Source organism: Pseudomonas sp. Lz4W (assembly GCF_000346225.2).
Lineage (GTDB): Bacteria > Pseudomonadota > Gammaproteobacteria > Pseudomonadales > Pseudomonadaceae > Aquipseudomonas > Aquipseudomonas paraversuta.
On record NZ_CP017432.1, the window covers coordinates 340118 to 397788 of the forward strand.

At 59.9% G+C, this 57671-nt stretch carries 51 protein-coding genes (2 of these 51 running past the window's edge); 21 read left to right on the plus strand and 30 right to left on the minus strand.

The genetic code is table 11. The features are described 5' to 3' along the window. The 3 genes from B195_RS01625 to B195_RS01635 form a co-directional block, all read right to left on the minus strand. Positions 1-903, minus strand: partial view of a pyrroloquinoline quinone-dependent dehydrogenase gene (locus tag B195_RS01625; protein WP_004419623.1) — the 5' portion only. Its footprint begins 1089 nt before the window's first position; the window shows 903 of its 1992 coding nt (coding positions 1-903); the start codon lies at positions 901-903; the stop codon falls past the left edge of the window. 1 nt (position 904) lies between these two features. Next, on the minus strand, positions 905-1276 hold the full coding sequence (locus B195_RS01630; protein ID WP_004419622.1) for a hypothetical protein: 372 nt from the start codon (positions 1274-1276) through the stop codon (positions 905-907). A 142-nt stretch (positions 1277-1418) separates the two neighbouring features. Then, on the minus strand, positions 1419-2684 hold the full coding sequence (locus tag B195_RS01635) for a sodium:proton antiporter (protein ID WP_004419620.1): 1266 nt from the start codon (positions 2682-2684) through the stop codon (positions 1419-1421). Between the two features lie 151 nt (positions 2685-2835). Here B195_RS01635 and B195_RS01640 point away from each other — a divergent pair, with 151 nt between their 5' ends. Further along, positions 2836-3669, plus strand: a complete 834-nt coding sequence (locus tag B195_RS01640) for a DMT family transporter (RefSeq protein WP_004419618.1) — start codon at positions 2836-2838, stop codon at positions 3667-3669. Positions 3670-3682: 13 nt separating this feature from the next. Then, positions 3683-4069, plus strand: a complete 387-nt coding sequence (locus B195_RS01645) for an MAPEG family protein (RefSeq protein ID WP_004419617.1) — start codon at positions 3683-3685, stop codon at positions 4067-4069. 86 nt (positions 4070-4155) lie between these two features. Here the strand turns inward: B195_RS01645 and B195_RS01650 are convergent, their stop codons facing one another. Then, complete coding sequence (locus tag B195_RS01650) at positions 4156-5310, minus strand: murein transglycosylase A (protein ID WP_004419616.1); 1155 nt, start codon at positions 5308-5310, stop codon at positions 4156-4158. A 121-nt stretch (positions 5311-5431) separates the two neighbouring features. On the opposite strand from B195_RS01650, the gene B195_RS01655 reads away from it, so the two are divergent. Further along, on the plus strand, positions 5432-5881 hold the full coding sequence (locus B195_RS01655; RefSeq protein ID WP_004419615.1) for a cytochrome c: 450 nt from the start codon (positions 5432-5434) through the stop codon (positions 5879-5881). Between the two features lie 106 nt (positions 5882-5987). On the opposite strand, the gene B195_RS01660 is transcribed toward B195_RS01655, so the two are convergent. From B195_RS01660 to B195_RS01675, 4 genes are all read right to left on the minus strand, one after another. Next, on the minus strand, positions 5988-6383 hold the full coding sequence (locus B195_RS01660) for a DUF1090 domain-containing protein (protein WP_004419614.1): 396 nt from the start codon (positions 6381-6383) through the stop codon (positions 5988-5990). Between the two features lie 67 nt (positions 6384-6450). After that, positions 6451-8115 (minus strand): NAD-dependent DNA ligase LigB, encoded by a 1665-nt coding sequence (gene ligB, locus B195_RS01665; RefSeq protein WP_004419613.1) that lies wholly within the window; start codon positions 8113-8115, stop codon positions 6451-6453. Positions 8116-8278: 163 nt separating this feature from the next. Then, positions 8279-9469 (minus strand): methionine adenosyltransferase, encoded by a 1191-nt coding sequence (gene metK / locus B195_RS01670; protein WP_004419612.1) that lies wholly within the window; start codon positions 9467-9469, stop codon positions 8279-8281. A gap of 19 nt (positions 9470-9488) precedes the next feature. Next, positions 9489-10484, minus strand: a complete 996-nt coding sequence (locus tag B195_RS01675; RefSeq protein WP_004419611.1) for a metalloregulator ArsR/SmtB family transcription factor — start codon at positions 10482-10484, stop codon at positions 9489-9491. Positions 10485-10756: 272 nt separating this feature from the next. Between B195_RS01675 and tkt the strand changes: the two genes are divergently transcribed. The 5 genes from tkt (at position 10757) to fba (ending at position 16681) form a co-directional block, all read left to right on the plus strand. Then, complete coding sequence (gene tkt / locus B195_RS01680; protein WP_004419610.1) at positions 10757-12754, plus strand: transketolase; 1998 nt, start codon at positions 10757-10759, stop codon at positions 12752-12754. 106 nt (positions 12755-12860) lie between these two features. Further along, on the plus strand, positions 12861-13916 hold the full coding sequence (gene epd, locus B195_RS01685; protein WP_004419609.1) for an erythrose-4-phosphate dehydrogenase: 1056 nt from the start codon (positions 12861-12863) through the stop codon (positions 13914-13916). A gap of 26 nt (positions 13917-13942) precedes the next feature. Continuing rightward, positions 13943-15106, plus strand: coding sequence for a phosphoglycerate kinase (locus B195_RS01690; protein WP_004419608.1), 1164 nt, complete (start codon positions 13943-13945; stop codon positions 15104-15106). Between the two features lie 32 nt (positions 15107-15138). Further along, positions 15139-15357 carry a hypothetical protein gene (locus B195_RS01695; RefSeq protein WP_004419607.1) on the plus strand — a complete coding sequence of 73 codons (219 nt, stop codon included), beginning with the start codon at positions 15139-15141 and terminating at the stop codon, positions 15355-15357. A gap of 259 nt (positions 15358-15616) precedes the next feature. Continuing rightward, positions 15617-16681, plus strand: coding sequence for a class II fructose-bisphosphate aldolase (gene fba, locus B195_RS01700; RefSeq protein WP_004419605.1), 1065 nt, complete (start codon positions 15617-15619; stop codon positions 16679-16681). A gap of 57 nt (positions 16682-16738) precedes the next feature. Here the strand turns inward: fba and B195_RS01705 are convergent, their stop codons facing one another. Further along, a complete protein-coding gene (locus tag B195_RS01705) occupies positions 16739-17113 on the minus strand; it encodes a hypothetical protein (RefSeq protein WP_004419603.1) in 375 nt (124 codons plus the stop codon). Positions 17114-17510: 397 nt separating this feature from the next. On the opposite strand from B195_RS01705, the gene B195_RS01710 reads away from it, so the two are divergent. Together B195_RS01710 and B195_RS01715 are read left to right on the plus strand one after the other, a co-directional pair. Next, positions 17511-18011 (plus strand): M48 family metallopeptidase, encoded by a 501-nt coding sequence (locus B195_RS01710; protein ID WP_004419601.1) that lies wholly within the window; start codon positions 17511-17513, stop codon positions 18009-18011. 55 nt (positions 18012-18066) lie between these two features. After that, positions 18067-18363 (plus strand): helix-turn-helix domain-containing protein, encoded by a 297-nt coding sequence (locus B195_RS01715; RefSeq protein ID WP_004419599.1) that lies wholly within the window; start codon positions 18067-18069, stop codon positions 18361-18363. Here the strand turns inward: B195_RS01715 and B195_RS01720 are convergent. The 10 genes from B195_RS01720 to betI all read right to left on the minus strand — a co-directional run bounded on the left by B195_RS01720 (position 18354) and on the right by betI (position 32633). Continuing rightward, a complete protein-coding gene (locus tag B195_RS01720; RefSeq protein WP_004419598.1) occupies positions 18354-18821 on the minus strand; it encodes a GNAT family N-acetyltransferase in 468 nt (155 codons plus the stop codon). The two genes, B195_RS01715 and B195_RS01720, sit on opposite strands and share 10 nt — an antisense overlap. Before the next feature lie 65 nt (positions 18822-18886). Then, the gene (gene yccS, locus B195_RS01725; RefSeq protein WP_004419597.1) at positions 18887-21061 is read right to left on the minus strand and encodes a YccS family putative transporter; all 2175 of its coding nucleotides are present in this window, start codon (positions 21059-21061) and stop codon (positions 18887-18889) included. Positions 21062-21206: 145 nt separating this feature from the next. Continuing rightward, positions 21207-22385 carry an NAD(P)/FAD-dependent oxidoreductase gene (locus B195_RS01730; RefSeq protein ID WP_004419595.1) on the minus strand — a complete coding sequence of 393 codons (1179 nt, stop codon included), beginning with the start codon at positions 22383-22385 and terminating at the stop codon, positions 21207-21209. Positions 22386-22516: 131 nt separating this feature from the next. Then, entirely contained in the window at positions 22517-23854 is a 1338-nt protein-coding gene (gene dbpA / locus B195_RS01735; protein WP_232286864.1) for an ATP-dependent RNA helicase DbpA, read from the minus strand. Between the two features lie 192 nt (positions 23855-24046). Continuing rightward, positions 24047-25477: a multidrug transporter subunit MdtD gene (mdtD, locus tag B195_RS01740; RefSeq protein WP_004419591.1), complete on the minus strand. Its 1431-nt coding sequence runs from the start codon at positions 25475-25477 to the stop codon at positions 24047-24049. 141 nt (positions 25478-25618) lie between these two features. After that, the gene (locus B195_RS01745) at positions 25619-26956 is read right to left on the minus strand and encodes a TldD/PmbA family protein (protein WP_037001653.1); all 1338 of its coding nucleotides are present in this window, start codon (positions 26954-26956) and stop codon (positions 25619-25621) included. Beyond that, positions 26956-28398, minus strand: a complete 1443-nt coding sequence (locus B195_RS01750) for a TldD/PmbA family protein (RefSeq protein ID WP_004419588.1) — start codon at positions 28396-28398, stop codon at positions 26956-26958. Before B195_RS01750 ends, B195_RS01745 begins: the two co-directional genes overlap by 1 nt. Before the next feature lie 237 nt (positions 28399-28635). After that, positions 28636-30339: a choline dehydrogenase gene (gene betA, locus B195_RS01755; RefSeq protein WP_004419586.1), complete on the minus strand. Its 1704-nt coding sequence runs from the start codon at positions 30337-30339 to the stop codon at positions 28636-28638. Between the two features lie 118 nt (positions 30340-30457). Beyond that, positions 30458-31930, minus strand: a complete 1473-nt coding sequence (betB, locus tag B195_RS01760; protein ID WP_004419584.1) for a betaine-aldehyde dehydrogenase — start codon at positions 31928-31930, stop codon at positions 30458-30460. Between the two features lie 109 nt (positions 31931-32039). Next, positions 32040-32633, minus strand: coding sequence for a transcriptional regulator BetI (gene betI, locus B195_RS01765; RefSeq protein WP_004419582.1), 594 nt, complete (start codon positions 32631-32633; stop codon positions 32040-32042). 453 nt (positions 32634-33086) lie between these two features. Here betI and B195_RS01770 point away from each other — a divergent pair, with 453 nt between their 5' ends. Further along, positions 33087-35027: a BCCT family transporter gene (locus B195_RS01770; protein WP_232286863.1), complete on the plus strand. Its 1941-nt coding sequence runs from the start codon at positions 33087-33089 to the stop codon at positions 35025-35027. A gap of 92 nt (positions 35028-35119) precedes the next feature. Here the strand turns inward: B195_RS01770 and choV are convergent, their stop codons facing one another. From choV to B195_RS01785, 3 genes are all read right to left on the minus strand, one after another. Continuing rightward, the gene (gene choV / locus B195_RS01775; RefSeq protein WP_004419578.1) at positions 35120-36298 is read right to left on the minus strand and encodes a choline ABC transporter ATP-binding protein; all 1179 of its coding nucleotides are present in this window, start codon (positions 36296-36298) and stop codon (positions 35120-35122) included. Further along, on the minus strand, positions 36295-37140 hold the full coding sequence (gene choW / locus B195_RS01780) for a choline ABC transporter permease subunit (RefSeq protein ID WP_004419575.1): 846 nt from the start codon (positions 37138-37140) through the stop codon (positions 36295-36297). The genes choV and choW overlap by 4 nt, the downstream gene beginning before the upstream one ends. Before the next feature lie 68 nt (positions 37141-37208). Next, the gene (locus B195_RS01785; RefSeq protein WP_004419573.1) at positions 37209-38156 is read right to left on the minus strand and encodes a choline ABC transporter substrate-binding protein; all 948 of its coding nucleotides are present in this window, start codon (positions 38154-38156) and stop codon (positions 37209-37211) included. Positions 38157-38515: 359 nt separating this feature from the next. Between B195_RS01785 and B195_RS01790 the strand changes: the two genes are divergently transcribed. Continuing rightward, entirely contained in the window at positions 38516-39892 is a 1377-nt protein-coding gene (locus B195_RS01790) for an L-serine ammonia-lyase (protein ID WP_004419571.1), read from the plus strand. A 436-nt stretch (positions 39893-40328) separates the two neighbouring features. Then, positions 40329-41432: a GlxA family transcriptional regulator gene (locus B195_RS01795; RefSeq protein ID WP_004419569.1), complete on the plus strand. Its 1104-nt coding sequence runs from the start codon at positions 40329-40331 to the stop codon at positions 41430-41432. 104 nt (positions 41433-41536) lie between these two features. Here the strand turns inward: B195_RS01795 and B195_RS01800 are convergent, their stop codons facing one another. The 5 genes from B195_RS01800 to choX all read right to left on the minus strand — a co-directional run bounded on the left by B195_RS01800 (position 41537) and on the right by choX (position 45509). Further along, on the minus strand, positions 41537-41794 hold the full coding sequence (locus B195_RS01800; protein WP_004419567.1) for a hypothetical protein: 258 nt from the start codon (positions 41792-41794) through the stop codon (positions 41537-41539). Positions 41795-42029: 235 nt separating this feature from the next. After that, complete coding sequence (locus tag B195_RS01805) at positions 42030-42512, minus strand: thioesterase family protein (RefSeq protein ID WP_004419565.1); 483 nt, start codon at positions 42510-42512, stop codon at positions 42030-42032. Positions 42513-42524: 12 nt separating this feature from the next. Further along, a complete protein-coding gene (locus tag B195_RS01810) occupies positions 42525-43490 on the minus strand; it encodes an L-carnitine dehydrogenase (RefSeq protein WP_004419563.1) in 966 nt (321 codons plus the stop codon). Positions 43491-43621: 131 nt separating this feature from the next. After that, positions 43622-44509, minus strand: a complete 888-nt coding sequence (locus tag B195_RS01815; protein ID WP_004419561.1) for a 3-keto-5-aminohexanoate cleavage protein — start codon at positions 44507-44509, stop codon at positions 43622-43624. Positions 44510-44582: 73 nt separating this feature from the next. Further along, positions 44583-45509: a choline ABC transporter substrate-binding protein gene (choX, locus tag B195_RS01820; RefSeq protein ID WP_004419560.1), complete on the minus strand. Its 927-nt coding sequence runs from the start codon at positions 45507-45509 to the stop codon at positions 44583-44585. A 165-nt stretch (positions 45510-45674) separates the two neighbouring features. On the opposite strand from choX, the gene B195_RS01825 reads away from it, so the two are divergent. Beyond that, positions 45675-46610, plus strand: a complete 936-nt coding sequence (locus B195_RS01825; RefSeq protein WP_004419558.1) for a GlxA family transcriptional regulator — start codon at positions 45675-45677, stop codon at positions 46608-46610. Here B195_RS01825 and B195_RS01830 read toward each other — a convergent pair. After that, positions 46607-47023, minus strand: a complete 417-nt coding sequence (locus B195_RS01830; protein ID WP_004419555.1) for a DUF3010 family protein — start codon at positions 47021-47023, stop codon at positions 46607-46609. The genes B195_RS01825 and B195_RS01830 overlap by 4 nt on opposite strands. Before the next feature lie 48 nt (positions 47024-47071). Beyond that, positions 47072-47473, minus strand: coding sequence for a lysozyme inhibitor LprI family protein (locus tag B195_RS01835; protein ID WP_004419553.1), 402 nt, complete (start codon positions 47471-47473; stop codon positions 47072-47074). A gap of 219 nt (positions 47474-47692) precedes the next feature. Here B195_RS01835 and B195_RS01845 point away from each other — a divergent pair, with 219 nt between their 5' ends. The 6 genes from B195_RS01845 (at position 47693) to B195_RS01870 (ending at position 55557) form a co-directional block, all read left to right on the plus strand. Then, positions 47693-48670, plus strand: a complete 978-nt coding sequence (locus B195_RS01845) for a dipeptidase (protein ID WP_004419552.1) — start codon at positions 47693-47695, stop codon at positions 48668-48670. Between the two features lie 129 nt (positions 48671-48799). Then, positions 48800-49330 (plus strand): 4-vinyl reductase, encoded by a 531-nt coding sequence (locus B195_RS01850; protein WP_004419551.1) that lies wholly within the window; start codon positions 48800-48802, stop codon positions 49328-49330. Between the two features lie 15 nt (positions 49331-49345). Further along, positions 49346-51406 carry a dimethylglycine demethylation protein DgcA gene (gene dgcA, locus B195_RS01855; protein WP_004419549.1) on the plus strand — a complete coding sequence of 687 codons (2061 nt, stop codon included), beginning with the start codon at positions 49346-49348 and terminating at the stop codon, positions 51404-51406. Positions 51407-51531: 125 nt separating this feature from the next. Continuing rightward, positions 51532-53475: a dimethylglycine demethylation protein DgcB gene (dgcB, locus tag B195_RS01860; protein WP_004419546.1), complete on the plus strand. Its 1944-nt coding sequence runs from the start codon at positions 51532-51534 to the stop codon at positions 53473-53475. Further along, positions 53472-54683, plus strand: a complete 1212-nt coding sequence (locus tag B195_RS01865) for an electron transfer flavoprotein subunit alpha/FixB family protein (RefSeq protein ID WP_004419543.1) — start codon at positions 53472-53474, stop codon at positions 54681-54683. Before dgcB ends, B195_RS01865 begins: the two co-directional genes overlap by 4 nt. Positions 54684-54786: 103 nt before the next feature. Next, positions 54787-55557 carry an electron transfer flavoprotein subunit beta gene (locus B195_RS01870; RefSeq protein ID WP_004419540.1) on the plus strand — a complete coding sequence of 257 codons (771 nt, stop codon included), beginning with the start codon at positions 54787-54789 and terminating at the stop codon, positions 55555-55557. Positions 55558-56053: 496 nt separating this feature from the next. Here B195_RS01870 and gbcA read toward each other — a convergent pair whose 3' ends face one another. Further along, positions 56054-57346, minus strand: coding sequence for a glycine-betaine demethylase subunit GbcA (gbcA, locus tag B195_RS01875; RefSeq protein WP_004419538.1), 1293 nt, complete (start codon positions 57344-57346; stop codon positions 56054-56056). 281 nt (positions 57347-57627) lie between these two features. Between gbcA and gbcB the strand changes: the two genes are divergently transcribed. Next, positions 57628-57671, plus strand: partial view of a glycine-betaine demethylase subunit GbcB gene (gbcB, locus tag B195_RS01880; protein WP_004419536.1) — the beginning only. Its footprint extends 1057 nt past the window's final position; the window shows 44 of its 1101 coding nt (coding positions 1-44); it begins with the start codon at positions 57628-57630; its stop codon lies off the right edge, out of view.

Consider the following 57671-nt stretch of genomic DNA (forward strand, 5'->3'; position numbering starts at 1 on the left):
AGGCGAGGAGACCGGGATGTACAGCAGGCCGAGTGCCGCGTCATAGGACATGGCGGTCCAGATATTGGCGGTGCCGGTATTGCCGGCCTCATCATCGGGAATCGGTTTGAATTCCCACTCCAGCTCGCCGGTACGGGCGTTGAGAGCAAACAGCGAGCCTGGTGATTCGACTTCGTACTCCCAGTCCTTGCCGGCCCAGCCGACGATCAGCTTGTCACCGATAACGGTCGGCGGCTGCAGGACCGACAGCGGCCATTTGGCGTTGAGCTTGTTCCACTGGTTGATATCAACCACGCCGTTTTTGCCAAAGTTTTCGCATGGCTTGCCGGTGTCGGCATCCACTGCAAACAACTGGGCTGTCATATTCCCCAGGTACACGACTTTCTGACAGGCAACCCCGGGTTGCGGGTTTTTTTCCTGCCAGTAGGCTACGCCACGGGATTTCAAGGCCGGCTGGGTGAGGGCCTCCAGCGGGGACTTGGTGTCATAACTCCACTTTTCTTTACCCGTCTCAGGCTCAAGGGCAATGATCCGGTAAAAAGGCGTGCCGACGTACAGCGTGTCATTGGCAAAGATCGGGGTGGCGGACCATACAGTGGCAGGGGTTTTACCGGTCCCGTCCGACATGTCGCCGGTGAAATACTGCCAGACCTTGGTCAGTTTTCCGACGTTGTCCTTGTTGATCTGGTTCAGCGGCGAATATTTTTGCGAGCTTAACTGGCCATGGAACGAGTCCCACTCCTTGCCATTGGGCACGGGTATTCTGGCGTCTTCGGCGGAGATACTGGATGGCGCCAGCAGGGGCGTGGGCACTATGTAAGCGGTGTCAGCGTGTGCGGTTGAAATACCCGCGAGCATGCAGATGACCGGTGCCGTGAAAAGACGTTTTTTTACTTTATCCATGTCACGCGCTCCTTGTTGGCTTGCCGCAAAAAGTTTCGATGACCACCCCTGCGGCGCACACCACCAGCACCAGAGCTGTCCACCAGCCATGCAAGAGGACCGCGCCAAACAGCGTCCCGATGACCGCGAGCCAGCTAAGAACAACGAAGAAACTTCTTAGTCCCCCGAATTCATGCTTGATCAGCAACAGGCCAAGAATGAACAGAACGAATTCGCCCAGCATCGTTACCATCGCGCCGCCGGAGTCAGTCACGCCCGACAGTGGCGTAAAAAATCGCCATGCCGTAATGGCCAGGGCGATCAGTGCGGTGATAACTATGATGTAGGCGCCTGTATGGCGCCTGGGCGGTGCATAGCCAGCAGAAGTACTCATCCCTTTCTCCTTTACGTTTTATGCTCTCAGGCATTAGGAAAAAGAGTGTAGCCAAGCTGGCAGGAAACGCCGGGACGAGGTGCCCCGGCAGTTTCGCAGTCGCTACCGGGGGGGCGGTGGCAGCGAGATTGCGGGCTTCAGATCAATGCGCGGGATCCGTCTCGACCGGAGCCGGTGCATCTTTGGTCACATGCTTGACCAGTTTGCCGATGGTCAAACCCTGGAACAGGATCGACGACAGCACCACGATGTAGGTAATACTCAGGATCAGGTCGCGTTCCGGCCCCAGTGGCAAGGCCAGAGCCAGGGCTACCGAAACCCCGCCGCGCAAACCACCCCAGGTCAGGATGCGGATGGTGCCGCGGGGCACCGTACGCCAGCGGCGCAGCAGCACAATGGCCGGGGCCACGGTCAACAGGCGCGAGAGCAGGATGGCCAGGGCCAGCACGCTCGCTGCCAGCAAGTGCAACCATGAGAACGGCAGCAACAGCAGTTCCATGCCGATCAGGGCAAACAGCAGCGCGTTGAGCATGTCATCGAGCAACTCCCAAAAACCGTCCATGTAGCGCCGGGTCATCTCGTTCATGGCCTTGTTGCGGCCCAGATTACCGATGATCAGACCGGCGACCACCATCGCAATGGGTGCCGAGACATGCAGCTCGCTGGCCATGGCGGAGCCGCCGATCACCAGCGCCAGGGTCAGCATCACTTCGATCTGGTATTGCTCGATGCTTTTGATCATTCGATAGACCAGATAGCCGATCAAACCGCCAAACACCACGCCGCCAATGGCTTCATGGGCAAACAGCATCGCGGTGGCGCCCAGGCTCGGGGTTTCGCCCAGTTGCACAATGCCCAGCAATACGGTGAACACCACAACGGCGGTGCCGTCATTGAACAGCGATTCACCGACAATCGTGGTTTTCAGCGGTTTGGATGCGTTGGCGGTACGCAGCACGCCAAGCACGGCGATCGGATCAGTGGGCGAAATCAGGGCGCCGAACAGCAGACAATACAGGAAGCTGATATGCCATCCAAACAGGCCAAAGATCCAGTACGCCAGGCTGCCGATCACGGTGGTGGCAATCAGCACACCGACGGTGGCCAGCAGGCCGATGGGCCAGCGGTAGCTGCGTACGTCGTTGAAGTTTACGTGCAAGGCGCCGGCAAACAGCAGGAAGGAAAGCATCCAGTTCATCAGCAGATCGCCGAAATCGATCTGGCCGATCAACTCCTGCACGCGATCTTCGAGACCGGGATAGCCAATAAAGCTCAAGCCTTGCAACAGCAGGGAAAACATGAGGGCGGTGACCATCACACCAATGGTTGGCGGCAGGCCGATGAAACGGAAGTTCACGTATGTCAGCAGTGAGGTCAGGCAGATAAACGCAGCAACAAGTTCAAGCATCCGGGATCCTGTAGTGGCGGGAGTCAGTGGAGACCCTGATCGGGTCAGGTCTTGTTTGATGAAAAAGCAGACGGCAGCGACACATATTCGCGGCACAGTCATGAATACCGTATAAAAAAGATGCCGATCCATAAAAATAAAGGAGGTAACGGTGCTGGCAACCACGTTGGTGCTGATCGCGGCTGTGTTACATGCGATCTGGAATACCCTGATTAAGTTCAGTGGCGAGCGTTTGCTGGTGATCGCGTGCATGGACACGGTTGCGCTGCTTCTGGTTGTTGCGCTGGTGGGGTTTGTGGCATTTCCGCCCATGGACATCTGGCCGTGGATTTTGGCATCTGCCGTATTCGAACTGCTTTACCGGGTGCTGTTGATTCGCGCCTATCGGGTGGGTGATCTGGGATTAGTCTATCCGCTGATGCGCGGGCTTTCGCCACTGGTGGTGCTGGCGTTGACCCTGACGTTTGCCGGCGAAGCCCTTACCGGTCAGCAAATCATCGGTATCCTGCTGATCCCGTGCGGCATGGCCTGCCTGCTGTGGCAGGGCGGTGGCGGTGATCGGTTGCCTTGGTCGCTGCTGCCAGTGGTTGCACTGATTGGCCTGTGCATCGGCTGCTATACCTTCCTGGATGGTCAGGCCCTGCGGCGCTGGTCGCACCCGCTGGATTATCTGGTTTGGGTAACCCTGATCAGCGCCTGGCCGTTCCCGTTGCTGGCGCTGACCCGCAGGCGTACCGCGTTTACCCTGTTCTGGCGTACGCAATGGCGTTTGGGGGTGGCAGTAGGGATTTGTGTGCTGGCCAGCTATGGCCTGGTGTTGTGGGCCATGCAGCTGGGCTCGATTGCCGAGGCCGCGGCATTGCGTGAAGTCAGTGTGATTCTGGTGGTGCTGTTCGGTATGCGTTACCTCAAAGAACCTTTTGGTGGGCCGAGGCTCTTAGCCTGTGGGCTGGTGCTGATCGGCATGCTCGTGATGAAACTCTAAAAAGGAAATTCCAATGACGGTTGCCTTCTGGTGTGTACTGATTGCCCTTTGCCTGCCCTATGTCTGTACCGCCTTTGCCAAGTTCAGCGACGGCAAGTTCGGGCCGCGGCAGAACCATGATCCACGGACGTTTCTCGACGGTCTGCAAGGATTTGCCAAGCGCGCCCATAGCGCCCAGCTCAACAGCTTTGAAGTGACCCCGGCGTTTGCCGCCGCGGTGATCATTGCCGATATCGTGGGCAATGCGCAGCCCGTGACCATCGACGTGCTGGCGGTGCTGTTTGTTACCAGCCGCCTGCTGTACATCATCTGTTATCTGGCCGACTGGGCCATGATGCGTTCGGTGGTCTGGTTTATCGGCATGGGGCTGGTGGTCAGCTTCTTTTTTGTGTCGATGTGAGTTCAGGCTGAAAATGCAGGAGCGAGCTGTTCGCGATCACGGGATCATATTGAAGCGCCCGCGAGCAAGCTCGCTCCTGCACCAGGTTACTGTGGCAACGCCGCGCCTTTAGGCCACAGCAGCCAGATATTGCCCTTTTGCTTCATGTCGCCGGCTATTTGCCCGGCCAGGGGGCCGGTGCCGACGAAGAAGTCCGCGCGAACCTCACCGGCAATTGCACCGCCGGTGTCCTGGGCCGCAACCGGCCGGACTATGGGTTGGCCGTCGGCCTGGGTGGTCGACAACCACAGCAGGCTGCCCAGCGGAATGACCTTGCGATCCACCGCCACGCTATAGCCGGCCGTGAGCGGCACGTTCAGTGAGCCACGCGGGCCTTCGTTGCTGTCGGGGTTCTGGGTGAAAAATACATAACTCGGATTGCTGGCCAGCATCTCGTGAACGCGCTCCGGGTGCGCCATTGCCCAGGCGTGAATGGTACCCATGGTCACGTCTTCTTTTTTCAGCTCGCCTTGCTCTACCAGCCAGCGGCCAATGGGTTTGTACGGATGACCGTTCTGGTCGGCATAGCCGATGCGCAGCTGGCGACCATCGTCGAGCTGCACTCGGCCCGAGCCCTGGATCTGCAGGAACTGCAGGTCCATCGGATCAGTGAGCCACGCCAGCACCGGTGCGTTCAGACCTTTGCTGTTGATGGTTTCGGCGGTGTCGTAAGGCTTGAGTACGCGGCCTTCAAGGCGACCGCGCAGGCGCTTGCCCTTCAGTTCGGGGTAGATACTGTCCAGATTCACCACAATCAGGTCGGACGGAATGCCATAGATCGGCACATTCGCGGCCTGGGTGGGTTTCAGGCTTCCGGGGTAAACCGGTTCGTAATACCCGGTGATCAGCCCGTCACTGCTGCCTTCGGCCGAGCGCAGGCTGTACACATCGAGATGGGTCTGCAGAAAGCTGCTGATTTGCTCTACGCTCGGGCTGGCAGTCAGCTTGGCGGCATCGCTGCACACGCTTCCCCAGTTAGGGTCGGCCTTGAGTCGGGTACAGGCACTGCGCCATGAGGCAAACCCGCTTTGCAGGTCGCTGCCTGTCACTTGCGGCAGGGCACTCCATTCAGCTTTGCTGTAAGTGGTGTGGGGCTCCGGTTTGGTGCTGCCCTTGTCAGCATCCTTGTCGGTGCCATTGCATCCGGCCAGTAACATGACAACGGGCAGTGCCCAGGCCAGAGGCTTGAAAAATTTACTCATCAGCAGGTTCCTTCGAGATTTGCCGAGTGACCTTCAAGGCAAACCCTATATTCAATAGGGCTATTGGTCTTTGTGTGTGACGCGAGGATACTGGCGGCCGATTCCCGTGACGTGAGCCACCATGATTGTTAAACGACTGACTGTTGTATTACTGGCCTGCCTGACGTTATCGGCGTGTGGCGGGGTTGATCCCGATTCGCCGCTGGGCCAGCGTAAAGCGATTTTCAAGCAAATGCTCAAGACCAGTGAAGACCTGGGCGGCATGTTGCGTGGCAGGATCGCCTTTGACGGACCACGCTTTGCCGAGGGTGCAGTCAAGCTCGATGCCCTGGCTTACGAGCCGTGGAAGCATTTTCCTCAGGTGAAGGAATCCGATCAAACCAGCGCCACCGACGATGTCTGGCAAAAACAGGCACGTTTTCAGGAGTTGGCTCGCCAGTTGGAAGCTGCCACAGGCGAGCTGGTTGTCGCTAGCCGGATACAACCCTATAAAGCCAGCAACCTGACCCCTGCAATGCAAAAGGTCGAAGACACCTGCAGTGCGTGTCACAAGGAATTTCGTAATCACTGAGTGAACCGCAACTGCAATCCGTCCTGCAGGAACGAGCTGTTCGCGATCACGCAGTCACGTGATCATGTTGAAGAGCTCGCGAGCAAGCTCGCTCCTGCAGAGGGGCTTATTTATCCAGCTGATCCAGCGCCTCTTGCAGCTCTTTGCGCGACTCGGCCAGTTTGGTTTTGCGCTTGTCGATTTTTTCCGGATCGCCTTTCTTCATGGCTTTGTCCAGGTCGGCCTGGCGCTGGCTGACTTCGTGCTTGGCTTCCAGCACCTTGTTCTCGCGTTCTTTCTTCAGGCCCGCGTCGGTGCAATGTTCAGTGACTTCGCTCAGGGCTTTTTCCAGGCCGGCAATCTGGCCGGAATTGTTGTGGGCGCGAGCTTGTTCAAGCTGCAGGCTGATGGCCTGTTTCTTGGCTGCGCAGCCCGTCAGTTCCGGCGCAGGCTCTGCGGCCATCAGCGGAGCAGCCAGCAGGCTGCAGACAGTTAACAGGGCGAGCGGGGAAAGAAGTTTCATAAAGAGCTCCATGACAAAAGATGACAATAAACACAATTTTCAAAAGTAATGCTGCGGCCTGGGGTTTCTAGTCGAAACCGGCAATACCGGCAGCGCGTAATTCTTCACTCAAAGCCTGCACGTTCGGATCGCGAAAAAAAGAACTCAACTGCACCGCGCGACTGGCTCCAATGCCTGGTTGTGCCTGCCAGGCCAAGGTGTCACGTGCCGCCAGCGCTTGCCACGACTGGCCCAACGGCGCGTCTGCAGTCGGCGGCAGGCCAATGGCCCGCAGCCAGCGTTCGAACGGTTGTAACCGGGCTGCATGCAAACTGCCGAGCAAGCGGGCGGTGCTACGCTCGCCCAAGCCATCAATGTTAGCAAGCTGCGCGGCATCCAGGGTCAACCAATCGGTCAGGTTGTTGATTCGCCCTGCCTGAAGCAATGCATTCCAGGTTCCGGGGCCGACATGTTGCATGGCCAGACCTTTTTTACCGCTCAGCCAGCTCAAACGGGCCAAAAACTGGCCCTCGCAGCCTGGTGACAGCTGCCAGCAACTGAGGCCGTGGAAATTATCGGGATCGGGTGCCTGCACTTCAACCCTTTTACTGGTACGAAATACGACACTGTCCAGTCGCGGGATGGTCATGCCTGCCAGGCTGATGGCCACGTGATCCCCGGGGCGGATGTCCAGGGCCTGCCAGCGCTTGAAGGAACCGGCACTGATGCGTTTGATGGTGCGGTCGTCGAGGCGCACCGGGATCAATTCCAGCATCGGGGTTATGCGTCCGGTGCGGCCAATTTTGAAGGTCACCTTGCGAACTTCGCCCAGGGCTTGAGCGTGCGGGTATTTCCAGGCGGCAGCCCAGTTCGGCGGTTTTGCCTGCCAGCGTTCAGCCGCAGGGCGCCGGCTCTGGCGCAGCACCAGACCGTCGCTGGCGAACGGTAGCGGGTTGTTGTACCAGTGTTCGCGCCACTGCCGGGCCTGTTCGAAACTCTCTATCGGCTGGCTCAAGGCCTGGCTGTCGGCAAAACCCAGGGTGCTCAGTCGGGCGAGCCGCCCGTCCTGGGTGTCGGGGCCTTCAGGCCAGTCCCAGACAAACAGGCCGATGCCTTGCCCTTGCCCGGCACTCAATTGATGACGCGCCATAAGGCCGGCGACCGTGCTGCGGGCATTCACGCCGCCGGATCTGGCCTGGATATGTCCGGGCAGCCGCCAGTACAGTTCGCCTTGCAGCACGATATCCACAGGTTGCAGCAATTGCTGGGGGATGGCGCTGATGGCCCGTGCCGCCCGGTTCCAGTTTTGCCCGGTTTGCCCGTCTCCCCGGCTGATCACCTGGTGCAGTTGCCCTTGTCGATACACCAGGGTGACGGCTACGCCATCGACCTTGGGCTGAACCCAGAGCTCCTGGCGCCCCTGGATCCACTGTTTGACGGCCTTCTCATCGGGCAGTTTCAGCAGGCCGGTATGGGTCACGGGGTGAGGCACACTGCCGCCCGCGGTTTTTAGCGGGTTATCCACAACAGCAAATTTGAAACAGTGCTGCCAGCCTTCAAAGCGCGTGCGGGACTGGTCGTAAACCGCGTCGCTGACCTGTGAGATACCCAGGCGGTGATAGCTGTCGTCCCAGGTTTCCAGCTGTTGCTGCAGAGCCTGGTATCGAGCCCGGTCGGGGCAGGTGTCAGCCAGTGCGTTGAGTGCCAGTAGCGCGAGCCAGAACCCGCAGATAAATCGAAGTGAGGCGAGCATCATGAGCGTCCTTGCCCGGGGTGAATGCTTAAGCCTAGTGAAGGTATTTTGCGTCTCGCACCAGGAGCTTTGCCGGGTATTTCAAACGAACCGGCTCCCGCGTGCAGATAACAAAAAGCCCCGGGCAGTCACCTGTCCGGGGCTTTTGGTACAGCAGGTTCAGTTAGAAACCGGCAGCAGTGCGCAGCTCTTCAGCACGGTCGGTACGTTCCCACGTGAACGTGGTGAAGGTATCGTCACCGACAGTCTTGACCTGCGGTGTACGGCCGAAGTGGCCGTACGCAGCAGTTTCCTGGTACATCGGGTGCAGCAGGTCAAGCATGGTGGTGATGGCGTATGGACGCAGGTCGAACACTTCACGTACCAGCTTGATGATTTTGTCGTCGGAGATTTTGCCGGTGCCAAAGGTGTTCAACGAAATCGAAGTCGGTTGAGCGACGCCGATAGCGTAGGAAACCTGAATTTCGCAACGCTCGGCCAGGCCGGCTGCCACGATGTTCTTGGCCACGTAACGACCGGCATAGGCCGCCGAACGGTCAACCTTGGATGGATCCTTGCCCGAGAACGCGCCGCCGCCGTGACGGGCCATGCCGCCATAGGTGTCAACGATGATCTTGCGTCCGGTCAGGCCGCAGTCGCCCACCGGGCCACCGATGATGAACTGGCCGGTCGGGTTGATGTGGAACTGGGTGTCCTTGTGCAGCAGCTCGGCTGGCAGCACATGCTTGACGATCAGCTCCATCACGCCTTCGCGCAGATCTTTGTAGGAGACATCCGGGTTGTGCTGGGTCGACAGTACGATGGCGTCGATCGCCACAACTTTGCCGCCCTCGTAGCGGCAAGTGACCTGGGACTTGGCGTCCGGACGCAGCCACGGCAGCAGGCCGGATTTGCGGGCTTCAGCCTGACGCTGAACCAGCTGGTGGGAGAAAGTGATCGGCGCCGGCATCAGCACGTCAGTTTCGTTGCTGGCGTAGCCGAACATCAGGCCCTGGTCGCCGGCACCCTGATCTTCAGGCTTGGCACGGTCAACACCCTGGTTGATGTCGGGCGACTGCTTGCCGATGATGTTCATCACGCCGCAGGTCGCGCCGTCGAAGCCAACGTCGGAGCTGTTGTAGCCGATGTCGGTGATCACATCACGGACGAGCTGCTCCAGGTCAACCCAGGCCGAGGTGGTGACCTCGCCCGCGATGATTGCTACGCCGGTTTTCACCAGAGTTTCGCACGCCACACGGGCGAACTTGTCTTCAGCAATGATGGCGTCCAGCACCGCATCAGAAATCTGGTCGGCGATTTTGTCCGGATGCCCTTCAGACACGGACTCGGAGGTGAAAAGGGAGTATTCGCTCATCTCGACGGTTTCCTAATATTTACCGATGGTGAGTGTCGCCAGCCGGCCGCTGAAAGTGGCGGACCTGAATCTGGAAACCATTACGTAAGCCTACATAGAGGCTTTCCCCGGGAACGAGTCCCGCAGCGGTGGCCCAATGGGCCAGATCATCTTGTTCAAAACCCAGCCACAGATCACCGCAGGCTTCGCGGGCCCATGCCTGATTATGGCTGCACAACTCTGTTACCAGCAGGCTACCGCCAGGGCGCAACAAGTTGGCCAGTTGCCTGAATGCTTCGGCCGGTGCGGCGAAATGGTGCAAGACCATGTTCACAACGACACAATCGGCTTGGATCTGTGCATCCTGCAAAGCGTCAGCGAGGATCAGGCTGACGTTCTCCAGTGACTCGCGTTCACACAACTGGCGGGCCAGTTCAAGCATCGCCGGGCTGTTGTCCAGTGCCGTGACCTGGTGAAAGCGACGGGCCAGGTCAGGCAAGAAACTGCCATCTCCGGGGCCCACTTCCAGGGCCGTGGCCGCTGGGTTGAAGCTTAGTTTGTCGAGCAAGGCCAGGACGCTATCCCGGTACTGCGGCAAACCTGCGATCAAATCCTGTTGAGCGCGAAACTTTTCGGCGACCCGCGAGAAAAAGTCCTGACTGGCCGCAGCACGTTGCCCATGGACGGCACTGATACGTGCCTGTACATCGGTGGGCAGGGTCAGGTTGTCGACTTCTTCCAGCAGTGCTGCGTGCAACTTCCCGCCCGGCAGTTCGGTGTGGGGCAGGGCACGGCGATAAAAAATGGCATTGCCTTCGCGTCGGGTTGCCACCAGTTGCGCCTGTGACAGCACCTTGAGGTGGTGGCTCATGCCTGACTGGCCGGTGGCGAAAATATGGGTCAACTCCAGCACGCCAAACGAATCATTGGCCAGCGCGCGCAACACATTCAGTCGCAGCGGATCGCCTCCGGCCTTGCACAGGGCCAAGAGCTCATCGCAATCGTCGTGGCGGATTGAAGGCGCGTGTAGGTTCATGGGGCCGCAGTCTAGTTACCCCGTTCGCGGCCCGCAAGTTCAATATCAAAACTTTTCGATATTGGGTGATGGATGGCGCGTTTGTCGGATGGGTTGTGTCTATTAACGAAACGAAATGTCCGATCCTTAACAGCTTGAACGGTTAAGCACAGGAAAAACGCCCCAAGTGACTATCTGTCATTGCCCCGAAGGCAGTGCCTGAGGGAAAATGCTCGCCTTTTTTGCGTTCCGTTTTATTTAAGTTCGTTTTTACCAAACCTAGGAGAACAGCGATGCCCAGCCGTCGTGAGCGTGCCAACGCCATTCGTGCACTCAGCATGGATGCCGTGCAAAAAGCCAACAGCGGCCATCCCGGTGCCCCTATGGGTATGGCGGATATCGCCGAAGTACTGTGGCGCGATTATCTGAAGCACAACCCGAGCAACCCTTCATTCGCTGACCGTGACCGCTTCGTGCTGTCCAACGGCCACGGTTCGATGCTGATTTACTCGTTGCTGCACCTGACCGGCTATGACCTGTCGATCGAAGACCTGAAAAACTTCCGTCAACTGCACAGCCGTACCCCGGGCCACCCGGAGCTGGGCTACACGCCGGGCGTTGAAACCACCACCGGTCCTCTGGGCCAGGGTTTCGCCAATGCCGTGGGTTTTGCTCTGGCAGAAAAAGTCATGGGCGCGCAGTTCAACCGTCCTGGCCATAACATTGTTGACCACCACACCTACGTATTCATGGGTGATGGCTGCATGATGGAAGGCATTTCCCACGAAGTTGGCTCGTTGGCCGGCACCCTGGGCCTGAGCAAACTGATCGCGTTCTACGATGACAACGGCATCTCCATCGATGGCGAAGTTGAAGGCTGGTTCACCGACGACACGCCAAAGCGTTTCGAAGCCTACAACTGGCAAGTGATCCGCAACGTTGACGGTCACGACCCGGAAGAAATCAAAACCGCGATCGAGACTGCACGCAAAAGCGACAAGCCAACGCTGATCTGCTGCAAAACCACCATCGGTTTCGGCTCGCCGAACAAACAGGGTAAAGAAGACTGCCACGGCGCTCCATTGGGCCTGGAAGAAATCGCTCTGACCCGCAAGGCGCTGAACTGGAACCACGGTCCTTTTGAAGTCCCGGCCGATATCTACGCCGAATGGGATGCCAAGAAAGCCGGTGCTGTTGCCGAGTCCGAGTGGGACAAGCGCTTCGCCGCCTACGCCGCCGAGTTCCCGGAGCTGGCTGCAGAACTGTCCCGTCGCCTGAGCGGCAAGCTGCCAGCTGACTTCGATGCCAAGGCTACTGCCTACATCAATGAAGTGGCTGCCAAAGGCGAAACCATCGCCAGCCGTAAAGCCAGCCAGAACGCCCTGAACGCCTTTGGCCCGCTGTTGCCTGAACTGCTGGGCGGCTCTGCTGACCTGGCCGGTTCCAACCTGACCCTGTGGAAAGGCTGCAAAGGTGTTTCGGCTGAAGACGCCAGCGGCAACTACATGTACTACGGCGTACGTGAGTTCGGCATGAGCGCCATCATGAACGGCATCGCCCTGCACGGCGGCCTGGTGCCTTACGGCGCTACCTTCCTGATGTTCATGGAATACGCCCGTAACGCCATCCGCATGTCGGCCCTGATGAAGCAGCGTGTGATCTATGTATTCACCCACGACTCCATCGGTCTGGGCGAAGACGGCCCGACGCACCAGCCGGTGGAGCAACTCACCAGCCTGCGTACCACGCCGAACCTGGACACCTGGCGTCCGGCCGACGCGGTGGAATCTGCCGCGGCCTGGAAATTCGCCCTGGAGCGCAACGACGGTCCGTCCGCGTTGATCTTCTCGCGTCAGAACCTTAACCATCAAACCCGTGATCCTGCACAAATCGCAGACATCAATCGTGGCGGTTACGTGCTCAAGGACTGTGCAGGCGAGCCTGAACTGATCCTGATCTCGGCCGGTTCCGAAGTGGGCCTGGCGGTTCAGGCTTACGAGAAGCTGACCGAACAGGGCCGCAAGGTGCGCGTGGTTTCGATGCCATGCACCAGCGTTTACGAAGCTCAAGACGCAGGCTACAAGCAGTCGGTTCTGCCGCTGCAGGTCAGCGCGCGGATTGCGATCGAAGCTTCCCATGCAGACTACTGGTACAAGTACGTGGGCCTGGAAGGCCGCGTTATCGGCATGACCACCTACGGCGAGTCGGCGCCTGCGCCTGCCTTGTTCGAAGAGTTCGGTTTCACCCTGGAAAACATCCTGGGTCAGGCTGAAGAGCTGCTGGAAGACTAAAAGCGCCAGATCGCGAGCAAGCTCGCGCCTGCAGGATGGTTATTCATTCTGCAGGCGCGGCCTTGCTCGCGATGGCATTAGCGTCACCCGACAATTCGAGAACCCCATGCCTCAACCGCGTCCTTACAAAGTTGCACTCAACGGCTACGGCCGGATTGGTCGTTGCGTCTTGCGTGCGTTGTTTGAGCGAGGGGCCGCTGCCGGGTTTGAAATTGTTGCACTCAATGACTTGGCCGATATGGCCAGCCTCGAATATTTGACGCGCTTCGACTCCACCCATGGCCGGTTCCCCGGCGAGATACGGATCGAAGGCGACTGCCTGCATATCAATGGCGACTGCGTGAAAGTGTTCCGCAGTGCCACCCCGGAAGGGATCGACTGGGCCGCGCTGGGCGTTGACCTGGTGCTGGAATGCTCCGGCGTCTACAACACCCGCGCCGACGCCCAGCGCTTTCTTGATGCCGGGGCTCCCCGCGTATTGTTTTCGCAACCGATGGCCAGCGACTCCGATGTCGACGCCACCATCGTGTACGGCGTCAACCAGCACACGCTGACCGGCGAAGAGCGTCTGGTGTCCAATGCCTCCTGCACCACCAACTGCGGCGTGCCGCTGTTGCGCTTGCTGGATCAGGCGTTTGGTCTGGAGTACGTGTCGATCACCACCATTCACTCGGCGATGAACGATCAGCCGGTGATTGATGCCTACCACCACGAAGACTTGCGTCGTACCCGTTCGGCGTTTCAGTCAGTGATTCCGGTCTCCACCGGCCTGGCCAAAGGCATCGAACGTTTATTGCCGGAACTTGCCGGCCGAATCCAGGCCAAAGCAGTTCGGGTGCCGACGTTAAACGTGTCGTGCCTGGACATTACCCTGGTCACGGCGCGCGACACCGACGCCGTGGAAGTCAACCGCGTGCTGCGCGAGGCTGCCACCAGCGGCCCGCTCAAAGGCTTGTTGGCCTATACCGAATTGCCCCACGCCAGTTGTGATTTCAACCATGATCCGCATTCGGCGATTGTTGATGCCAGTCAGACCCGGGTTTCCGGCCCACGGCTGGTGAACCTGCTGGCCTGGTTTGACAACGAATGGGGTTTTGCCAATCGAATGATCGATGTGGCAGAGCACTATTTGCACGTTACCCACCCCAACCCCGCTCTCTAACATTAGAAACTCAGGAACTGCGACCCATGACCGTGTTGAAGATGACCGACCTCGATCTGCAAGGTAAGCGCGTACTGATCCGCGAAGACCTCAACGTCCCGGTAAAGGACGGTGTAGTCACCAGCGATGCGCGCATCCTTGCTTCGCTGCCGACCATCAAGCTGGCGTTGGAAAAAGGCGCGGCTGTCATGGTCTGCTCGCACCTGGGACGTCCGACTGAAGGCGAGTTCTCGGCTGAAAACAGCCTCAAGCCTGTCGCCGAGTACCTGAGCAAAGCCCTTGGCCGCGACGTGCCGCTGGTCAGCGACTACCTCGATGGCGTCGACGTTGAGCCCGGCAACATCGTGCTGTTCGAAAACGTGCGCTTCAACAAGGGCGAAAAGAAAAACGCCGACGAGCTGGCCAAGCAATACGCCGCCCTGTGCGACGTATTTGTAATGGATGCGTTCGGTACTGCGCACCGTGCCGAAGGTTCGACCCACGGCGTAGCCAAGTTCGCCAAGGTTGCAGCGGCAGGCCCGTTGCTGGCGGCCGAGCTGGAAGCACTGGGCAAGGCCCTGGGCGCCCCGGCCAAGCCAATGGCGGCGATCGTTGCTGGCTCCAAGGTGTCGACCAAACTTGAAGTGCTCAACAGCCTGAGCCAGATCTGCGACCTGTTGATCGTGGGTGGCGGTATCGCCAACACCTTCCTTGCCGCGGCGGGTCACCCGGTGGGCAAATCGCTGTACGAGCCGGATCTGCTGGACACTGCCCGCGCCATCGCGGCCAAGGTCAACGTGCCTTTGCCGACTGATGTGGTGGTTGCCAAGGAATTCGCTGAGTCGGCTGTAGCGACGGTCAAACTGATCGCTGACGTGGCAGCAGACGACATGATCCTGGATATCGGTCCGCAAACGGCCGCGCACTTCGCAGAACTGCTGAAGTCGTCCAAAACCATTCTGTGGAACGGCCCGGTGGGCGTCTTTGAATTCGACCAGTTCGGCGAAGGCACCAAAACGCTGGCCAAAGCGATTGCCGAAAGTTCGGCATTTTCCATCGCTGGCGGCGGCGACACCCTGGCGGCCATCGACAAGTACGGTATTGCCGATCAGATTTCTTACATCTCCACCGGCGGCGGTGCATTTCTCGAGTTCGTTGAGGGCAAGGTATTGCCTGCCGTTGAAATCCTGGAAAGCCGCGCCAAAGCCTGAACATGACTCAGGCCCTGAAAGGAAGCATCGACATGGTCAAGTTGTTACCGCTGTTAATGATTGCGGGCTTTTTGGCCGGTTGTGCCGGTTCGAGCAAGCCGACGCCCGAGGCTGCAACCCCTGAAGAGAGTGGTTGCTACCAGGCAGAATGGCAGGCGCAGAGTGTGCCGCTGGTGAATAAACGCTCAGGGCCGGAGGCGCTGGAGAAATACGAGTCGCCCCAACCTTCAAAAGAGCACGGGTGCCCGTAAAGCGGGTGAGAGATATTGTGGCAGCTGGCCTGCCAGCGATGGCATCGAGGCGGTTTGCCTGGCAGACCGTATTACCTGCATCGCTGGCAAGCCAGCTCCCACATTAAATAGCGAGTAGCTATAGCTGAAGCTGTAACGTTTCAGCTCGACAGAATTCGCATTTCAGGGGCGCGCCCCCGATCTGCAATAACTTGAATAGCAGCCGCCGCTACGGCAGGCTTGCACGATTAACGACCCTCGTCCGGGAGAGACACACACAATGGCACTTATCAGCATGCGCCAGATGTTGGACCACGCCGCCGAATTCGGCTACGGCGTTCCAGCCTTCAACGTCAACAACCTTGAGCAGATGCGCGCCATTATGGAAGCCGCTGACAAGACTGACTCCCCGGTGATCGTTCAGGCTTCGGCCGGTGCGCGTAAATACGCAGGTGCACCGTTCCTGCGTCACCTGATCCTGGCGGCAATCGAAGAATTCCCGCATATCCCGGTGTGCATGCACCAGGACCACGGCACCAGCCCTGACGTCTGCCAGCGCTCGATCCAGCTGGGCTTCAGCTCGGTGATGATGGACGGCTCGCTCGGCGAAGACGGCAAAACGCCGACCGACTACGACTACAACGTGCGTGTCACTCAGCAGACTGTTGCCCTGGCCCACGCCTGCGGCGTATCGGTTGAAGGCGAGCTGGGCTGCCTGGGTTCCCTGGAAACCGGCATGGCTGGCGAAGAAGACGGCATCGGCGCAGAAGGCGTTCTGGATCACAGCCAGATGCTGACCGACCCGGAAGAAGCGGCTGACTTCGTCAAGCGCACCCAAGTGGACGCCCTGGCTATCGCCATCGGTACTTCCCACGGCGCTTACAAGTTCACCAAGCCACCTACCGGTGACGTGCTGGCCATCGACCGGATCAAAGAGATCCACAAACGTATCCCCAACACTCACCTGGTGATGCACGGTTCGTCGTCTGTGCCACAAGAGTGGCTGGCGATCATCAATGAATTCGGCGGCGACATCAAAGAAACCTACGGTGTGCCGGTAGAAGAAATCGTTGAAGGCATCAAGCACGGCGTGCGCAAGGTCAACATCGACACCGACCTGCGTCTGGCATCCACTGGCGCCATGCGTCGCCTGATGGCCACCAACCCGAGCGAGTTCGACCCGCGCAAGTTCTTCGGCGCAACCGTGACCGCCATGCGTGACGTGTGTATCGCACGTTACGAAGCCTTCGGTACTGCCGGTAATGCCTCGAAGATCAAGCCGATCTCCCTCGAAGCCATGTACCAGCGCTACCTCAAAGGTGAGCTGAACGCCAAGGTCAACTAAGACCCTGGCGTTTAAAAAAGCCCGCTGCGATTCGCAATGCGGGCTTTTTTGTGGGCGTCATCCGGGACGCTGTAATTGCTCCGGGTCGACGCCGTTGCCCTGGAGCAGTGCATCCACCAGCGAACGGGCCATTTCCACCGAGTGCACCAGCGACCACACCAAGCCGCGCTCGATGCCACTGGCCATTTCAGTGATCTCGTCCGAGACCTCTTCTGCGCTCTTGAGCATCACTGAGACATGCACCAGGGCTTCCAGTGCAGGGATGTCGGGCAACACTGCAAAGGGAGAGCGGGGGCTGATTTTCAGGGGCCGGGTAGGTTCAAGCTCATCGAGCAGGGCGGGCGCAGCGCGCAGGCGGTCGAGAATGCGCCGGGTTGCTTCATCGTATTGATGATCATCGCGCTTGATACGTTTGGGCTTGGAAGCTTTCATGGGTTTTCCACGCAGGCCATCATTCGAGCCAAGACTGAGGCGACTCAAGAAGATAGCCCCGTGACTTTCAGCGCAGCAAGTGGCACTCGAGGCGAAATTACATTCTAGGAAACGTCCTACGTGTTTCAGAGTAAGTTCTGACTTTGCGGCCCGGATGTCAGAGCTTGTTGTGGTCAATATCCAGTTTGCTGAACGCTCAGGTTCCAGGTTGCCAAATCAATCATGACTAGCCTTTAAAAATCGCCACTTACAGCGATAAAACCGCAGTGCAGGCTCTAAACCGGGACCTGGAAGGGAAGTCTTTATAAAGCCTGGCGGGTGGCCAGTTGAAGTGATGGCACTGCTTAATCCTGAATTCGCTACACTGGCGCACCTTTACGTTGTACGTTGGCGCCCCATGACTGTCCTCAAATACCTCCAGGCTTATCCCCAGACCTTGCAAGATCAGGTGCGTCACCTGATTGAGCGCGATCAGCTGGGCAGTTACCTGAGCGAGCGTTATCCACAACGTCACGCGGTGCAAAGCGACAAGGCCTTGTATGCCTATGCGCTGGAACTGAAGCAGGAACACCTGCGCAATGCGCCGTCCTTCGACAAGGTGCTGTTTGATAACAAGCTGGATCTGACCCACCGTGCGCTGGGTTTGCACACCACCATTTCGCGGGTGCAGGGCGGCAAGCTCAAGGCCAAGAAAGAGCTGCGCGTAGCTTCGTTGTTCAAGGAGGCGGCGCCAGAGTTTTTGAAAATGATCGTGGTCCATGAGCTGGCACACCTCAAGGAGTCAGATCACAACAAGGCGTTTTACAAGCTGTGTGAATACATGCAGCCGGGCTACCACCAGCTGGAATTTGACCTGCGGGTGTATCTCACGTGGCGCGACATGCAGGCTGGTCGATGACAACCTGCAGGCGCCTGCAGAAGTAGTCGCCAAGTACAGATATCAGGAGTTCTGAATGGAAGTCAGCAAAACCAAAAGCAGCTTTTACCGGCGCCTGTATGTGGCCTGGTTGATCGACAGCCAGACCGCCAGCAGTGTTCCAGCCCTGACCGAGGTCACCGGTATGCCGCGCCGTACCGCCCAGGACACCATCGCCGCGCTGGCCGATCTGGACATCGTCTGCGAATTCGAGCAGCAGGATGGTGCCCGCAATCATGCCGGCCGCTATCAGATTCACAGCTGGGGCCCGGTCGACAAGGCCTGGATCGGCCAGCATCTGGCGCAGATCAAGCAGGTACTCGGTTATCCCTGAGGTGTTTGATTACGGCGCATGCCGATATGCGGGATGTCATCTTCAAGATAGATTTCGCCCTCGGCGCTAAACCCGTGTTGCTCATAGAACGGCTGCAAATGAGCCTGGGCTGACATGAACACGGGTTGCCCGGGCCAGTAGTCATCGATATTTTCCAGTGCTTGAGCCAGCAGCTCGTGCCCCAGCTTTTGCCCGCGGCCCGCGGGGGCAATGATCACCCGGCCAATGACCACATCACCGCCCTGGGAATCAGGATCGAGCAGCCGGGCGTATGCCACCAGCTGGTTGTTCTGCCAGCCCATCAGGTGCAGGGTATCGCCACTGAGGTCTTGTCCATCGACGTCCTGATAGGCGCATTTTTGCTCGACGACAAATACCTCCGAACGCAGCTCCAGTATGGCGTAGAGCTGTTCCTTGCCCAGATCGGTGTGGTGTTTGCAGAGCCAGTCAGTGGTCACGGTCCAGTCCTTGTGCGAGAAAACGATCAGCGGATAGTAGGCCCGAAGCCCGGTGGCGCCAAGCGCTAAGGCGCTTTGATCAAATGCGCGGCCAGGGTCCGCAATGGCCCCAGCTGACGGCAAATCAGCGCCAGCTGGGTTTGCACCAGGCGCTGGCTTTCGTCGAGCTCATCCGGCATCTGTTCCAGCTCATTGGCCAGCGCTTCTTCTTCGTCACTCTGCACCGCCACGGCCTGTTTGGTGGTCAGGCCTTGAGCGATCAGGTCGATGCTGTCAGCGATCCTGCGCCCAGCGCCTTCGATCAAGTGCTCGCGAATGTCGCTGGGCAACCGGGTATCGCGGTGCGCGCCCAGGCCCGACAAATAGCTGAGCAGGGTGTGTGAAAGCACCAAAAAGCGGAAGCCCATATCGGCATCCTTTCGGAAGTGCCCCGGCTCCATCAGCATGTTGGCCAGTGTGGTCGACAGGGCAGCATCGGCGTTGTGGGCGTTGCGCCGCGCCAGACGATACGCCAGGTCGTCACTTTTGCCCTGGGCGTACTGGTGCATGATTTGCCGCAGGTACTGACTGTTGCAACTCAAGGTATTGGCCAGCACCTGATTCAGGCGTCGGCCCTGCCAGTCAGGCAAGAACAGGAACACCGCTGCGGCAGCAATCACGCTGCCCACCAGGGTATCGAACAGTCTTGGCAGAAACAGCCCGTAACCGTCGCCCACCTGATTGAAGCAAAACAGAATCATCAGGGTGATGGCGGCAGTGCTCAAGGTGTAGCGGGTAGTGCGGTTGATAAAGAACACCACCCCGGCCACCACCGCGAACATCGATTGCACCAGCGGGTTGGGGAACAGGTCGAACAGCGCCCAGCCCACGGCCAGGCCGATGGCCGTACCTATGATCCGCTGGCTGAACTTGCGGCGTGTCGCGCCGTAACTCGGCTGGCACACAAACAGCGTGGTGAGGATGATCCAGTAACCCTGGCTGGGATGAATCCAGTGCACCATCGCAAAGCCGATGGACAACGCCAACGGCAGGCGCAGGGCGTGGCGGAAAATCAGCGAAGTGGGGGTGAGGTGCTGGCGCAAGCGCGACCACACATCCTTGAGGTTGCGCGGCGAACGATCCAGCAGGCTGCTGTCGGTGGCATCGGCAAGGCTGTCAGGGTTGCTGGCATCGCTCAGCAGGCGGTCCAGCGTACCGAGGTTGGCGGCCAGCGCCCGCAGTGAACGCAACAGCCCGCGCCAGGCCGGGTTGCTCTGGATGCGCAGATGCTCCAGGGAGGCGTGCAGATCGCCCAGGGCCTCGGCAAAGCTGTCGTCATAGACGAATGGCTGGCGCAGCTTGATCGACTCTGACAAGCGCTGGCAGGCCACGCCTTGCTGGCGCAACAGACGCTGGCAGCGGAACATCACATCGCTGTGAAAGAACGCCTCGGCCAGTGCGTTGTACGGGTAATGGGAGGAGCTGGCGCGCTCGTGGATGTCCTGCGCGAGGAAGTACAACTTGAGGTAGCGGCTGAGCTTGGACCCCGGCCTGGAGTTGCCGACCCGGTGCAAAATGATTTCCTTGGCGCTGTTCAGGGCGGCCACCACCTTGCCGTTCTGGCGTGCCAGTTCCAGCCGGCCGGCCTCGACATCCAGCTTGCGCACGGGCTCGAACAGCGAGGACTTGATCTTCAGATACAGGCCCAGCTCCCAGAACAGCCGCGCCAGGCTTTGCTGTACCGGCTGGTGGGAAAACAGGGCCTGCCACAGTACCGACAGCAGCCCGTACCAGGCCGCGCCCGCCACCAGCAGCAAGGGCTCGTGCCAGAAATTGAGCACTTCCCCGCCGCGCTGATCGACCCCGATCATGGTGTACACGGCCAGAATCAGCGTGGCTGAGGCAATCGCCCCGTAGCGCTCGCCCAGCGCCCCGAGCATGGTCAGGCCGAAGCTGGCCAGCGCCAGTGCGCAGACCATCAACCAGGGGTAGGGGAAAAGTAATTCGACACTGAAGGCCGAGGCACTGAAACACACCAGGGTCACCAGCAACGCGTTCAGTCGGCCTTGCCAGCTGTCATCGGTCTCGGACAGGGCGCTGGCGATAATCCCCAGGAACAGCGGGATCAGCAGTGACATCTCGTCCTGATACCAGCAAAAAGCCATGCTGCCGGTCAGGGCGATAAATACGCGAACGCTGTAACTGAACTTGTCCCGTGCCCACAAGCGGCGCAGGGACTGACTGAAGGAGGTCGATGACATGGAGGTGGCGGTGCCTGGCTCGTATTTCGCTAAATTGAGCCAGATAAGACGACAGCGCAATGACACTCTTCACATCGGACACAAAATATTTTTTGACTCAGACTCTGTAGCCGCAGCCTTCGACAGCGGCCACAGGGTGACGACGTCAGACGAACTGCGCCGCGGCGTACCCCGAAGCCCACGCCCACTGGAAGTTGAAACCGCCCAGATGGCCGCTCACATCCAGCACTTCACCGACAAAGTACAAGCCGGGGCTCTTCAGCGACTCCATGGTCTTGGATGACACTTCACGGGTATCGACCCCGCCCAGTGTCACTTCCGCGGTGCGATAGCCCTCGGTGCCGGCCGGTACCACTTTCCAGCACGCCAGCCTGTCAGCCACTTCCGCCAGCTCGCCCGGGGTGTATTGCTTCATGGGCTTGGACACAAACCAGTGCTCGGCCAGCAAGTTGGCCATCTTCTTGGTGAAAATCTCACCGAGCAGAGTCTTCAGTTCGCTGTTCGGACGTTCGGCCTGCTGGGTGTGCAGCCAGCTCAGCGCGTCGAGGTCGGGCAGCAGGTTGATTTCAACCGTATCGCCGGAGTTCCAGAACGACGAAATCTGCAAGATCGCCGGTCCGCTCAAACCGCGGTGGGTGAACAGGATATTTTCCCTGAAGCTCTGATCGTTGCAGCTCACCAGGCAGTCCACCGAAGTACCGGAGAGCTCGATGCAAATCTCTTTGAGCTGATCGGTGATGGTGAAGGGCACCAGACCTGCGCGGGTCGGCAGCAAGGTGTGACCAAACTGCCTGGCCACTTGATAGCCGAAACCGGTGGCGCCGAGGGTCGGAATCGACAGGCCGCCGGTGGCGATCACCAGCGACTGACAGTTCAACTGATCCAGGGTGGTGTTGAGGCTGTAGCCGGTTTCGGTTTTTTCGATCTGCTCCACCGAGGTGTCCAGGTGCAGGCTGACGCCGGCCTGTTGGCACTCGCTCAGGAGCATTTCGAGGATGTCGCTGGATTTGTTATCGCAAAACAGCTGGCCGAGTTTCTTCTCGTGGTAGGGCACGCCGTGCTTGCTGACCAGTTCGATGAAATCCCATTGGGTGTAACGCGCCAGCGCCGACTTGCAGAAGTGCGGGTTCTGCGACAGGAAATTGTTCGGTTCGGTGTACATGTTGGTGAAGTTGCAGCGGCCACCGCCCGACATCAGGATCTTCTTGCCCGCCTTGTTGGCGTGGTCAATCAGCATCACCTTGCGCCCACGCCCGGCAGCGCTCAGCGCGCACATCAAACCTGCGGCGCCAGCGCCAATAATCACAACGTCGGTAGAGCGCAAAGCGGTGTCCTCACAAAAATTCTCTGTTTAAAAGCACTGTGGGAGCTGACTTGCCAGCGATGCAGGCAACCCGGTCCGAGGTGCTGACATCGCCGGCAAGCCAGCTCCCACAATGAGTGTGTCGTTTGGGTTTACAAAACCCGGACGCGCAGTACGCGGCCTTTGATTTTGCCTTCGCTCAGGCGCTGGGCCGCTTGCTTGGCAATAGTGCGGTCAACGGCCACGTAGGCCTGGAAGTCAAAGATCGCGATCTTGCCGACCTGGGCGCCGGGGATGCCCGCGTCGCCAGTCAGGGCGCCAAGGATGTCGCCCGGGCGAACCTTGTCTTTACGGCCTGCACCAATCACCAGAGTGCTCATGGCCGGCAGCAATGGCGCGCCGCCCTGGGATTTCAGGGTGTCCAGGGTTTCCCAGTTCAGCGGAGCTTTCTGCAGTTGCTCGATGGCCTGGGCGCGGTGCGCTTCGGACGGAGCAACCAGGCTGATCGCCACCCCTTTTTCGCCAGCGCGGCCGGTACGGCCGACACGGTGAATGTGGATTTCCGAATCGCGGGCCAGTTCGACGTTGAGCACCATGTCCAGTGCATCGATGTCCAGACCACGGGCGGCAACGTCTGTGGCTACCAGTACCGAAGTCGAACGGTTGGCGAACATCGCCAGTACCTGGTCACGGTCGCGCTGTTCCAGGTCGCCGTGCAGGCCGACGGCGGAAATGCCCTTGGAGGTCAGGTGATCAACGGTTTCCTGAACCTGCTGCTTGGTGAAGCAGAAAGCCACGCACGATTGCGGACGGAAATGCGCGAGCACTTTGGTCACGGCGTCCATGCGTTCTTCAGGCGAGATTTCGTAGAAACGTTGCTCGATCTGGCTGTCAGTGTGCAAGGCCTCAGCTTTTACCTGCTGCGGGTTGCGCATGAACTTGGACGACAGTTGCTTGATACCGACCGGGTAGGTGGCCGAGAACAACAGGGTCTGACGGCGTTCCGGAGTCTGGCGGATGATGTCTTCGATGGCATCGTAGAAGCCCATGTCGAGCATGCGGTCAGCTTCGTCGAGTACCAGAGTGTTGAGGCCGTCGAGTTTCAGCGAGCCTTTGCGCAAGTGCTGCTGGATGCGCCCCGGGGTGCCGACGATGATGTGCGCGCCGTGCTCCAGCGAACCGATCTGCGGGCCGAAGGACACGCCGCCACACAGGGTCAGCACCTTGATGTTGTCTTCGGCGCGAGCCAGACGGCGGATCTCTTTGGCAACCTGGTCAGCGAGTTCGCGGGTCGGGCAGATCACAAGGGCCTGGCAACCGAAGAAACGCGGGTTGATCGGGTTCAGCAGGCCGATGCCGAAGGCGGCAGTTTTGCCGCTGCCGGTCTTCGCCTGGGCGATCAGGTCCATGCCTTTGAGGATCACCGGCAAGCTCTGCGCCTGGATCGGCGTCATCTGGGCATAACCGAGGGAGTCGAGGTTAGCCAGCATGGCGGCGGACAGAGGCAGAGAGTTAAAAGCGGTGGCAATGGTGGTCACGAGACTGGCCTGCAAAACAAAATGTCGCGCAGTGTAACAGCCCTATGCCCTTAGCCTGAACATTCTGGACGAGTTGTCATCTGAACCCTGACAACTCTGTAGGAGCGAGCTGTTAAAAAGCTCGCTCCTACAGGTGTTGCGTTCTTAATGCTCCAGGTCGTGCTCCGAGTTGGCCTTGGGCTTGCGCCCGTCCTTGGGTGACAGCTGCAGGAAGATCGCGGCCGCCAGCATTGCCATGATGCCCACTGTCAGGAAGGTCAGCTGGAATGCTCCAAGTACCGTATCCACCCCCTCATCGCCGCCATCGCCGGTAAAACCGCCGAGCAGGGCCCCGGCGCACGCCACACCCAGGCTCAAGGACAGCTGCGCGACCACCGACAGCAAACTGTTGCCGCTGCTGGCGCTGGCGTCGTCGAGGTCGATCAGGGTCACAGTGTTCATGGCCGTGAATTGCAGCGAGTTGATCGCGCCCAGAACGGCCAGCATCCCCAGCAGCAGCGGGTACGGCGTGTGCTCGGTGACCAGGCCCATGCTGGCCAGCATCAGGCCCAGGGCAAAGGTATTGGTCGTGAGCACGGTGCGATAGCCCACGCGCTCGATCAGCGGCCGCGCCACCCACTTGGCCAGCATTGCGGCGGCCGCCAGTGGCAGCATGCTCATCCCGGCCTGGGACGGCGAATAGCCCAGGGCGACCTGCAGCAGCAGCGGCACCAGAAACGGCAAGGCGCCGCTGCCGAGCCGGGCAAACAGGTTGCCCAATATACCCACGGCAAAGGTCCTGGTTTTAAACAGCACCGGCGAGAACAGCGGGTTGCTGATATTGCCTGCCCGCAGCCAATAGGCCGCCAGGCACGCCAGCCCCGCGAACAGCAGCAACATCACCCGCAGGTGCGGCATGTGCAATTCGCCCAGGCCTTCCATGGCAATGGTGATAAACACCATCGCGGCGCCAAACAGCACAAAGCCCAGGGTATCGAAGCGCGTACGCTCGCTGCCGCGCAGGTCCGGGATGAAGTGCCAGACCGCCCAGCAGCCGAGCATTCCGACGGGCAGGTTGATCAGGAAAATCCAGTGCCAGCTCAGGTACTGCACCATCCAGCCGCCCATGGTCGGCCCGATCAGGGGGCCGAGCAAACCGGGGATGGTGATAAAGCCCATGATCCGCACCAGCTCCGAACGCGGATAAGCCTTGAGCACCACCAGTCGCCCGATGGGCAGCATCAAGGCACCGCCCAGGCCCTGGACGATACGTGCGCCGATCAGCTCGTTGAGCGTGCCGGACAGCGCGCACAGCAACGAACCGAAACTGAACAGGAGGATGGCGCTGAAGAAGATCTTTTTGGTGCCGAAGCGGTCGGCGATCCAGCCTGATGCCGGGATCAGCAGTGCAACGGTAAGCATGTAGGCGACGATCACGCCTTGCATGCGCAGCGGGTTTTCTTTCAGGTCGCTGGCCATGTCGGGCAGTGCGGTATTGAGGATGGTGCCGTCGAGCGACTGCATGAAAAACGCGATGGCCACTACCCAGGGCAACCAGCGAAGGACTTCAGGACTTAGAACCGGACGTACGGGCATAGGACCTCTTTTTATGAACAGTCGAGAACCCGCTGCGGGGCCGGTTGGCCCCACTCTGTGGGAGCCGGCTTGCCGGCGATGGTCAGGAAAGCCCGGTTGCACCAATCGCCGGCAAGCCGGTTCCCACAGTGGGCAGGGGGGTTAAAGCGTCAATGTCAGTTTTTTTACCAGTGCCCCCGGCAACAGGTTTGACGCGGTCTGGCGCTGGTCATAGGTGCTGGCCGACAACAGCAGCTCGCGCTCTGCGGTCAGTGCTTCAAGTTGTGAACCCAGCAGACTATAGACGCTGTCATCAAAGCGCATGGTGTTGACCGGTGCCTTGATTTCGCCGTTTTCCACCCAGAACGTGGCGAAGCGCGTCATGCCGGTCAGGCGTGCCGCCGACTGGTCGGAGTAGTTCAGGTACCACAGGTTGCTGATGTATAGCCCGGTACCCAACTGCTTGAGGATATCGGCCTGTTCCAGGCTGCCCGCTGCCATCGCCAGTGCGCTGGGCCCTTCACCCCAGGGCGCGCCGTTGACCTCGAGGCCGTACTCGGCAGCACTGCGCGAGCCCACCAGTTGCTGGTTGGCCTTGCCGTGCCTGACCAGCGACAGGTCCTGGCGCGGATAACCCTCAGCGGAAAACGCCGGGCTCAGGGACTGGCTGACCTGTTCGTCCAGCGACACCAGCGGGCTCAGCTGCGCATCGCCGGCGTAGAGTTTTTGCAGCGGGCTGTACTTGCTGGCCAGGGCCTGGGCCGAAAAACCACCCCAGCTCAACATGCTCATCACTTCTTCCAGTGCCGCCGGAGCCAGATAAGCACGGTATTCGCCGGGTGCCAGGGCATGCAACGGACGATCCAGATAGGCCAGCTGTTCGCGGGCCGATTGCATGCGCCGGGCAAAGCCCTCGCTGTCCCAGTCGGCCCCGGCGTAGCTGGCTTTGACCGCCTGGCCGTTGCTGTGGAACAGGCTCCAGTCAAAATTGAAACTGTTGGCCTGATGCCAGCCCAGTGCGCCTTCGGAGCTGGCGTAGCCATAGCTGATCGGGCCGCTGGCATAAAAGCCCACCAGATCGATGCCCTCGGCGGCGCGGCGGATTTCCTCCAGCACCCGGGCGGTGTCCGGCAACGGCTGGTCCTGCACATTGTGGCTTTGCCACGGCTCGGGGTTGAGCAGCAGCCAGGGATCAACCGGCAGCAGGGGCAGGGTGTCGCGCAATTGTTGCAGTGCTTCGGACAAGCGCTGCTGATCGACCGCCAGTTCACCGGCGAGGGTGATGCTGACGTCAGCGTGACGCCCGTTGTCGATCAGCTTCAGGCTCAGGCTCGCCTGCTGCACCAGCCCTGCCTGGCGTACCTTGCCCTTGTTGAAACGAATAAATTCCGAGGCTTCGGCATTGTAGTCCAGGGTGAATTGCTCGGGACTGCGCAGCGCATCGCGCAGCCACTGCACCAGTGCCTTGAACTGCCCGGCCTGACTCATTGGGGTACTCATCAGGCATCGCCTCCAAACACGTCGATATTACTGAACACGCAGGCCGGGGATGCATGGCCCACCCGGATCACCTGATTGGGTTCGCCTTTGCCGCAGTTGGGGGTACCCAGCACCTTGAACGTGCTGGCGTCGCCCACGGCGCTCAGGTTGCGCCAGAACTGCTCGGAGATACCGCGGTAGTTGGGGTTCTTGACCACGCCCTTGAGTTCACCGTTTTCGATCAACTGACCCCATTCGCAGCCGAACTGGAATTTGTTGCGCGCATCGTCAATCGACCATGAGCGGTTGGTGGCCATCAGGATTCCGTTTTCGATATTGCCAATCAGTTGCGCCATCGACTGGTCGCCGGGTTCGATATTGAGGTTGGCCATACGGTCTATCGGTGGACGATTCCAGCTGCAGGCGCGGCTGTTGGCTACGCCGTCGAGACCTGCGCGAAATTGCGACAGCGCTCCGCCCAAAGGCCGCAGCAGCAAACCTTCACGGATCAGGAACTCCTTGTGCGCCGGGGTACCGTCGTCGTCAAAGCTGTAGCTGGCCAACTGCTCGGCAATGGTCGGGTCGAAGGTCACGTTGAGCAGCCTGGAGCCGTATTGCAGGTTGCCGAAGTCACCGGCCTTGACGAAGCTGGTGCCCGCGTAATTGCGCTCGTCGCCCAGAATGCGGTCAAGCTCCAGCGGGTGGCCGATGGACTCGTGAATCTGCAGAATCATCTGGTCGGGCAGCAACAGCAGGTCGCGCTGGCCCTGGGGCGTGTTGGGCGCAAGCAGCAACTGCAGGGCTTGCTCGGCGACCTGGGGCGCGGCGCCGATCAAGCCGCAGCGGCCAATCACATCCACGCCGCCTTGCTGGCCAAAGTTTTCCCGGCCCAGGCTGCGGGTCTGGCTGTCATTGCCGTCATAGGCGGTGACGCTCATGCCCGGAAACACGAAGCGCTGGGCCCGGCGCAACTCGGCGCCGGCGCTGTTGAGATAAATCTGCTCGACGTGGTTGAGTCCCAGGGACACGTCCCAGCTCACCAGTCGCGGGTCTTTGGGCACGGCTGCCGACTCGGCGCCCAGCAGCTCAAAGCACTGGCTGAGGGACGGGAATGTCTGGTCCAGATCGGGCGAGTAATAGTCGGCGCGTTCCGGGGATACCGGTTCCAGGGTCAGGTCGAGCAACGCGTGGGGCGTGATCAGGCGGGCCTGGGCCTCGGCACGATCCAGGGCGGCCTGCAAACCGGCCTGTGACAGGTCGTTGGTGGCGGCATAGGCTTCAACGCCCTTGACCCGCACGGTCAGCATCGCGCCCTGGTCGTGACTGAAGGCAGGAGGTTCTGCAACGTTCTTGCGTACCGACAGGTGTTGCCCGGACTCGCGCACATAACGCAACGAAAAGAACTCGGCCCGGGTGCGCAACGCGGCAAAGCGCTGCTTGAGCTGAGGGTAGAAATCGAACATGCACAGACCTCCGAACATCGGAAAGTGTATCGAAGCTTGGGTTTGGGAACTGAAGCGAGGCACTAGAGTAGGCCTGCGTTGAGGCCGGGACAAGCGGGGAGGGATGAAACTGCAGCGGTTGCGGGAGCGGGCTTGCCCGTGATGCGCACGACCCGGTACTTCAGGCAAATCGAGGTAATGCTATAGCGGGCAAGCCCGCTCCCACAGCAGCAGGAACGGGCTCAATCGCAATCGCGGTTACTGCGCGGTACGGCTCACATCACGCAGCGGCTTGCCGCGTACCGGTGCATCGCCTGCAACGTAGTAGCTGGCTGTGCTGCGCGGCAGTGGCGCACGACCACGGATCTTGTCGGCGATTTTCTCGGCGATCATGATCGTTGGTGCGTTGAGGTTGCCGGTGGTGATCAGCGGCATGATCGACGCATCGACTACCCGCAGACCCTGCATGCCATGCACCCGGCCTTCGCCGTCCACTACGGCCATTTCGTCGGTACCCATCTTGCACGAGCAGGAAGGGTGGAACGCCGTTTCCGCGTGTTCACGGATAAAGGTGTCCAGCTCTTCGTCAGTCTGCTTGTCGATACCCGGGCTGATTTCACGGCCACGGTAAGCGTCCAGAGCCGGTTGCTGCATGATTTCCCGGGTCAGGCGGATGCCGTCACGGAATTCCTGCCAGTCCTGCTCGGCCGCCATGTAGTTGAACAGGATGCTCGGGTACTCGCGCGGGTCCTTGGACTTGACGTTGATCCGGCCCCGGCTCGGCGAACGCATGGAACCCATGTGTGCCTGGAAACCGTGCTCTTTCACACCGTTGCTGCCGTTGTAGTTAATCGCAACCGGCAGGAAGTGGTACTGGATGTTCGGCCATTCGAACTCTTCGCGGGTACGGATAAAACCGCCTGCTTCGAACTGGTTGCTGGCGCCGATGCCTTTGCCCAGGAACAACCACTCGGCACCGATGGCCGGCTGGTTGTACCACAGCAAGGACGGGTACAGCGAAACCGGCTGGGTGCATGCGTATTGCAGATACAGCTCCAGGTGGTCCTGCAGGTTCTGGCCGACGCCCGGCAGGTCGTGAACCACCGGGATATCGAGGCTGTTGAGCAGTTCGGCCGGGCCGACGCCGGAGCGTTGCAGCACGGTTGGCGAACCGATCGCGCCGCTGCACAGCAGCACTTCTTTACGGGCCTTGGCCAGAATGCGGGTGTCGCTGTCGCCGACCATGTAGGAAACGCCAACCGCACGCTTGCCTTCAAACTCGATCTTGTCGGTCAGGGCGTGGGTGACGATGGTCAGGGTCGAACGCTGCTTGGCGGTGTCCAGGTAACCGCGAGCGGTACTGGCACGACGACCGTTTGGCGTGACGGTGCGGTCCATCGGGCCGAAACCTTCCTGCTGGTAGCCGTTCAGGTCTTCGGTACGCGGGTAGCCTGCCTGTACGCCGGCTTCAACCATGGCGTGGAACAACACGTTGTTCCCCGCTTTTGGCGTAGTCACGCTGACCGGGCCATCACCGCCGTGGTAATCGTTGGCGCCGATGTCGCGGGTTTCCGCTTTACGGAAGTACGGCAGGCAGTTCAGGTAATCCCAGTCTTCGAGGCCTGGCAGTTTTGCCCAGCCGTCGTAGTCCATCGCGTTGCCACGGATGTAGCACATGCCGTTGATCAGGGAAGAACCGCCCAGACCTTTGCCACGGCCACATTCCATGCGGCGGTTGTCCATGTGGGGTTCCGGATCGGTTTCAAAGGCCCAGTTGTAGCGACGGCCTTGCAGCGGAAACGCCAGAGCCGCGGGCATCTGGGTCCGGAAATCTAAACGGTAGTCCGGGCCGCCTGCTTCGAGCAGCAGCACGGTGACGCCTTCGTCTTCAGTCAGACGGGTCGCCAGGGTGTTACCGGCAGAGCCGGCACCAATGATGATGTAATCGAATTCTTGGGACATAAAATGCACCCTCTTTGAAGTTGGTCAGGTCATGGCGAGCGCTTTGCCCTCGATCGCCGGCAAGCCGGGCTCCCACAAGGTGCGTGGGAGCTGGCGTGCCGGCGCTGGGGGCGCTGGCTTAGAACACCGAAACGTAATCGCCCAACTCAACCTGTACCGATTTGATCTGGGTGTACTGCGCCAGGGAGCTGATACCGTTTTCGCGGCCAATACCCGACTGCTTGTAGCCGCCTACCGGCATTTTTGCGTCGGACTCGCCCCAGGCATTGATCCAGCAAATGCCCGCTTCCAGCTGATGAATCACGCGGTGGGCGCGGTTCAGGTCTTTGGTCACGACACCGGCAGCCAGGCCGAACTCGGTATCGTTGGCGCGACGGATCACTTCTTCTTCGGTGTCGTAGGTGAGGATGCTCATCACCGGGCCAAAGATTTCTTCTTTGACGATGGTCATCTCATCGGTGCAGTCGGTGAACACGGTCGGTGCCACGAATGCGCCCTTGGCCAGGTCACCCTGGGTCAGACGTTCGCCGCCGCACAGGAGGCGGGCGCCTTCTTCCTTGCCCTTGGCAATGTAGCCCAGCACGCTTTCCATATGAGCAAAGCTGACCAGCGGACCGAAGTTGGTGTTTTCGTCTTCCGGGTTGCCGATACGAATACGGGCAACGCGCTCCAGAATCTTGGCTTCGAACGCTGCTTTCAGTGCGGTCGGGACGAACACGCGGGTGCCGTTGGTGCACACCTGGCCCGAGCTGTAGAAGTTGGCCATCATCGCGGTGTCAGCCGCGCGATCCAGGTCGGCGTCGTCAAAAATGATCAGCGGCGACTTGCCGCCCAGTTCCATGGTCACTTCTTTGAGCGAAGAGCTGGTGGCGCTGGAGGTAACTTTCTTGCCGGTGTCGGTGCCGCCGGTGAACGAGATTTTCTCGATGCGCGGATGCTCGGTCAGCCAGGTGCCGACTTCGCGGCCGCTGCCGGTCAGTACGTTAAACACGCCGTCCGGTACGCCGGCAGCGGTGTAGATCTCGGCCAGTTTCAAGGTGGTCAGGGAAGTGACTTCACTTGGCTTGAAGATCATCGCGTTACCGGCGGCCAGTGCCGGTGCGGATTTCCACAAAGCGATCTGGATCGGGTAGTTCCATGCGCCGATACCGGCCACAACGCCCAGCGGCTCGCGACGGGTGTAAACGAACGAAGTGTCGCGCAGCGGGATCTGCTCGCCCTGAATGGCGGGCACCAGGCCTGCGTAGTATTCCAGTACGTCGGCACCGGTCACGATGTCCACGTAACGGGTTTCGGAGTACGACTTGCCGGTGTCCAGGGTTTCCAGGGCAGCCAGTTCATCGTTGCGCTCGCGCAGGATGTCCACGGCCCGGCGCAGGATGCGCGAACGCTCCACGGCAGTCATGGCAGCCCAGATTTTCTGGCCTTTTTCGGCGCTGACAACAGCGCGCTCAACGTCTTCTTTAGTCGCACGTTGCACTTGCGCAAGGACTTCGCCGTTAGCCGGGTTGATGGCATCGAAGGTTGCATCGCTGCTGGCGTCGGTGTAGCCGCCGTCGATGTAGAGTTTTTGCAGTTCGAAACGGGCCATAAAATCCTCGCAAGTGCATAAGTGGTTGGCGTTCATCGTGAACCTGGATGCCATCTAACTGGGGCAACTCAGATTCACGACAGTTCAGGGGTTAAGCATTGATTGAGGCCTAACTCACCTTTTTCGCCAGTTGTAGATCCATGTATTCGTAGCAGATGCGTTGTGCCTGTTCGGTGTCGAAAGCGTCTCCCGACAGGGCACCCCGCAACCATAGACCATCGATGAGAGCTGCCAGGCCCCGTGCTGCATTGCGGGCTTGGGCCTGCGGCAAAACCCGGCGGAACTGGCAGCACAGATTGGAGTACAAGCGGTGATCGTTGATCCGCTGCAATCTGTGCAAAGACGGTTGGTGCATGCTGGCGGCCCAAAAGGCCAGCCAGGTTTTCATTGCCGGGCCACTGACCTGGCTGGCGTCAAAGTTGCCTTCAACGATTACCTGCAGGTGAGCCCTGGGGCTGTCATCGCTCAGCGCCTGGCGGCGGGCGGTGACGTTGTCGATCAAGACGTTCATCAAGTACCGCATGGTGGCGGCAATCAGACCGTTCTTGTCGCGAAAGTAGTGACTGATGATGCCATTCGACACACCGGCCAAACGGGCAATCAGCGCAATGCTGGCATCGGCCATCCCGACCTGATCGACTGCCGTTAACGTGGCTTCGATCAACTGCTGGCGGCGTATGGGTTGCATCCCGACCTTTGGCATCTTGCAAATCTCCTTGGGCCTGCGAGCAGTGCAAATCGATCACTGAGCGAAGACCAGTCTATTTTGTTTTGATTGAACGTTCAATCAACAAAGAATAAGCTCTGCGACAAATCGTCGCGATTTATGCCGTTTGCCTGGGCATCAATGGCGCAAAACGACACAGCAAACATCGCTGGAACCCCGGTTTTGTGTAGGAGCGAGCTTGCTCGCGAGCCCTGTAACGCGATTAAAAAGCTCGCGAGCAGGCTCGCTCCTACAGAAACAGCAGGGTCCGGGCGGGTCCGGTTTTTTTAGCGGTGTCTTTATATCACTCGACCGTTGGTCGCTATCTAAGCGTTTGGTCGAGTGGTGCGTAGCCTCAAGTCTTTCTCTCGCGCTGCCTGGAGCATCCGTGCCATGAGTTCTGCTTCTCTTATAAAGACCCCACCGCAAAAGGTGACGGTCAACGGTTGGGTGTTTTACACCTCCACTGCCTTGATATTGTTGCTGACTGCCATTTTGATCATCGCCCCCGAAGAAGCAGGCCGCGTACTGGGTGTTGCCCAGGAATGGCTGTCGCGCAGTTTCGGCTGGTACTACATGGTGGTGATCGCCGCTTACCTGATTTTCGTCGTGGGGCTGGCGTTTTCGTCCTATGGCAAGCTGAAACTGGGGACCAAGCAAGACACCCCCGACTTCAGCTACGGCGCCTGGGCCGGGATGCTGTTCTCGTCCGGCATCGGTATTTCGCTGTTGTATTTCGGCGCTTCCGAGCCCCTGGATCACTACTTCAACCCGCCTGAAGGGGTATCGGGCAGCCACGAGGCCGCGCGCCAGGCGCTGCAACTGACTTTCCTGCACTGGGGTCTGCACGGCTGGGCGATTTACGCACTGGTCGGTCTGGCCGTGGCTTACTTCGCCTATCGTCACAACCAGCCGCTGGCCCTGCGCTCGGCGTTGTATCCGTTGATGGGTGAACGCTGGGTCAAAGGCGCTGCGGGCCACGCAGTAGACGGCTTCGGCATGTTCGTGACGTTGCTTGGCCTGGTGACCAACCTGGGCATTGGCTCGATGCAAGTGTCGTCGGGGCTTGAGAACCTGTTCGGCATGGAGCACAGCAACACCAACTTGCTGATCGTGATCATCGTGATGAGCACCGTGGCCACCATCGCGGCGGTCTCGGGCGTTGAGAACGGCATTCGCCGTCTGTCCAACCTGAACATCGTGCTGTTCAGTGGCTTGCTGATTTTCGTGCTGTTGTTCGGCCCGACCCTGCACCTGCTCAACGGCTTTGTGCAAAACACCGGCGACTACCTCAACGGTATCGTCATGAAAACCTTCGACCTGTATGTCTATGAAGGCGACACCAAGAAGACCGAAGGCTGGTTGGGTCTGTGGACCCTGTTCTACTGGGCCTGGTGGATTTCCTGGGCCCCGTTCGTCGGCATGTTCATTGCGCGTATTTCCCGCGGGCGGACCGTGCGTGAACTGGTAGCGGGCGTATTGCTGATTCCGTTGGGCTTCACCCTGGCCTGGTTGTCGATCTTCGGTAACTCGGCCCTGGACCTGGTGGTTAACCAGGGGGCGGTGGAGTTGGGTAAAACGGCGCTCGAACAGCCGTCGATGGCAATTTACCAACTGCTTGAGCACTACCCTGCCTCGAAAATCGTGATCGGCGTGTCGATCTTTGTCGGCTTTGTACTGTTCCTGACCCCGGCGGATTCCGGTGCGGTAATGATGGCCAACCTGTCCTGCAAAGGCGGCGATGTGGATGAAGACGCCCCGCACTGGTTGCGCATCTTCTGGTCGGTGGTGATTACCCTGGTGACCATCGGTCTGTTGTTTGCCGGTAACTTTGCCGCCATGCAAACCATGGTGGTGCTGGCCGGCCTGCCGTTCTCGGTGGTGCTGATCCTGTTCATGTTCGGCCTGCACAAAGCGATGCGCCAGGACACCCAGATGGAACAGGAACAGGCTGAACTGGCGGCCCGTGGTCGCAGCGGCTTTTTCAGCGAGCGTTTGACCGCCCAGGACCTGCAGCCGACCCAGGCAGTGGTGCAGCGCTTTATGGACAAGCACGTGACTCCGGCACTGGAAGAAGCCGCCACGCAACTGCGTGCCCAAGGCTTTGATGTACAGACCCTGCTGGGTAAAGCCAAGCGTTGCATGGGCGTGCGGGTCGAGATGGAAGAAGGCAACCCGTTTGTCTACGAAGTCAGCCTGGACGGCTACATGGCGGCACCGGGCGAGTCTGGTCAGGATGAAGTGCGCAACCGTTACTACCGGGCTGAAGTGTATTTGCATAACGGCAGCCAGGAATACGACCTGATGGGCTTCACCCCAGAGCAAATCAGCCGTGACGTGCTCGACCAGTTTGAAAGCCATCGCCAGCTCCTTGGGCGGGTTTACAGCTAAATTAACGTCCCTCCTGCAGGAGCGGGCCTGTTCGCGAGCCGGTTTGAACAGCTCGCGAGCAAGCTCGCTCCTACAAGGTCAGTTACGGGCACCTAGCCCAGGTTTTTGCCCAGCAGCGCGTGATACAGCTCGGTATCGCCGAGTATCCCCACCACTTTCTGATTGTCGTGCAGCACCAGCTTGTTGCCGGTCTGATAACGGATTTGCAGCGCGTCGCGCATGCCGATTCCCGAGTCCACCAGGGTCGGGCCACGCCCCAGTCCTTCCACTGCCTGCCCATGGCTCCAGTGCTGCAAGTCCACGTTGCTGGCACCCTGGCGCACGCCCTTGATGGTGTTGCCTTCTGCCAGATCAATCCACGAGTCGTCCCCCGGATCTATGCACACCGAGCCGTTGATGCGTTTGCAGTTGTCCAGCGTGCGCATCAGGCTGCGCCCGCACAGTACGTTCAGGGGGTTGGTATGGGCGACGAAGGTACGCACATAGTCGTCTGCCGGGTTGAGCACGATTTCTTCAGGTTTGCTGTACTGAATGATCTTGCCGTCTTTCATGATCGCGATGCGGCTCCCCAGTTTCAGGGCTTCGTCCAGATCGTGGCTGACAAACACAATGGTCTTGCTGAGCTTGCGCTGTAGCTCCAGCAATTCGTCCTGCAAGCCCTGGCGAATCAGCGGGTCCAGTGCCGAGAAGGGTTCATCCATCAGCAAAATATCGGCGTCCATGGCCAGTGCCCGGGCCAGGCCGACCCGCTGCTGCATGCCGCCGCTCAGTTCATCCGGCTTTTTGTTGCGCCACTGGGTCAGGCCCACCAGCTCCAGCTTTTCGTCCACCAGCGCGCGGCGTTCCTTCTCGGGCCGGCCCTGCATCTCCAGACCAAAACTGATGTTTTCGCGTACGGTCAGCCATGGCATCAGGGCGAACTTTTGAAACACCATGGCGATGCGCTGGGTGCGCATCATTTTCAGTTCGGCCGGGGTGCAGGATGCGATATCGATCTGCTTGCCTTCATGCTCCACATACAACTGGCCACGGCTTACGGTGTTAAGCCCGTTGATACAGCGCAGCAAGCTGGATTTACCCGAGCCGGACAAACCCATCAGCACGCAGATTTCGCCTTTGTCGATGTCCAGGCTGGCGCTCTCGACGCCGACAATCTGCCCGGTCTTTTTCAGGATCTGATCCCGTGACAGCCCTTGGTCCAGCAGGCCCAGGGCCTCGCGCGGATCTTTGGCAAAGATAACGTCAACCTTGTCGAAGCGGATAATGCTCATGCGTCAGCTCCTTTCTTGGCTTCCGGCTGCTTGCAGATCCGGTCGAGCATGATCGCCAGCAATACAATTGCCAGCCCGGCCTCAAAGCCCAGGGCGATGTCTGCGGTGTTCAGTGCGTTGACCACCGGTTTGCCCAGGCCGTCGGCACCCACCAGGGCAGCAATCACCACCATCGACAGCGACAGCATGATGCATTGGGTAATCCCGGCCGCGATGCTGGGCATGGCATGGGGCAGTTCGATGCGTGTGAGCAGCTGGCGGCGCGAACAGCCAAAGGCCTTGCCGGCATCGAGCAGTTCATGGGGTACATCGCGAATCCCCAGGTAGGTCAGGCGAATCGGCGCGGCAATGGCAAAGACCACGGTAGAGATCAGTCCCGGCACCACACCCAGCCCGAACAGGGTCAGGGTCGGGATCAGGTAAACGAAGGTCGGCACGGTCTGCATCAAGTCCAGCACCGGGCGCATGAAGGTGTAGAACATGGGTTTGTGCGCCGCCAGAATGCCCAGCGGCACCCCGATGATCACGCAGACAAAGGTGGCGAACAGCACCTGCGCCAGGGTTTCCATGGTCTCTTGCCAGTACCCCAGATTGAGGATCAGCAGAAACGACAGTGCCACAAACACCGTCAGCCCCCACTTGCGTTGAATAAAGTGCGCGAGCAGTGCAATCAGTCCGATAAACACAAAGGGGTTGAACCAGGTCAGCGCGAACGTCACGCCATGGATCATGGTTTCCAGCGTCAGCGCAATGGCGTCGAAGGTGCTGGCGCCGTGTTTGGTCAGCCAGTCGACGAAGCTGGCGATGTACTCGCCCAGAGGGATCTTGTGATCAATCAGCATGGTAGTGAACGTCCGCATGCAGGGGAATTGAAACGGAGCCGGGCGAGCGTGCCGCCCGGCGCCCGAGCTTACTTCGCGAGACTGGCCTTGACGGCCTCAAGGCCCGGCTTGCCGTCGATAGTGGTCACGCCCGCCAGCCAGGTGTCGAGCACTTGCGGGTTCTGTTTAAGCCAGGCTCTGGCCGCCACGTCCGGTTTGGTCTTGTCATCGAGCACCTTGCCCATCAGGGTGCTTTCCATGTCCAGGGTGAACACCAGATTCTTCAGCAACTGGCCGACGTTCGGGCATTCCTGGGTGTAGCCCTTGCGGGTGTTGGTGTAGATGGTTGCCTGACCATAATTGGGGCCGAAGAACTCATCGCCACCGGTGAGGTATTTCATCTTGAAACGGGTGTTCATCGGGTGCGGTTCCCAGCCCAGAAACACCACCTCGGTGCCACGGCGCTGGGCGCGATCGACTTGTGACAGCATTCCGGCTTCGCTCGACTCCACCACCTTGAAGCCTGCGTCCTTAAGGCCGAAGGCGTTTTTGTCGATCATGGTCTGGATCATGCGATTGCCATCGTTGCCGGGTTCGATGCCGTAGATTTTGCCGTCCAGTTCCTTCTTGAATCTGGGCAGGTCGGAGAAGTCTTTCAAACCCTTGTCATACAGCGCTTCGGGCACGGCCAGGGTGTATTTGGCGTTCTCCAGATTGGCCCGTACGGTCTCCACCGTTCCGGCATCGCGGTAAGCCTTGATGTCGTTTTCCATGGTGGGCATCCAGTTGCCCAGAAACACGTCCATGTTCTTGCCATCGGCCAGTGACTTGTAGGTGACGGGTACTGAAATCATGGTGGTTTTGGTTTTGTAACCGAGGGCCTTGAGCACCTCGCTGGTGACGGCGGTGGTGACGGTGATGTCGGTCCAGCCGACATCCGAGAAGTTAACGGTGCTGCATTGCGCCGGCTCGGCAGCCTGGACGATCACGGGCAGACTCAACAGTGCAGCCAGCAACAGCGACGGGGAATGTTTCATGGAACGACTCCTGGGTGTCTGGGTGGCGGTTTCCGAATCGAAAAGCCGCACGTATCAGTTGCGGTTGGGCGATGCCCGGCAGGGGTTTGGCCGCGCATCTGGCAATCGAGTCGAGACTGATCATGTAACAGTGAAATTCAAACGCCTACAGGGTGCGTCGCATCCAGTACAGGGAGGGTCGTATCTGGTACTTGGGAGGTCGTATATGGAAAATTCCGCTGCTGAAACTGCCTTTTCCAGCTGTCTGCACCGTATAAAACGGCGAGGGCGCTGGCAGGCAAAGCCGGGTCGTAGCTGGACGTTTTAGCTGATTGAAAACCGCCCATAGTGCGGGCATTCACCCCCGAGGCTTTGTGCTCATGGCTATCAGCGTGTTTGACCTGTTCAAGATCGGCATCGGTCCCTCCAGCTCCCACACGGTCGGGCCCATGCGGGCGGCGGCGCTGTTTGTGCAGGGCTTGCGCGAACGCGGCCAGCTGCAACAGGTACGGCGTATCGAAGTGCAGCTTTATGGCTCGTTGTCTGCCACCGGGATCGGCCATGGCAGCGACAATGCAGTGATCATGGGCCTGATGGGCGAATGGCCGGACGTCATCGACCCGGCCTGCATTGGCGAACGCATCGAACAGTTGCGCGAGACCCGGACCCTGCTACTGGACGGTTATCTGCCAGTCCCGTTCGAGTGGGCGCAAGACATGCGCCTGATCGACGAAAACCTGCCGTTTCATCCCAATGCCATGACGCTGGTCGCCGCCAGTGAACAGGGCGAGCTGCATCGCGACAGCTATTACTCAGTGGGCGGCGGCTTTGTGGTGGACGCTGCGCAAGCGGCCAGCGGTGTGCTGGACATGGACCGGACCCTGTTGCCCTATGACTTCTCCAGCGCTGGCGAGCTGCTCGAACTGTGCGCCAGACATCACCTGAGCGTGGCGGCCCTGATGATGGCCAATGAACGCACATGGCGCAGTGAAGAGGAGATCCGCTGTGGCCTGATCAAGCTCTGGCGCGCCATGCAGGACTGCGTGGAGCAGGGGCTGAAGCATGAAGGCATCCTGCCCGGCGGTTTGCATGTGCGTCGCCGCGCGGCGCGCCTGCACCGCAGCTTGCAGGAATTGGGCAAACCCAATGTCATCGGCTCGACCCTCAGCGCCATGGAGTGGGTCAACCTGTTTGCACTGGCGGTCAACGAAGAAAACGCAGCGGGCGGGCGCATGGTCACGGCGCCCACCAACGGCGCGGCGGGCATCATCCCGGCGGTACTGCACTACTTCATGAAATTCAGCGACGAGGTCAGCGAAGCCCATGTGGTTGACTATTTATTAAGCGCGGCGGCGATCGGCATTCTGTGCAAAAAGAACGCCTCCATTTCCGGGGCCGAAGTGGGGTGCCAGGGCGAGGTCGGTTCAGCCTGCGCCATGGCCGCCGCCGGGCTGGCGCAAATCCTGGGTGCCACCCCCGAGCAACTGTGCAACGCGGCCGAAATCGGTCTGGAGCACAACCTGGGCCTGACCTGTGACCCGGTGGGCGGGCTGGTGCAAGTGCCCTGTATCGAGCGCAACGCCATCGCTGCAGTCAAAGCCATCAATGCGGCCCAAATGGCCTTGCGTGGCGATGGCCAGCACTTTATCTCGCTGGACCGGGTGATCCGCACCATGCGCGACACGGGTGCCGACATGCACGACAAATACAAAGAGACCTCACGGGGCGGGCTGGCCGTCAGCGCGGTGGAGTGCTGAGCGGCGGATGACTGGGTCGCCCCCCCCCTCCTGTAGGAGCGAGCTTGCTCGCGAGCTTTCAAGATCAAAAGCTCGCTCCTACAGGTTTGTAGTCAGGTTTTTCGCGCGCTGTTTCAGCGCACACCGATCTCTTTTGGCGCATTCGTGCGCTTGGTGACATTCCGTCACGGCTCTGTTTCTGCCGCCTTCCCACAAGTGCTACCAATGTGCTCAAAAGCGCCGGGCTGTGCGTGTCGGGTCCTTTTAAACAATGCTTGTCAGCGGTTTGGTCAATACCCGCGCAGACACATTGCGACGTCGTTTTCAGGCTTAGTTGAATGGTCATTCAAGTTTAGGCATGGCATTTGCGTTGTGATTGCAAAGCCCCGTCAAACGAGGGCAATAACAAGAGCCTGTGCCTGGGGCCATCACCCGCATTGTGTGAGGAGATATCGCGATGACGTCGTTCAACTCCGGGGTTCAACCCCAGAACCGTACGCCTCAATCCATCGGCTTTCTGCTGCTGGACAATTTCACGCTCATTTCCCTGGCTTCCGCGATAGAACCCTTGCGCATGGCCAATCAGCTGTCCGGTCGCGAGTTGTATCGCTGGAGCACCCTCACCGCAGATGGCAGTCAGGTATGGGCCAGCGACGGCCTGCAAGTAACCCCCGATGCAAGCATGTACAAGGCCCCGGCACTGGACATGGTGATTGTTTGCGGCGGTATCGGTATTCAACGCACTGTTACCCGCGAGCACGTTTCATGGTTGCAAAGCCAGGCGCGCCAATCGCGCCGTCTGGGCGCCGTATGCACCGGCAGCTGGGCCCTGGCCTACGCCGGTCTGCTGGACGGCTTTGATTGCAGCGTGCACTGGGAATGTCTGGCCTCCATGCAGGAAGCCTTTCCGCGGGTCGCCATGAGTACCCGCCTGTTTACCCTCGACCGCAGCCGCTTTACCAGTTCGGGCGGTACCGCACCGCTGGACATGATGCTGCACCTGATCAGCCGCGATCATGGCCGTGAGCTGTCGGCGGCCATTTCGGAAATGTTTGTGTATGAACGCATTCGCAACGAACAGGACCATCAGCGGGTGCCGCTCAAGCACATGCTTGGCACCAACCAGCCCAAGCTGCAGGAAATCGTGGCATTGATGGAGGCCAATCTCGAAGAGCCCATCGACCTTGATGAGCTGGCGGTGTATGTCACCGTATCGCGACGTCAGCTGGAGCGCCTGTTTCAGAAGTATTTGCACTGCTCGCCATCGCGTTACTACCTCAAGCTGAGGCTGGTGCGGGCGCGGCAGTTACTCAAGCAGACACCCATGTCGATCATTGAAGTGGCAGCGGTGTGCGGCTTTGTTTCTACCCCGCATTTCTCCAAGTGTTACCGCGAGTATTTCGGTATTCCGCCACGGGATGAGCGAGTGGGCTCCAACACCGCGCAACAGACAACCCTGATCCCGATTCCGCAGTCACTGCTGATGACGCCGCTGGCCGGCCCCATGTCTGCCTTGAATCAGGCGCGCAACGAATCGACCTTTGCCAGCGTACGACTGTAACGCCGCAAAGCCTTCTGCAGGCGCGAGCTTGCTCGCGAGCATTTCAGCGAAGAGCTCGCGAGGCAAGCTCGCTCCTGCAGAGGTTGGGGCAGGCAGAGGTGGGGTCAGGCCATTTTGCTTTGCTTGAATTGCGCCAGCCCCGGCAGCAGCTGTTGATCTATGGCCTGGCGCACCGCCGGCAAAATGGTCGCGCTGCCGGTGTAGAGTTTTTCTACCAGGCCCTTGAGTGCGCGAGCATTGGTTTCATTCAGTCCACAGACCACCGTCGTACAGGCTTGCTCGGCGCTGCCAGACACCTCAAACCCCAGTGAGCGCAGTTGGCCCAGCAGGTCTTGCTCATCAATCAAATCCGCGTGCATCATTTTTTTATCCTTCTACAGAGGCGCGATCGAACTCGATTCTGGTACGGCTTGGTCAAGGGGGCAAGGGGCGGTCTGACGATATGTCCGGGATGCCTAAGCGCAGGTCGTTTTCGGCTAAGTGCCGGTGCACTGGGCTGTGCACACTGACTTTCGCGGCATCGTCGATGGTTTGGTCACCCTCTCGGCATCACACAGAGTTAGCCCCGAACCTGTCACGGCAGGTCCGGGGCTTTTTTCATGCCCTGGCGGTGCCGGGCAAACCGATCACCCGGCCCACATAAGCCGGTTTGGGCAGGTCTCCCTGGCGGGTTTCTATTGCCTGCAACAACGCCAGTGAATGTTCGCTGAACGGTGCCGAGTGCGGGCCTGCAAGGTCGACATGCAGCAGCATTTGCTCATTGCCGGCCAGGGTTTGCTCTTCGCCGATCAGGTGCAGGCTGTGATAAAGATGCAGGCGCTTTTTATCATGGCCGATGATCTGGGTGCGCACTTCGACCCGGGCGCCGAGCTTCACTTCGTGCAGGTAGTTCATGTGCACTTCCAGGGTGAACAGCGAATGGCCGCTGGCTTCGCGATTCTGGCTGTCGAGTCCCAGGTGGTCCATCAGCCCATCGGTGGCATAGCTGAAAATCAGCAGGTAAAACGCGTCCCGCAAATGGCCGTTGTAATCGACCCACTCTTCAAGAACGGGGGTGCTGTAGGTGGTGAGGATGGGCATGCAGAACCTCGCTCAATCGTTGATGGCAATGCCGTGTTTGAGTTTGGTCGCGTTCACCGCTTCCATCACCGCCAGCAGGCAATCGTCACGATAGCTCTCCAGCGCGGCAATGCTGTGGCTGCCCAGTTGTTCAGTTGTACCTTCAACCACGTCGTCGATCAGTTTTTCGCTGAGTTCCGGCGCCGGCAGGTAGGTCCACGGCAGTTTCAGGGCCGGGCCGAACTGGTTCATGAAGTGCCGCATGCCCGCATCGCCACCGGCCAGGGTGTAGGTGAGGAATGTGCCCATGAACGACCAGCGCAAACCGGCGCCAAAGCGAATGGCATCGTCGATCTCGCCAGTGGTTGCCACCCCGTCATTGACCAGGTGCAGCGCCTCGCGCCACAGGGCTTCGAGCAAGCGGTCAGCGATAAAACCCGGTACTTCCTTGCGCACATGCAAGGGGCGCATGCCCAGGGATTTATAGACCTCGATCGCAGCCGCAATGGCTTGTGGTGCAGTTTTTTGTCCGCCCACCACTTCCACCAGCGGCAGCAAGTACACCGGGTTGAAAGGGTGGCCGACGATGCAGCGCTCGGGATGGGTGGATGTCTCGTAGAACTCGCTGGGCAGCAGGCCCGAGGTGCTGGAGCCGATCAGTGCATCGGGTTTGGCGGCAGCGCTGATTTTGCTGTGCAGCTCGAGTTTGAGATCGAGCCGCTCGGGTGCGCTTTCCTGAATGAAATCGGCGTCGCGTACACATTCTTCAATGGTGCTGACAAAGCGCAGGCGGTCCTGGGACGCGCCTTTGCCGAGGCCGCTTTTTTCCAGCGCCGGCCAGGCCTTGGCCACGCGCTTGCGCAGGGCGGCTTCGGCGCCGGGGGCAGGGTCCCAGGCCACCACGTCGAGGCCATGGGCCAGTGCGCGGGCGACCCAGCCGCTGCCAATGACACCGCTGCCAAGGGCGGCGAAGGTTTTGATGTTAGTGATAAAGGTCATGGGCGATTCCTGATCAAAATTCGGTCTTAAACCTGTAGGAGCGAGCTTTTCGCTGTTTCGCTGTTTCGCTGAAGAGCTCGCGAGGCAAGCTCGCTCCTACAGGGGGGGCAGGTGGGCAGGGGGAGGCGGGGTTAGTGGCGCTGGCTCAAACCCATCTTTACCCGGCCTTCAGCCGGGGTCAGCACCCTGGCGCCAAGGCGGCTGAGGATTTCTGCGGCACGCTCCACCAGCTGTCCGTTGCTCGCCAGTACCCCGCGATCCAGCCACAGGTTGTCTTCCAGCCCGACCCGGACGTTGCCGCCGAGCAAGACCGCCTGGGCAGCCATGGGCATTTGCATGCGACCAATGCCGAACCCGGCCCACACCGCATTGGCGGGCAGGTTGTCGACCATGGCTTTCATGCTGGTGGTGTCTGCCGGAGCACCCCAGGGGATGCCCAGGCACAGCTGGAACAGCGGATCGTCGAGCAGGCCTTCCTTGATCATTTGCTTGGCGAACCACAGATGGCCGGTGTCGAAAATCTCCAGTTCGGCTTTGACCCCCAGCTCCTGAATGCGCTTGGCCCCCGCCCGCAGCTGCGCCGGGGTCGAAACGTAAATGGTGTCGCCGTCACCGAAGTTCAGGGTGCCGCAGTCCAGGGTGCAGATTTCCGGCAGCAAGGCTTCGACGTGTGCCAGACGGGTCAGCGGCCCGACCAGATCGGTATTGGGGCCAAACTCCATCGGGTTCTCGCCGGGGCCGATGTGCAAGTCACCGCCCATCCCGGCCGTGAGGTTGACGATAATGTCGATGTCGGCCTCGCGGATGCGCTCCATCAGTTCGCGGTACAGCGCCACATCACGGCTGAACTGACCGGTTTTCGGATCACGCACATGGCAATGCACCACTGTGGCTCCGGCCTTGGCCGCTTCCACGGCGGCGTCGGCAATTTGCTTGGGCGTGATCGGTACCAGGTGGCTGCGGGCGCTGGTGTCGCCGGCACCGGTGAGTGCGCAAGTGATGATGACGTCGTGGTTCATGGGGCATTTCCTTTGGGCGTAGAGCGCCACGCCGCTGCCGTTGCAGGCGGCGGCCGAGGGGCTCGGTGTTGAATTATTTGGCGCTGAGTTTCAGGTTCCCTGCAGCGGGTTTGCCGTCCGCTGTGGTAACACCTTCGAGCCAGCGCTGCTGGTCTTGCGGGTGGTCCCTGAGCCACTGGCGGGCCGATGCCCGGGCGTCTTTGTGATCCAGCAACGGCTGCATCATGCGGCTCTCGTCATCGGCGCTGAAGGTCAGGTTGCTCAGCAAGCGGCTGACGTTCGGGCAGCGGCTGGCGTAGTCCGGCGTGGTCACTGTCCACACCGTGGCCAGGCCTTCATTCGGGCCCAGTGCGTCTTCACTGCCGGTCAGGTAGGTCATTTTCTGGTTGATGTTCATCGGGTGCGGGGTCCAGCCAAAGAACACAATCGGTTCATTGCGGTTGACCGCGCGGGTCACGGCCGAAAGCATCCCGGCCTCGCTGGATTCCACCAGCTGGAACTTGCCCAGGCCAAAGCGGTTTTGCTCGATCATGGCCTTGATCTGGGTGTTGGCACCGGAGCCCGGTTCAATCCCGTAAATCTTGCCCCCCAGTTCTTTTTCGAATCGGGCAATGTCAGCAAAGCTTTTAAGCCCCTTGTCGCTCATATAGGTCGGCACGGCGAGCATGGCCTTGGCATCTTTAAGGCTGGGCTCGGCCAGCACCGTCACCTGTCTGGCATCGACAAAGGGGGTGATGCTCTGGTTCATGATCGGGTTCCAGTAGCCCAGAAACATGTCCAGCCGGTTGTCACGTATCCCGGCGAAGATGATTTGCTGGGAGGCGCTGGTCTGTTTGGTTTTGTAGCCGAGACCGTCGAGCAGGGTTTGCGCCATGGCGCTGGTGGCGATCACATCGGTCCAGTTGACCACGCCCATGCGTACGTTCTTGCACGATGGATCTTCGCCAGCCAGCACATAGGGGCTGAGTACCAACAAGCAACAGCTGATCAGTCGTTTCATGGAGCGGGCCTCGGCAGGTTGTTATTAGGTAGCCGGTGTCTTTGTGCACCGTGACGCCAAGTTACCGAGGTCGGGTATTGCTTAACCGCACTGGAGCGACGGGCTTTTGCACTGTAGCGACCTGAGTGTGTTTCAATCCTGCGAACTGACTGCACGAGCGCCTCCATGCCCAAGGACTTCTATTTCCTGCTGCTGCCCGGCTTTTCCTCGTTGGGCTTTATTTCTGCGATTGAGCCGCTGCGGGTGGCCAACCGCTTTCGCGGCGAGCTGTACCGCTGGCACGTGCTGAGCAGCGACGGTGGCGCGGTACCGGCGAGCAACGGCATGTCGGTCAATGCCGAGGCAGGGCTGGAGGCGCTCACCGCAGGGGCGACGTTACTGGTGGTGGCCGGTTTCGAGCCACTGGCCCATGTCACGCCGGCACTGATTCACTGGCTGCGGCGTCTGGACGGCGAAGGGGTAAGCCTGGGCGGGATCGATACCGGCAGTTTTGTGCTGGCCGAGGCGGGCCTGCTCGACGGCTATCGTCTGACCCTGCACTGGGAAGCGCTGGAGGCGTTCAAGGAATCATGGCCGCGGTTACAGGTCACGCAAGAGCTGTTTGAAATCGACCGCCGACGGATTACCTGCGCGGGCGGTACGGCCTCTATCGACATGATGCTCGATCTGATTGCCCAGGCGCACGGCCCGGAACTGGCTATCGAGGTATCAGAGCAGTTCGTGCTCGGGCGTATCCGCCCGCGCAAGGATCACCAGCGCATGCAAGTTGCCACGCGTTACGGCATCCGTAACAAGAAGCTGGTGCAGGTGATTGGCGAGATGGAGCAGCACACCGAGCCGCCCCTGAGCATTTCGCAACTGGCACTGAGCATCAACGTCACCCAGCGCCAGCTGGAGCGCCTGTTCCGCCTGCACCTGAACGATACTCCGCGCAACTTCTACCTTGGCCTGCGCCTGCAGAAAGCCCGGCAACTGCTGCGCCAGACCGACATGAGCGTGCTGGATATCAGCCTGGCCTGCGGTTTTGAATCACCGTCGTACTTCACCCGCAGCTATCGCGCGCGATTTGCCTGTGCACCGAGACAGGACCGGGTCGGTTAACCCTTGAGCAGCGCCGCACACGCAGCCTTGTACGCATCATGCTGATATTTGTTCAGCGAGGCGGGCAGCTCGAAAGCGTGCTTTTTGAATTGCGCGTTGAGGGTTTGCGGTGACAGCAATTGCACCTCACAAGCGTCCAGCAACTGGATGATGCCTTCGATTTTGAAGGTGGTCGGCCCGCCGGCGAACTCGCCTTTTTTGCTGCGCTTTTTAATCGCGATGCGGGTGATGGCGTTGGTCTTCACAAAGGCTGTGACCTGCGCGGCGAAGGCTTTGACGTTGAGGGCATCGTCATCATCGTCGAGGGCGATTTTCTTGGTCGCAATGGCTAGATGTTGAAGACCGTCGGGGCCCTGGGTGGCGACGGCGAAGATCGCTTCGCTGCCTTTGATATCGATACCGCAAATAGTCATAAAAACCCTGGATTTAAATAAGGCATCTGATCTGTGGGAGCAGGGTGGTTATTCCTGCCCGATCGATTCCAGAAACTCCGAACGATCATCGCTCATGCGGGCCATGCAGTCGTTCTGGGCAATGTTGAAGGTCTCGGTGCCGGATGTGGCAGGGAACACCACAATCGCGCAGTCGGCGTCACGCTGGTGCAACCACAGCGCCTGAGCGGTCTTGATCTTGCTGATGATGTTATTGAGCTGAGTTGCGTTTGAGCCGTACATCGAGTTCATTCGCGTCTGCAGGGCTTCGTAATTTTCGGTCAGCAACAGCTCGGCCGCATTCTTGCTGTACGCCGAACACGCCAGGGTTTGCTGGTCGTTTTCCACCGCATCGCACGGGTTGTAGTCGGCATCATCGGCTGCGTACGCACCGCTTGTGATCAACGCCAAGGCCAGGAGAATCGATTTCATTGCGGCTTCCTAATCCATAGATGGGACGGATTCTGGCTTAAGCGTGGGCCAAAGAACAGCCACGCAGCATAGGTCATTACTTTGGCGCCGAGGGCTTTGTCGCGGATTGACGCTTTCGGCAATTGCGCTGTCGCTTTTGCACCCGGCTGTTTTTAACCCCGAGCCTATGCTGGCCCCAAAGCGCCGGCAGACGATTCGGCGCCCATAAGGGGACGCCTGATGAGCCCAGCCGAGTTGCACGCAGACAGCATCGTTATCGACGGGCTGATCATTGCCAAATGGAGCCGCGAACTGTTCGAAGACATGCGTAAAGGCGGCCTCACAGCAGCCAACTGCACGGTGTCGGTGTGGGAGGGTTTTCAAGCCACGATCAATAATATTGTGGCCAGCCAGACCCTTATTCGCGAAAACAGCGACCTGGTGATCCCGGTAAAAACCACTGCGGATATTCGTCGGGCCAAGGAACAGGGCAAGACCGGTATCATTTTTGGCTTCCAGAACGCCCACGCCTTTGAAGACCAGCTGGGCTATATCGAGATCTTCAAGCAGCTCGGAGTCGGCGTGGTGCAGATGTGCTACAACACGCAAAACCTGGTGGGCACCGGCTGCTACGAGCGTGATGGCGGGCTCTCGGGCTTTGGCCGCGAAGTGGTGGCCGAAATGAACCGCGTCGGGATCATGTGCGACCTGTCCCATGTGGGTTCAAAAACCTCGGAAGAGGTGATCCTCGAATCGAAGAAACCGGTCTGCTACTCGCACTGTCTGCCGTCCGGCCTCAAAGAGCACCCGCGCAACAAATCCGACGCCGAACTTAAATTCATCGCCGACCACGGCGGTTTTGTCGGGGTGACCATGTTTGCGCCATTTCTGGCCAAGGGCATCGACTCCACCATTGACGACTATGCCCAGGCCATCGAGTACACGATGAATATCGTCGGCGAAGATGCGATCGGTATCGGCACCGACTTCACCCAGGGTCACGGTCAGGACTTCTTCGAAATGCTGACCCACGACAAGGGCTATGCCCGGCGTCTGACCAGCTTCGGCAAGATCATCAACCCGCTGGGCATCCGCACTGTGGGTGAGTTCCCCAACCTCACTGAAACCCTGCTCAAGCGCGGTCACCCCGAGCGCGTGGTGCGCAAAATCATGGGCGAAAACTGGGTCAACGTGCTCAAGGACGTCTGGGGCGAATAGCCGAACAGCTCCTCGTAGTCGCTGCCGAAGGCTGCGATGAGGACTTCTTGAAAAACGGGCTGCTTCGCAACCCTTCGCAGCCTGCGGCAGCGACTACATAGATTTGTTGAATTTCTGGAGTTTTGTTCCATGGCTAAAATCGCCCCGCAATTGCCTATCGAAGTCGACAGTGAAACCGGTGTCTGGACCTCTGACGCCCTGCCCATGCTCTATGTGCCACGGCATTTTTTCGTCAACAACCATATGGGCATCGAGGAGGTGCTGGGTGCTGACGCCTACGCCGAAATTCTCTACAAGGCCGGCTACAAATCCGCCTGGCACTGGTGCGAAAAAGAAGCCGAGTGCCACGGCCTGGAAGGGGTCGCGGTGTTCGAGCACTACATGAAGCGTCTGTCCCAGCGTGGCTGGGGCCTGTTCGAAATCCAGGACATCGACCTCGATAAAGGCACTGCCACCATCAAGCTCGAGCACTCCTGTTTCGTCTACGTGTACGGCAAGGTCGGGCGCAAGGTCGATTACATGTTCACCGGCTGGTTTGCCGGCGCCATGGATCAGATTCTGCAGGCCCGTGGCAGCCACATTCGCACCCGCGCCGAGCAGATTTATAGCGGATCGGAAGAGGGCCACGACCACGGCCTGTTTATCGTCAAGCCGTTGTAAGTCGAGGATCGGGATATGGCGTTCGAAGCAATGTTTGAGCCGATTCAAATCGGCAAACTGACCATCCGCAACCGCGTGCTCAGCACTGCCCACGCCGAGGTGTATGCCACCGATGGCGGCATGACCACTGAGCGCTACGTGCAGTACTACGAAGAAAAAGCCAAGGGCGGTATCGGCCTGGCGATTTGCGGGGGGTCATCGGTGGTGGCCATCGACAGCCCCCAGGAGTGGTGGAGTTCGGTCAACCTGAGCACCGACCGCATCATCCCGCACTTCCAGAACCTGGCCGATGCCATGCACAAGCACGGCGCCAAGATCATGATCCAGATAACCCACATGGGCCGCCGCTCACGCTGGGACGGCTTCAACTGGCCGACCCTGATGTCGCCGTCCGGGGTGCGCGAACCGGTGCACCGTGCCACCTGCAAAACCATCGAGCCGGAAGAAATCTGGCGCGTGATCGGCAACTACGCCAGTGCGGCAGGGCGCGCCAAGAAAGGCGGGCTGGACGGGGTCGAACTGTCGGCGGTGCACCAGCACATGATTGATCAGTTCTGGAGCCCGCGGGTCAACAAACGCACTGATGAATGGGGCGGCAGTTTTGAAAACCGCATGCGCTTCGGCCTCGAAGTACTCAAGGCCGTGCGTGCCGAAGTCGGTCCGGATTTCTGCGTCGGCATTCGCCTGTGCGGTGACGAATTTCACCCCGATGGCTTGAGCCACGAGGACATGAAACAAATCGCCAAGTACTACGACGACACCGGCATGCTCGACTTTATCGGCGTGGTCGGCTCGGGCTGTGATACCCACAACACCCTGGCCAACGTGATCCCCAACATGAGTTTTCCACCGGAGCCGTTTCTGCACCTGGCCGCCGGGATCAAGGAAGTGGTCAAGGCCCCGGTGCTGCACGCGCAAAATATCAAGGACCCGAATCAGGCCACGCGGATTCTGGAAGGCGGTTACGTGGACATGGTGGGCATGACCCGTGCCCACATCGCCGACCCGCACCTGATCGCCAAAATCAAAATGGGCCAGATCGACCAGATCAAGCAATGCGTGGGCGCCAACTACTGCATCGACCGTCAGTACCAGGGCCTGGACGTGCTCTGTATCCAGAACGCCGCCACCTCCCGGGAATACATGGGCGTGCCGCATATCATCCAGAAAAGTACCGGGGCCAAACGCAAGGTGGTGATAGTCGGCGCCGGGCCTGCCGGCATGGAGGCGGCGCGGGTAGCCGCGGAACGGGGTCACGACGTGACCCTGTTCGAGAAAAAGGATGTCATCGGCGGGCAAATCACCACCGCCTCCAAAGCCCCGCAACGGGACCAGATGGCCGGCATTACCCGCTGGTTCCAGCTGGAACTGGCGCGCCTGAACGTTGATCTGCGTCTGGGCACCGCGGCAGACCCGGCGACCATTCTCGATCTGCGTCCCGACATCGTGGTGCTGGCCGTGGGCGGGCATCCGTTTGTGGAACAGAACGAACACTGGGGCGCTGCCGAAGGGCTGGTGGTCAGCAGCTGGGACGTGCTCGACGGCAAGGTCGAGCCGGGCAAGAACGTGCTGGTGTACGACACCATCTGCGAGTTTACCGGCATGTCCGTCGCCGACTTCATGGCTGACAAAGGTGCCCAGGTCGAGATCGTGACCGACGACACCAAGCCCGGGGTGGCGATTGGCGGCACCTCATTCCCCACCTACTACCGCAGCCTGTACCCCAAGGAAGTGATCATGACCGGGGACATGATGCTGGAGAAGGTCTACCGCGAAGGCGACAAGCTGATTGCCGTTCTGGAGAACGAATACACCGGCGCCAGGGAAGAGCGGGTGGTGGACCAGGTGGTGATCGAGAATGGCGTGCGTCCGGATGAAGAATTGTATTACGGGCTTAAACCGGACTCGCGCAACAAGGGCCAGATCGACGTCGAAGCGCTGTTTGCGATCAAGCCGCAACCGTGCCTGAGCGAGCCGGGGGACGGTTACCTGCTGTTCCGCATCGGTGACTGCGTGGCCCAGCGCAACGTACATGCCGCGATCTATGACGCACTCAGGTTGTGCAAGGATTTCTAAGCACGTGTGAATAACTCCGGGAGCTGGCTTGCCGGCGATGAGGCATAGGCAATTGCCAGCAACATCGCCGGCAAGCCGGCTCCCACAGGATTTGCGCAACCCCTGAGGTCTTCGGGAGCTTCACCATGCTCAATATTATTCTCCCTGTTCTGTTATTCGCCGCCCTCGGTCTGGCCGTCATCGGCGCCGTTCGGCGGATGCATATGTGGCGTCGTGGCCGCCCGGCCAGGGTCGATCTGCTCGCTGGCCTGCTGGCCATGCCCCGGCGTTATATGGTTGATCTGCACCACGTGGTCGCCCGTGACAAGTACATGGCCAATACCCACGTTGCCACTGCCGGGGGCTTTGTACTGGCGGCGTTGCTGGCGATTCTGGTGCATGGCCTGGGGCTGCATAACCGCATCCTCGGCTACGCCCTGCTGGTGGCCACGGCGCTGATGTTTGTCGGCGCGCTCTTTGTGTTCAAACGTCGCCTCAATCCACCGGCCCGCCTGTCCAAAGGCCCGTGGATGCGCCTGCCAAAAAGCCTGCTGGCATTTTCGCTGAGCTTTTTTATCCTCACCTTGCCGGTCGCCGGTTTGCTGCCCCAGGACTTTGGCGGCTGGTTGCTGGCAACCCTGTTGGGGGTGGGAGTGCTGTGGGGCGTGGCGGAGCTTTTCTTCGGCATGACCTGGGGCGGGCCGATGAAGCACGCCTTCGCCGGGGCTTTGCACCTGGCCTGGCATCGGCGCGCCGAGCGCTTTGGGGGTGGCCGTTCTACCGGCTTGATGCCTTTGGACCTGGATGATCGCAGCGCGCCCCTGGGGGTGGAAAAACCCAAGGACTTCACCTGGAACCAGCTGCTGGGTTTTGACGCCTGCGTGCAATGTGGCAAGTGCGAAGCGGCGTGCCCGGCCTACGCTGCGGGCCAGCCGTTGAACCCGAAGAAACTGATTCAGGACATGGTGGTGGGGCTTGCGGGCGGTACCGATGCGCACTTTGCCGGCAGCCCGTACCCGGGCAAACCCGTTGGTGAACATGGCGGCAACCCGCATCAACCCATAGTTGACGGCCTGGTGGATGCGGACACCCTGTGGTCCTGCACCACCTGCCGTGCCTGTGTTGAGGAGTGCCCGATGATGATCGAGCACGTGGATGCCATCGTCGACATGCGCCGCTTCCTGACCCTGGAAAAAGGTGCAACCCCGAACAACGGCGCCCAGGTGCTGGACAACCTGATCGCCACCGACAACCCCGGCGGTTTTGCACCGGGCGGGCGGATGAACTGGGCTGCAGACCTGAACCTTGATCTGATGCGCGATAAACCCTCGGTGGACGTGCTGTTCTGGGTCGGTGATGGCGCCTTCGACATGCGTAACCAACGCACCCTGCGGGCATTCGTCAAGGTACTGAAAGCCGCCGGGGTCGATTTTGCGGTACTGGGGCTCGAAGAGCGCGACAGCGGTGACGTGGCCCGGCGTCTGGGCGACGAAGCGACCTTTCAGGCGCTGGCCCGACGCAATATCCAGACCCTGGGGCAATACCGTTTCAAACGCATCGTGACCTGCGATCCCCACAGTTTCCACGTACTGAAAAATGAATATGGCGCCTTTGGCGGTGAGTACCTGGTGCAACATCACAGCACTTACATGGCGGAACTGATCGACCAGGGCGCTCTTGCCCTGAACGCGGATACGGGCGGCAGCGTGACCTATCACGACCCCTGTTATTTGGGGCGTTACAACGGCGAATACGAGGCTCCCCGCGCGGTATTGCGCGCGCTGGGCATTGAAGTCAAAGAGATGCAGCGCTCGGGCTTTCGCTCACGCTGCTGTGGCGGCGGCGGTGGTGCCCCCATTACTGACATCCCCGGCAAACAACGGATTCCCGACATGCGCATGGACGACATCCGCGAGACCGGCGCCGAGCGTGTGGCGGTGGGATGCCCGCAATGCACGGCCATGCTCGAAGGCGTGGTCGAGCCACGGCCGCTGATCAAGGACATTGCCGAACTGGTGGCTGAAGCTCTGATTGAACCGATCGTGCCCGCCAAAGCGCCCAGCCGCGCAGCCCCGGAGGTGATGGTATGAGTGACATTATCCGCCGCGACCCGCGGGCCGAGTGGATCGCCCGCAACCGCCTGCACCCGCTGCATGCCGCCATGCAGCCGGCATCCGCCAGCTGGATGGGGCCCAACGGGGTGCTGCGCAAAAATGTACATGGGCTGGGTTTTATCGGCCCCAACGGCATCAAGCGGATTGATCGCAGTGGCGCGCAACAGGGCGGCACGGTCAAACGCGCGGCCAGTGAACAAGTGCAATTGCCGCTGCATCAGGTGCCGGCGCCGGCGTTTTATATCTGCGTGGTACCGGATATGGCCGGTGGCCGCCTCGCCAGTCACGACCGCGACGTGCTTGGCCTGGCCCGGCAACTGGCGGGCAGCGACGGCGCGGTGCTGGCAGTGGTGTTTGGCGAGTGCAAAGAAACGGCCTTTGCCAGGGCCGGGGTAGACCGTTTGTTGTTACTGGACAGCGAAGGTTATGCACCGGAGCAACGGGTTCACGATTTACGGGCTGTGGATAACCAGTTCGCGCCCAGACACTGGTTGCTGCCCGACAGCCGCAATGGCGGTGCAGAACTGGGCCGTCGTCTGGCTGCGAGCCTGGGCCAGCGCCCGGCCACCCGGGTGTGGCAAATCAAGGACGGAACCTGTCTGGGACGAGCCGGGGCCGGCTTGCAGGATCTGGCGCAGCCGTTGCCACGGTTGATCCTGGCCGCTGCCGAGTGCGCCGAGCCGGTCAGCGAAACCCTGCATGAAGCATTGCCTGTGCAGTTATCCACAGATGCGCCGCGTTGCCTGCACCGGATTGAAGACCTGGGTGCGGTTGCGGTGGATCCTGCTGCGACGCCCATGGCAGAGGCCGAGTTTATCCTCAGCGGCGGTAACGGGATCAAGGACTGGGGACTTTTCCACAGGGCTGCAGCAGCGCTGGGGGCCACCGAAGGCGCGTCACGGGTGGCGGTGGATGACGGCTTTATGGGGCGTGAGCGTCAGGTCGGGGCCAGCGGTACCTGGGTTACCGCCCGGGTCTATGTTGCGGTCGGCATCAGCGGCGCGATCCAGCATCTGCAAGGGATTGGCGGGTGCGACAAGGTGGTGGCGATCAACCTTGATCCGGGTTGCGACATGATCAAGCGCGCTGATCTTTCGGTGATTGGTGACGGTGCGGCAATTCTGCAGGCGTTGATTGCGGCTGTGGATAACTGGCGCAAGAGCGCCAGGCGCGATGCCGCCTGATTGTCCTGACCCCCTGTGGGAGCGAGCTTGTCTCGCGATCTTTTAAACAGATCGCGAGGCGAGCTCGCTCCTACAGTCTGTTTACAGTTTTGGAGATTCGCTTATGACCATTGCCACCGTTGCACTGGTTTCAATCGGCGCCCACCCGGCTTCCGGCAGGGCCCGCCGCGCTGAACAGGATGCCCGGGCTGTCGAGCTCGGCCTGCAACTGGCTGGGGATAACCTGCATGTACTGCATGCGGGCAACCCCCATGAGCCGGCGCTACGCGCGTATCTGGGCATGGGCCTGGAAGAGCTTCACGTACTTGAGCAGGCGCACGGGGCCGATGCGCTGCCGGTATTGCGCGACTACATCCGCGAAGCCGGGGTGCAGGTGGTACTCGCGGGCAGCCAGGCGGAAACCGGCGAAGGCTCGGGCATGTTGCCGTATCTGCTGGCCGAGCAACTGGGCTGGCCGCTGGTGGTGGGGGTGGCTCAGGTTGAATCTATCCACAACGGTGTCGCGCTGGTGTTGCAGGGATTGCCCCGTGGTCAGCGGCGCCGGCTCAAGGTGCGCCTGCCGTTCATGGCCACTGTGGATAACGCCGCCCCCAAGGCCCGCCAAAGTGCCTATGGCCCGGCTACCCGTGGTGTGGTCGATGCCGAAGTGGTTGAGGTGATTGTTGATGAGTTATCCACAGTGGGTGCTTTCCAGCCCGCCAGACCCCGGCCAAAGCGTCTCAAAGTGATCAGGGCCAAAAGTGCCGCCGACCGTATGAAAGCAGCCACAGCCAAGGCCACTGGTGGTAGCGGTCAAATACTCAAAGGCTTGAGCAGCGAAGAGGGTGCACAGGCGATTTTGAAGTTATTGATCGAAGAAGGCGTGGTGCGCTGAGTTGCCCACAAAGTCTGTTAGCGCTTATGTGGATAAGTTGTTTGCTGTCGGCTAAGCGCTATACGGATCAAGGCTTACAGGCTTCTGATCAAAAAACACTCAATTGCTCCGGTTATCCACTGTTCGACACTCAAACCCTTTAAAAATCGGGACTTTAAAGGGTTTTCCACAGTAATGGGGGGCGGTGCATAAGTTGCGCACAATCTCTGTTGGCGGATATGTGGATAAGGTGTTTGCGGTTGCTTGCAGGCCATGTATCCCGTGGCCTGTAAGGTTTTGTACAAAAAATAGCCAATCACTGTTTTCGGGATAACTTACCCACTTCCCCACAATTGCTGTGGGTGTGACTGTGGATAAGATGTTGGTGAAGGGCTGCGGGCCTTTGATTGTATGGGGTGTAGCCAGCTGGTCAAAAAATAGCCAGTAGGAGCGAGCTTGCCTCGCGAGATTTCAACAGCTCGCGAGCAAGCTCGCTCCTACAGGTTTGGTCGGACGGTTACTGGGCGAGCACGCCTTTGAGGTAGGGCGCTGGCTCCGCCCCCAGATTGCTCAACAGGCGCTCGCTGTACCAGTCGACGAAGTTGACCACGCCGAACTCATAGGTTTGTGAGTACGGCCCCGGCTGATAGGCCACGGAGTTGATGCCGCGCTGGTTCTCTTCAGCCAGGCGCCGGTCCTGGTTGTTGGTGGCGTCCCACACGTTGCGCATGCGCTCCACGTCGTAGTCCACGCCTTCTACTGCATCCTTGTGCACCAGCCACTTGGTGGTGACCATGGTTTCCTGGGCGCTGATCGGCCACACGGTAAAGACGATGATGTGGTCGCCCATGCAGTGGTTCCACGAGTGCGGCAGGTGCAGGATGCGCATCGAGCCCAGGTCCGGGTTTTTAATCCGCCCCATGAGTTTTGCGCAGCCCTGTTTGCCATCCAGGGTCATGGATACCGTGCCCTTGAGCAGCGGCATGCGCACGATGCGGTTGCGCAGGCCGAAGCTGGCGTGGGCGTAGGGGATTTTTTCCGCATCCCAGGCCGCTGCCGAAGCCGCCACATGGTCCTTGAAGGCCTGATCGGCCCGGGGATCGGTGACGTCGTCCCATTCCAGCAGGGTTTTCAGCAGCTCCGGGTGCGACGCGTTGCAGTGATAACACTCGCGGTTGTTTTCCAGCACCAGCTTCCAGTTGGCCTTTTCCACCAGGGTGGTATGAATCGCCACCTTGGTGTTTTCCATGTCGTAGGGTTCCATGTAGTGGTTCAGGGTGGCCAGGAACTCGTCGATTGCGGGCGGGTTTTCGGCCAGGCTGATAAAGATGTAGCCACCTGCGGTTTTCACATTCACCGGCTTGAGGCCGTATTGCTTCATGTCAAAGTCGGCGCCCATCTCGGTGCCGGCAAACAGCAGGCGGCCATCGAGCTCATAGGTCCACTGGTGGTAATGGCACACCAGCTTGGCAACCTTGCCCTTCTCGGAAGTGCATAGCCGCGAGCCGCGATGCCGGCATACGTTATGGAATGCATGGACCTGACCCTCGGCACCGCGAATCACGATGATCGGGTTGTTGCCCACTTGCAGCGTCAGATAATTACCCTTGGTCGGGATCTCGCAGGTCATGCCTGCAATCAGCCACTCCTTCTGAAAGATCTCCTGCATGTCGATTTCGAACAGGCGCTCGTCGTTATAAAACGGCTGCGGCAGCGAAAAAGTACGCTCACGGCTCTGCAACATCTCGGCGGTGGCCTTGCGTGCGGGTTCCAGTGGATCGCCCAGGCTCAGGGTTGCGGTGATGTCCATCGTTGTAATCCTCATGGCCATTCTATGTGGCCGAAAGTAGCTGCTCAGGGGTGCGACGCAAGGCAAAGCAATTAACGCTATCAGTGGCGCTGAGTGTGCGTTCCGGCCGGGCCGATGCCATATCTGCGGGCGACATGGCCCAATCTGTTCCCGACGCGCCAGCCCCTGTTTCAAGGGGCTGGTCGCGATAAGTATGTGAATGTCGCGAATAGGTAAATGGCCGCCCCGGGGCATGCGCAGAATCGCCAGCAAGAGGCCGGTTGTCGGCCGTGGAGAAGCCCATGTCCAACAGCTTTCTGAATCCGGTAACCACCCAGACCTGGGC

What these genes read in the sequence shown, in the direction of transcription:
- B195_RS01630 (WP_004419622.1), bottom strand. Translation starts at nt 1,276, where the DNA reads ATGAGTACTTCTGCTGGCTATGCACCGCCCAGGCGCCATACAGGCGCC.
- B195_RS01635 (WP_004419620.1), bottom strand. Translation starts at nt 2,684, where the DNA reads ATGCTTGAACTTGTTGCTGCGTTTATCTGCCTGACCTCACTGCTGACA.
- B195_RS01645 (WP_004419617.1), top strand. Translation starts at nt 3,683, where the DNA reads ATGACGGTTGCCTTCTGGTGTGTACTGATTGCCCTTTGCCTGCCCTAT.
- B195_RS01650 (WP_004419616.1), bottom strand. Translation starts at nt 5,310, where the DNA reads ATGAGTAAATTTTTCAAGCCTCTGGCCTGGGCACTGCCCGTTGTCATG.
- B195_RS01655 (WP_004419615.1), top strand. Translation starts at nt 5,432, where the DNA reads ATGATTGTTAAACGACTGACTGTTGTATTACTGGCCTGCCTGACGTTA.
- B195_RS01660 (WP_004419614.1), bottom strand. Translation starts at nt 6,383, where the DNA reads ATGAAACTTCTTTCCCCGCTCGCCCTGTTAACTGTCTGCAGCCTGCTG.
- ligB (WP_004419613.1), bottom strand. Translation starts at nt 8,115, where the DNA reads ATGCTCGCCTCACTTCGATTTATCTGCGGGTTCTGGCTCGCGCTACTG.
- metK (WP_004419612.1), bottom strand. Translation starts at nt 9,469, where the DNA reads ATGAGCGAATACTCCCTTTTCACCTCCGAGTCCGTGTCTGAAGGGCAT.
- B195_RS01675 (WP_004419611.1), bottom strand. Translation starts at nt 10,484, where the DNA reads ATGAACCTACACGCGCCTTCAATCCGCCACGACGATTGCGATGAGCTC.
- tkt (WP_004419610.1), top strand. Translation starts at nt 10,757, where the DNA reads ATGCCCAGCCGTCGTGAGCGTGCCAACGCCATTCGTGCACTCAGCATG.
- epd (WP_004419609.1), top strand. Translation starts at nt 12,861, where the DNA reads ATGCCTCAACCGCGTCCTTACAAAGTTGCACTCAACGGCTACGGCCGG.
- B195_RS01690 (WP_004419608.1), top strand. Translation starts at nt 13,943, where the DNA reads ATGACCGTGTTGAAGATGACCGACCTCGATCTGCAAGGTAAGCGCGTA.
- B195_RS01695 (WP_004419607.1), top strand. Translation starts at nt 15,139, where the DNA reads ATGGTCAAGTTGTTACCGCTGTTAATGATTGCGGGCTTTTTGGCCGGT.
- fba (WP_004419605.1), top strand. Translation starts at nt 15,617, where the DNA reads ATGGCACTTATCAGCATGCGCCAGATGTTGGACCACGCCGCCGAATTC.
- B195_RS01705 (WP_004419603.1), bottom strand. Translation starts at nt 17,113, where the DNA reads ATGAAAGCTTCCAAGCCCAAACGTATCAAGCGCGATGATCATCAATAC.
- B195_RS01710 (WP_004419601.1), top strand. Translation starts at nt 17,511, where the DNA reads ATGACTGTCCTCAAATACCTCCAGGCTTATCCCCAGACCTTGCAAGAT.
- B195_RS01715 (WP_004419599.1), top strand. Translation starts at nt 18,067, where the DNA reads ATGGAAGTCAGCAAAACCAAAAGCAGCTTTTACCGGCGCCTGTATGTG.
- yccS (WP_004419597.1), bottom strand. Translation starts at nt 21,061, where the DNA reads ATGTCATCGACCTCCTTCAGTCAGTCCCTGCGCCGCTTGTGGGCACGG.
- dbpA (WP_232286864.1), bottom strand. Translation starts at nt 23,854, where the DNA reads ATGCTGGCTAACCTCGACTCCCTCGGTTATGCCCAGATGACGCCGATC.
- mdtD (WP_004419591.1), bottom strand. Translation starts at nt 25,477, where the DNA reads ATGCCCGTACGTCCGGTTCTAAGTCCTGAAGTCCTTCGCTGGTTGCCC.
- B195_RS01745 (WP_037001653.1), bottom strand. Translation starts at nt 26,956, where the DNA reads ATGAGTACCCCAATGAGTCAGGCCGGGCAGTTCAAGGCACTGGTGCAG.
- B195_RS01750 (WP_004419588.1), bottom strand. Translation starts at nt 28,398, where the DNA reads ATGTTCGATTTCTACCCTCAGCTCAAGCAGCGCTTTGCCGCGTTGCGC.
- betA (WP_004419586.1), bottom strand. Translation starts at nt 30,339, where the DNA reads ATGTCCCAAGAATTCGATTACATCATCATTGGTGCCGGCTCTGCCGGT.
- betB (WP_004419584.1), bottom strand. Translation starts at nt 31,930, where the DNA reads ATGGCCCGTTTCGAACTGCAAAAACTCTACATCGACGGCGGCTACACC.
- betI (WP_004419582.1), bottom strand. Translation starts at nt 32,633, where the DNA reads ATGCCAAAGGTCGGGATGCAACCCATACGCCGCCAGCAGTTGATCGAA.
- choV (WP_004419578.1), bottom strand. Translation starts at nt 36,298, where the DNA reads ATGAGCATTATCCGCTTCGACAAGGTTGACGTTATCTTTGCCAAAGAT.
- choW (WP_004419575.1), bottom strand. Translation starts at nt 37,140, where the DNA reads ATGCTGATTGATCACAAGATCCCTCTGGGCGAGTACATCGCCAGCTTC.
- B195_RS01785 (WP_004419573.1), bottom strand. Translation starts at nt 38,156, where the DNA reads ATGAAACATTCCCCGTCGCTGTTGCTGGCTGCACTGTTGAGTCTGCCC.
- B195_RS01790 (WP_004419571.1), top strand. Translation starts at nt 38,516, where the DNA reads ATGGCTATCAGCGTGTTTGACCTGTTCAAGATCGGCATCGGTCCCTCC.
- B195_RS01795 (WP_004419569.1), top strand. Translation starts at nt 40,329, where the DNA reads ATGACGTCGTTCAACTCCGGGGTTCAACCCCAGAACCGTACGCCTCAA.
- B195_RS01800 (WP_004419567.1), bottom strand. Translation starts at nt 41,794, where the DNA reads ATGATGCACGCGGATTTGATTGATGAGCAAGACCTGCTGGGCCAACTG.
- B195_RS01805 (WP_004419565.1), bottom strand. Translation starts at nt 42,512, where the DNA reads ATGCCCATCCTCACCACCTACAGCACCCCCGTTCTTGAAGAGTGGGTC.
- B195_RS01810 (WP_004419563.1), bottom strand. Translation starts at nt 43,490, where the DNA reads ATGACCTTTATCACTAACATCAAAACCTTCGCCGCCCTTGGCAGCGGT.
- B195_RS01815 (WP_004419561.1), bottom strand. Translation starts at nt 44,509, where the DNA reads ATGAACCACGACGTCATCATCACTTGCGCACTCACCGGTGCCGGCGAC.
- choX (WP_004419560.1), bottom strand. Translation starts at nt 45,509, where the DNA reads ATGAAACGACTGATCAGCTGTTGCTTGTTGGTACTCAGCCCCTATGTG.
- B195_RS01825 (WP_004419558.1), top strand. Translation starts at nt 45,675, where the DNA reads ATGCCCAAGGACTTCTATTTCCTGCTGCTGCCCGGCTTTTCCTCGTTG.
- B195_RS01830 (WP_004419555.1), bottom strand. Translation starts at nt 47,023, where the DNA reads ATGACTATTTGCGGTATCGATATCAAAGGCAGCGAAGCGATCTTCGCC.
- B195_RS01835 (WP_004419553.1), bottom strand. Translation starts at nt 47,473, where the DNA reads ATGAAATCGATTCTCCTGGCCTTGGCGTTGATCACAAGCGGTGCGTAC.
- B195_RS01845 (WP_004419552.1), top strand. Translation starts at nt 47,693, where the DNA reads ATGAGCCCAGCCGAGTTGCACGCAGACAGCATCGTTATCGACGGGCTG.
- B195_RS01850 (WP_004419551.1), top strand. Translation starts at nt 48,800, where the DNA reads ATGGCTAAAATCGCCCCGCAATTGCCTATCGAAGTCGACAGTGAAACC.
- dgcA (WP_004419549.1), top strand. Translation starts at nt 49,346, where the DNA reads ATGGCGTTCGAAGCAATGTTTGAGCCGATTCAAATCGGCAAACTGACC.
- dgcB (WP_004419546.1), top strand. Translation starts at nt 51,532, where the DNA reads ATGCTCAATATTATTCTCCCTGTTCTGTTATTCGCCGCCCTCGGTCTG.
- B195_RS01865 (WP_004419543.1), top strand. Translation starts at nt 53,472, where the DNA reads ATGAGTGACATTATCCGCCGCGACCCGCGGGCCGAGTGGATCGCCCGC.
- B195_RS01870 (WP_004419540.1), top strand. Translation starts at nt 54,787, where the DNA reads ATGACCATTGCCACCGTTGCACTGGTTTCAATCGGCGCCCACCCGGCT.
- gbcA (WP_004419538.1), bottom strand. Translation starts at nt 57,346, where the DNA reads ATGGACATCACCGCAACCCTGAGCCTGGGCGATCCACTGGAACCCGCA.